Source organism: Enterococcus sp. 5H, assembly GCF_028128615.1.
GTDB lineage: Bacteria > Bacillota > Bacilli > Lactobacillales > Enterococcaceae > Enterococcus_L.
The window spans coordinates 1-57,671 of the sequence record NZ_AMDP01000043.1 but is presented as its reverse complement, the minus strand read 5'-3'; the positions used below and the strand labels follow the sequence as shown (position 1 = coordinate 57,671).

General features: G+C 35.3%; 64 protein-coding genes, 1 tRNA gene, 2 pseudogenes, 1 riboswitch and 1 other annotated feature (1 of these 69 running past the window's edge). Of the genes and pseudogenes, 55 read left to right on the top strand and 12 right to left on the bottom strand.

The genetic code is table 11. The annotated features are described in order from the left end of the window. From C240_RS12920 to C240_RS12865, 12 genes and pseudogenes are all read left to right on the top strand, one after another. A protein-coding gene (locus C240_RS12920; RefSeq protein ID WP_271496426.1) for a hypothetical protein crosses the window boundary here: on the top strand, window positions 1-4,038 show its 3' portion. The gene continues 828 nt to the left of window position 1, outside the view; only the last 4,038 of its 4,866 coding nucleotides appear in the window; its start codon lies beyond the left edge, outside the window; it ends in the stop codon at window positions 4,036-4,038. Between the two features lie 288 nt (window positions 4,039-4,326). Continuing rightward, window positions 4,327-5,421: an AI-2E family transporter gene (locus C240_RS12915; RefSeq protein ID WP_271496423.1), complete on the top strand. Its 1,095-nt coding sequence runs from the start codon at window positions 4,327-4,329 to the stop codon at window positions 5,419-5,421. 748 nt (window positions 5,422-6,169) lie between these two features. After that, window positions 6,170-6,472 (top strand): annotated as a pseudogene (locus tag C240_RS12910) (WXG100 family type VII secretion target). 92 nt (window positions 6,473-6,564) lie between these two features. Continuing rightward, a complete protein-coding gene (locus C240_RS12905) occupies window positions 6,565-7,086 on the top strand; it encodes a hypothetical protein (protein WP_271496420.1) in 522 nt (173 codons plus the stop codon). Then, on the top strand, window positions 7,086-8,444 hold the full coding sequence (locus tag C240_RS12900; RefSeq protein WP_271496417.1) for a lipase family protein: 1,359 nt from the start codon (window positions 7,086-7,088) through the stop codon (window positions 8,442-8,444). Before C240_RS12905 ends, C240_RS12900 begins: the two co-directional genes overlap by 1 nt. Before the next feature lie 20 nt (window positions 8,445-8,464). Beyond that, a complete protein-coding gene (locus tag C240_RS12895; protein ID WP_271496413.1) occupies window positions 8,465-8,776 on the top strand; it encodes a hypothetical protein in 312 nt (103 codons plus the stop codon). A gap of 15 nt (window positions 8,777-8,791) precedes the next feature. Then, window positions 8,792-9,055: a hypothetical protein gene (locus C240_RS12890; protein WP_271496410.1), complete on the top strand. Its 264-nt coding sequence runs from the start codon at window positions 8,792-8,794 to the stop codon at window positions 9,053-9,055. A gap of 644 nt (window positions 9,056-9,699) precedes the next feature. Further along, window positions 9,700-9,806: riboswitch (glycine riboswitch) on the top strand. 186 nt (window positions 9,807-9,992) lie between these two features. After that, window positions 9,993-11,081 (top strand): glycine cleavage system aminomethyltransferase GcvT, encoded by a 1,089-nt coding sequence (gcvT, locus tag C240_RS12885; protein ID WP_271496407.1) that lies wholly within the window; start codon window positions 9,993-9,995, stop codon window positions 11,079-11,081. A 17-nt stretch (window positions 11,082-11,098) separates the two neighbouring features. Beyond that, on the top strand, window positions 11,099-11,479 hold the full coding sequence (gene gcvH / locus C240_RS12880; RefSeq protein WP_271496404.1) for a glycine cleavage system protein GcvH: 381 nt from the start codon (window positions 11,099-11,101) through the stop codon (window positions 11,477-11,479). A 3-nt stretch (window positions 11,480-11,482) separates the two neighbouring features. After that, window positions 11,483-12,799 carry an aminomethyl-transferring glycine dehydrogenase subunit GcvPA gene (gene gcvPA / locus C240_RS12875; protein WP_271496401.1) on the top strand — a complete coding sequence of 439 codons (1,317 nt, stop codon included), beginning with the start codon at window positions 11,483-11,485 and terminating at the stop codon, window positions 12,797-12,799. Continuing rightward, window positions 12,796-14,235: an aminomethyl-transferring glycine dehydrogenase subunit GcvPB gene (gene gcvPB, locus C240_RS12870; protein WP_271496398.1), complete on the top strand. Its 1,440-nt coding sequence runs from the start codon at window positions 12,796-12,798 to the stop codon at window positions 14,233-14,235. The genes gcvPA and gcvPB overlap by 4 nt, the downstream gene beginning before the upstream one ends. Before the next feature lie 338 nt (window positions 14,236-14,573). Continuing rightward, a complete protein-coding gene (locus C240_RS12865) occupies window positions 14,574-15,206 on the top strand; it encodes a hypothetical protein (RefSeq protein ID WP_271496395.1) in 633 nt (210 codons plus the stop codon). A gap of 99 nt (window positions 15,207-15,305) precedes the next feature. Here the strand turns inward: C240_RS12865 and C240_RS12860 are convergent, their stop codons facing one another. After that, complete coding sequence (locus tag C240_RS12860) at window positions 15,306-16,415, bottom strand: ABC transporter ATP-binding protein (protein WP_271496392.1); 1,110 nt, start codon at window positions 16,413-16,415, stop codon at window positions 15,306-15,308. Window positions 16,416-16,602: 187 nt separating this feature from the next. On the opposite strand from C240_RS12860, the gene mgsA reads away from it, so the two are divergent. Next, entirely contained in the window at window positions 16,603-17,025 is a 423-nt protein-coding gene (gene mgsA, locus C240_RS12855) for a methylglyoxal synthase (RefSeq protein WP_271496389.1), read from the top strand. Between the two features lie 406 nt (window positions 17,026-17,431). Further along, window positions 17,432-17,968 carry a folate family ECF transporter S component gene (locus C240_RS12850; RefSeq protein ID WP_271496386.1) on the top strand — a complete coding sequence of 179 codons (537 nt, stop codon included), beginning with the start codon at window positions 17,432-17,434 and terminating at the stop codon, window positions 17,966-17,968. A 62-nt stretch (window positions 17,969-18,030) separates the two neighbouring features. Here the strand turns inward: C240_RS12850 and C240_RS12845 are convergent, their stop codons facing one another. Together C240_RS12845 and C240_RS12840 are read right to left on the bottom strand one after the other, a co-directional pair. Further along, window positions 18,031-19,794: an ABC transporter ATP-binding protein gene (locus C240_RS12845; RefSeq protein WP_271496384.1), complete on the bottom strand. Its 1,764-nt coding sequence runs from the start codon at window positions 19,792-19,794 to the stop codon at window positions 18,031-18,033. Window position 19,795: 1 nt separating this feature from the next. Continuing rightward, window positions 19,796-21,514, bottom strand: a complete 1,719-nt coding sequence (locus C240_RS12840; protein ID WP_271496382.1) for an ABC transporter ATP-binding protein — start codon at window positions 21,512-21,514, stop codon at window positions 19,796-19,798. Window positions 21,515-21,744: 230 nt separating this feature from the next. Here C240_RS12840 and C240_RS12835 point away from each other — a divergent pair, with 230 nt between their 5' ends. The 3 genes from C240_RS12835 (at window position 21,745) to C240_RS12825 (ending at window position 24,589) form a co-directional block, all read left to right on the top strand. After that, window positions 21,745-22,512 (top strand): putative ABC transporter permease, encoded by a 768-nt coding sequence (locus C240_RS12835; protein ID WP_271496379.1) that lies wholly within the window; start codon window positions 21,745-21,747, stop codon window positions 22,510-22,512. A 225-nt stretch (window positions 22,513-22,737) separates the two neighbouring features. After that, window positions 22,738-23,877 (top strand): 3D domain-containing protein, encoded by a 1,140-nt coding sequence (locus C240_RS12830; protein ID WP_442896598.1) that lies wholly within the window; start codon window positions 22,738-22,740, stop codon window positions 23,875-23,877. 142 nt (window positions 23,878-24,019) lie between these two features. Continuing rightward, the gene (locus tag C240_RS12825; RefSeq protein ID WP_271496376.1) at window positions 24,020-24,589 is read left to right on the top strand and encodes a GNAT family N-acetyltransferase; all 570 of its coding nucleotides are present in this window, start codon (window positions 24,020-24,022) and stop codon (window positions 24,587-24,589) included. An 18-nt stretch (window positions 24,590-24,607) separates the two neighbouring features. Here the strand turns inward: C240_RS12825 and C240_RS12820 are convergent, their stop codons facing one another. Together C240_RS12820 and C240_RS12815 are read right to left on the bottom strand one after the other, a co-directional pair. After that, window positions 24,608-25,126, bottom strand: coding sequence for an LURP-one-related/scramblase family protein (locus tag C240_RS12820; protein WP_271496510.1), 519 nt, complete (start codon window positions 25,124-25,126; stop codon window positions 24,608-24,610). A gap of 39 nt (window positions 25,127-25,165) precedes the next feature. Further along, a complete protein-coding gene (locus C240_RS12815; RefSeq protein WP_271496373.1) occupies window positions 25,166-26,035 on the bottom strand; it encodes a Cof-type HAD-IIB family hydrolase in 870 nt (289 codons plus the stop codon). A gap of 180 nt (window positions 26,036-26,215) precedes the next feature. On the opposite strand from C240_RS12815, the gene C240_RS12810 reads away from it, so the two are divergent. The 5 genes from C240_RS12810 to C240_RS12790 all read left to right on the top strand — a co-directional run bounded on the left by C240_RS12810 (window position 26,216) and on the right by C240_RS12790 (window position 30,746). Further along, complete coding sequence (locus C240_RS12810; RefSeq protein ID WP_271496371.1) at window positions 26,216-26,899, top strand: uracil-DNA glycosylase; 684 nt, start codon at window positions 26,216-26,218, stop codon at window positions 26,897-26,899. 153 nt (window positions 26,900-27,052) lie between these two features. Further along, a complete protein-coding gene (gene pta / locus C240_RS12805) occupies window positions 27,053-28,033 on the top strand; it encodes a phosphate acetyltransferase (protein WP_271496369.1) in 981 nt (326 codons plus the stop codon). Window positions 28,034-28,192: 159 nt separating this feature from the next. Continuing rightward, a complete protein-coding gene (gene tsaE, locus C240_RS12800) occupies window positions 28,193-28,666 on the top strand; it encodes a tRNA (adenosine(37)-N6)-threonylcarbamoyltransferase complex ATPase subunit type 1 TsaE (RefSeq protein WP_271496366.1) in 474 nt (157 codons plus the stop codon). Further along, complete coding sequence (locus tag C240_RS12795) at window positions 28,663-29,184, top strand: GNAT family N-acetyltransferase (protein ID WP_271496363.1); 522 nt, start codon at window positions 28,663-28,665, stop codon at window positions 29,182-29,184. Before tsaE ends, C240_RS12795 begins: the two co-directional genes overlap by 4 nt. Before the next feature lie 233 nt (window positions 29,185-29,417). Further along, a complete protein-coding gene (locus C240_RS12790) occupies window positions 29,418-30,746 on the top strand; it encodes a 6-phospho-beta-glucosidase (protein ID WP_271496360.1) in 1,329 nt (442 codons plus the stop codon). Between the two features lie 32 nt (window positions 30,747-30,778). Here C240_RS12790 and C240_RS12785 read toward each other — a convergent pair whose 3' ends face one another. The 3 genes from C240_RS12785 to C240_RS12775 all read right to left on the bottom strand — a co-directional run bounded on the left by C240_RS12785 (window position 30,779) and on the right by C240_RS12775 (window position 32,954). After that, window positions 30,779-31,534 (bottom strand): MurR/RpiR family transcriptional regulator, encoded by a 756-nt coding sequence (locus C240_RS12785; protein ID WP_271496357.1) that lies wholly within the window; start codon window positions 31,532-31,534, stop codon window positions 30,779-30,781. Between the two features lie 21 nt (window positions 31,535-31,555). Continuing rightward, complete coding sequence (locus C240_RS12780) at window positions 31,556-32,038, bottom strand: GNAT family N-acetyltransferase (protein ID WP_271496354.1); 483 nt, start codon at window positions 32,036-32,038, stop codon at window positions 31,556-31,558. 91 nt (window positions 32,039-32,129) lie between these two features. Further along, complete coding sequence (locus C240_RS12775) at window positions 32,130-32,954, bottom strand: sulfite exporter TauE/SafE family protein (protein ID WP_271496351.1); 825 nt, start codon at window positions 32,952-32,954, stop codon at window positions 32,130-32,132. 440 nt (window positions 32,955-33,394) lie between these two features. Here C240_RS12775 and C240_RS12770 point away from each other — a divergent pair, with 440 nt between their 5' ends. The 13 genes from C240_RS12770 to C240_RS12710 all read left to right on the top strand — a co-directional run bounded on the left by C240_RS12770 (window position 33,395) and on the right by C240_RS12710 (window position 46,738). After that, entirely contained in the window at window positions 33,395-33,904 is a 510-nt protein-coding gene (locus C240_RS12770; RefSeq protein WP_271496348.1) for a phage major tail protein, TP901-1 family, read from the top strand. 150 nt (window positions 33,905-34,054) lie between these two features. After that, complete coding sequence (locus C240_RS12765) at window positions 34,055-34,396, top strand: tail assembly chaperone (RefSeq protein ID WP_271496345.1); 342 nt, start codon at window positions 34,055-34,057, stop codon at window positions 34,394-34,396. 62 nt (window positions 34,397-34,458) lie between these two features. Then, window positions 34,459-34,749 carry a hypothetical protein gene (locus C240_RS12760; RefSeq protein ID WP_271496343.1) on the top strand — a complete coding sequence of 97 codons (291 nt, stop codon included), beginning with the start codon at window positions 34,459-34,461 and terminating at the stop codon, window positions 34,747-34,749. A gap of 13 nt (window positions 34,750-34,762) precedes the next feature. Continuing rightward, complete coding sequence (locus C240_RS12755) at window positions 34,763-37,051, top strand: phage tail protein (protein ID WP_271496339.1); 2,289 nt, start codon at window positions 34,763-34,765, stop codon at window positions 37,049-37,051. A 13-nt stretch (window positions 37,052-37,064) separates the two neighbouring features. After that, complete coding sequence (locus tag C240_RS12750; protein WP_271496336.1) at window positions 37,065-37,832, top strand: distal tail protein Dit; 768 nt, start codon at window positions 37,065-37,067, stop codon at window positions 37,830-37,832. Continuing rightward, entirely contained in the window at window positions 37,829-40,618 is a 2,790-nt protein-coding gene (locus C240_RS12745; protein ID WP_271496333.1) for a phage tail spike protein, read from the top strand. Before C240_RS12750 ends, C240_RS12745 begins: the two co-directional genes overlap by 4 nt. A 25-nt stretch (window positions 40,619-40,643) precedes the next feature. Next, window positions 40,644-41,522 carry a phage baseplate upper protein gene (locus C240_RS12740; RefSeq protein WP_271496330.1) on the top strand — a complete coding sequence of 293 codons (879 nt, stop codon included), beginning with the start codon at window positions 40,644-40,646 and terminating at the stop codon, window positions 41,520-41,522. After that, window positions 41,519-41,749, top strand: a complete 231-nt coding sequence (locus C240_RS12735; protein WP_271496327.1) for a hypothetical protein — start codon at window positions 41,519-41,521, stop codon at window positions 41,747-41,749. Before C240_RS12740 ends, C240_RS12735 begins: the two co-directional genes overlap by 4 nt. Then, window positions 41,746-42,030: a collagen-like protein gene (locus C240_RS12730; protein WP_271496324.1), complete on the top strand. Its 285-nt coding sequence runs from the start codon at window positions 41,746-41,748 to the stop codon at window positions 42,028-42,030. The genes C240_RS12735 and C240_RS12730 overlap by 4 nt, the downstream gene beginning before the upstream one ends. Further along, complete coding sequence (locus tag C240_RS12725) at window positions 42,030-42,482, top strand: phage baseplate protein (RefSeq protein ID WP_271496321.1); 453 nt, start codon at window positions 42,030-42,032, stop codon at window positions 42,480-42,482. Before C240_RS12730 ends, C240_RS12725 begins: the two co-directional genes overlap by 1 nt. Window positions 42,483-42,658: 176 nt before the next feature. Continuing rightward, window positions 42,659-43,123 carry a MarR family winged helix-turn-helix transcriptional regulator gene (locus C240_RS12720; protein WP_271496318.1) on the top strand — a complete coding sequence of 155 codons (465 nt, stop codon included), beginning with the start codon at window positions 42,659-42,661 and terminating at the stop codon, window positions 43,121-43,123. After that, window positions 43,120-44,856, top strand: a complete 1,737-nt coding sequence (locus tag C240_RS12715; protein ID WP_271496315.1) for an ABC transporter ATP-binding protein — start codon at window positions 43,120-43,122, stop codon at window positions 44,854-44,856. The genes C240_RS12720 and C240_RS12715 overlap by 4 nt, the downstream gene beginning before the upstream one ends. Then, complete coding sequence (locus C240_RS12710; protein WP_271496312.1) at window positions 44,849-46,738, top strand: ABC transporter ATP-binding protein; 1,890 nt, start codon at window positions 44,849-44,851, stop codon at window positions 46,736-46,738. The genes C240_RS12715 and C240_RS12710 overlap by 8 nt, the downstream gene beginning before the upstream one ends. Window positions 46,739-46,805: 67 nt before the next feature. Here C240_RS12710 and C240_RS12705 read toward each other — a convergent pair. Beyond that, a tRNA-Arg gene (locus tag C240_RS12705) sits at window positions 46,806-46,879 on the bottom strand. A gap of 169 nt (window positions 46,880-47,048) precedes the next feature. Beyond that, window positions 47,049-47,127 (top strand) — a sequence feature (ribosomal protein L21 leader region). A gap of 19 nt (window positions 47,128-47,146) precedes the next feature. On the opposite strand from C240_RS12705, the gene rplU reads away from it, so the two are divergent. Genes rplU through rpmA form a run of 3 tightly spaced genes read left to right on the top strand, consistent with a single transcriptional unit; the run spans window position 47,147 to window position 48,133 of the window. After that, window positions 47,147-47,455, top strand: a complete 309-nt coding sequence (gene rplU / locus C240_RS12700; protein ID WP_271496309.1) for a 50S ribosomal protein L21 — start codon at window positions 47,147-47,149, stop codon at window positions 47,453-47,455. Between the two features lie 33 nt (window positions 47,456-47,488). Continuing rightward, the gene (locus C240_RS12695) at window positions 47,489-47,833 is read left to right on the top strand and encodes a ribosomal-processing cysteine protease Prp (protein ID WP_271496306.1); all 345 of its coding nucleotides are present in this window, start codon (window positions 47,489-47,491) and stop codon (window positions 47,831-47,833) included. Window positions 47,834-47,845: 12 nt separating this feature from the next. Then, a complete protein-coding gene (gene rpmA / locus C240_RS12690; RefSeq protein ID WP_010762831.1) occupies window positions 47,846-48,133 on the top strand; it encodes a 50S ribosomal protein L27 in 288 nt (95 codons plus the stop codon). A gap of 97 nt (window positions 48,134-48,230) precedes the next feature. On the opposite strand, the gene C240_RS12685 is transcribed toward rpmA, so the two are convergent. The 3 genes and pseudogenes from C240_RS12685 to C240_RS16400 all read right to left on the bottom strand — a co-directional run. Then, window positions 48,231-49,403 carry a site-specific integrase gene (locus tag C240_RS12685; protein WP_271496290.1) on the bottom strand — a complete coding sequence of 391 codons (1,173 nt, stop codon included), beginning with the start codon at window positions 49,401-49,403 and terminating at the stop codon, window positions 48,231-48,233. A 106-nt stretch (window positions 49,404-49,509) separates the two neighbouring features. Then, a complete protein-coding gene (locus C240_RS12680) occupies window positions 49,510-50,091 on the bottom strand; it encodes a hypothetical protein (protein ID WP_271496288.1) in 582 nt (193 codons plus the stop codon). Window positions 50,092-50,139: 48 nt separating this feature from the next. Then, a pseudogene (locus C240_RS16400) lies at window positions 50,140-50,298 on the bottom strand (helix-turn-helix domain-containing protein); the annotation flags it as partial. A gap of 207 nt (window positions 50,299-50,505) precedes the next feature. Between C240_RS16400 and C240_RS12675 the strand changes: the two are divergent. From C240_RS12675 to C240_RS12595, 17 genes are all read left to right on the top strand, one after another. Next, a complete protein-coding gene (locus C240_RS12675) occupies window positions 50,506-50,781 on the top strand; it encodes a DNA-binding protein (RefSeq protein ID WP_271496285.1) in 276 nt (91 codons plus the stop codon). A gap of 41 nt (window positions 50,782-50,822) precedes the next feature. Then, on the top strand, window positions 50,823-51,005 hold the full coding sequence (locus tag C240_RS12670) for a hypothetical protein (protein ID WP_271496282.1): 183 nt from the start codon (window positions 50,823-50,825) through the stop codon (window positions 51,003-51,005). Beyond that, window positions 50,974-51,540, top strand: a complete 567-nt coding sequence (locus C240_RS12665; RefSeq protein ID WP_271496279.1) for a hypothetical protein — start codon at window positions 50,974-50,976, stop codon at window positions 51,538-51,540. The genes C240_RS12670 and C240_RS12665 overlap by 32 nt, the downstream gene beginning before the upstream one ends. Continuing rightward, on the top strand, window positions 51,541-52,326 hold the full coding sequence (locus C240_RS12660; RefSeq protein ID WP_271496277.1) for a Rha family transcriptional regulator: 786 nt from the start codon (window positions 51,541-51,543) through the stop codon (window positions 52,324-52,326). A gap of 13 nt (window positions 52,327-52,339) precedes the next feature. Next, window positions 52,340-52,471, top strand: coding sequence for a hypothetical protein (locus tag C240_RS12655; protein ID WP_271496274.1), 132 nt, complete (start codon window positions 52,340-52,342; stop codon window positions 52,469-52,471). A 3-nt stretch (window positions 52,472-52,474) separates the two neighbouring features. After that, on the top strand, window positions 52,475-52,603 hold the full coding sequence (locus C240_RS12650) for a hypothetical protein (RefSeq protein WP_271496271.1): 129 nt from the start codon (window positions 52,475-52,477) through the stop codon (window positions 52,601-52,603). 142 nt (window positions 52,604-52,745) lie between these two features. Further along, complete coding sequence (locus C240_RS12645) at window positions 52,746-52,985, top strand: hypothetical protein (RefSeq protein ID WP_271496268.1); 240 nt, start codon at window positions 52,746-52,748, stop codon at window positions 52,983-52,985. Then, window positions 52,978-53,259: a hypothetical protein gene (locus C240_RS12640; protein WP_271496266.1), complete on the top strand. Its 282-nt coding sequence runs from the start codon at window positions 52,978-52,980 to the stop codon at window positions 53,257-53,259. Before C240_RS12645 ends, C240_RS12640 begins: the two co-directional genes overlap by 8 nt. After that, the gene (locus C240_RS12635; RefSeq protein WP_271496263.1) at window positions 53,260-53,733 is read left to right on the top strand and encodes a hypothetical protein; all 474 of its coding nucleotides are present in this window, start codon (window positions 53,260-53,262) and stop codon (window positions 53,731-53,733) included. It begins immediately after the preceding gene. Between the two features lie 10 nt (window positions 53,734-53,743). Then, window positions 53,744-54,481 carry a helix-turn-helix domain-containing protein gene (locus C240_RS12630; RefSeq protein ID WP_271496258.1) on the top strand — a complete coding sequence of 246 codons (738 nt, stop codon included), beginning with the start codon at window positions 53,744-53,746 and terminating at the stop codon, window positions 54,479-54,481. Further along, on the top strand, window positions 54,481-55,281 hold the full coding sequence (locus C240_RS12625; protein WP_271496255.1) for an ATP-binding protein: 801 nt from the start codon (window positions 54,481-54,483) through the stop codon (window positions 55,279-55,281). The genes C240_RS12630 and C240_RS12625 overlap by 1 nt, the downstream gene beginning before the upstream one ends. Before the next feature lie 11 nt (window positions 55,282-55,292). Continuing rightward, a complete protein-coding gene (locus C240_RS12620; protein ID WP_271496252.1) occupies window positions 55,293-55,502 on the top strand; it encodes a hypothetical protein in 210 nt (69 codons plus the stop codon). Further along, on the top strand, window positions 55,495-55,944 hold the full coding sequence (locus tag C240_RS12615; RefSeq protein WP_271496249.1) for a hypothetical protein: 450 nt from the start codon (window positions 55,495-55,497) through the stop codon (window positions 55,942-55,944). The genes C240_RS12620 and C240_RS12615 overlap by 8 nt, the downstream gene beginning before the upstream one ends. Then, window positions 55,941-56,396, top strand: coding sequence for a hypothetical protein (locus tag C240_RS12610; RefSeq protein WP_271496246.1), 456 nt, complete (start codon window positions 55,941-55,943; stop codon window positions 56,394-56,396). Before C240_RS12615 ends, C240_RS12610 begins: the two co-directional genes overlap by 4 nt. Before the next feature lie 4 nt (window positions 56,397-56,400). Next, window positions 56,401-56,823 (top strand): transcriptional regulator, encoded by a 423-nt coding sequence (locus C240_RS12605; protein WP_271496242.1) that lies wholly within the window; start codon window positions 56,401-56,403, stop codon window positions 56,821-56,823. A gap of 265 nt (window positions 56,824-57,088) precedes the next feature. After that, entirely contained in the window at window positions 57,089-57,271 is a 183-nt protein-coding gene (locus tag C240_RS12600; RefSeq protein ID WP_271495810.1) for a hypothetical protein, read from the top strand. Window positions 57,272-57,389: 118 nt separating this feature from the next. After that, window positions 57,390-57,671 (top strand): hypothetical protein (locus C240_RS12595; RefSeq protein WP_442896594.1); only part of this gene is annotated, 282 nt, incomplete at its 3' end.

Here is a 57,671-nt window from a genome sequence, read left to right as displayed (position 1 = left end):
ATATTTGGAGCCGATTCGCAAGATTTTATCTCTATTGCTCAGAATGCTACACTAAGCTTGGGAACGAACCCAACGAATCTATTTAAAAAATTTCAAACTGTGAATAATACTACTTCAACCAATGCTATTTATCAATTTGTAGACGAAGCGGGAGAACCGTTGGAAAAATTTGATACTTCAGCTGTAGGTTTTCATTGGGCATACGTAAAGATGACGGAGAAAACAAATGAGAGTGTATCAACGATCATTAAAATTCCAATCAATGTGACTAGCGGAGACACAACAGCTCTTTTGACCAATAAAGTGATGGTTAAAGCAGATGCAAAAGTCATTCTTTATCCTAACGAAACAAAAGGGAAAACCAAAGCTGAACTGTTGACATTAATTCAATCAAAAGCACACTTGAGCGCTTGGAATACGAGCACAGGAACGGCTATACCTGTATCGTTCACAGATACAACAGTGCTTAATGATTCTGTTGGTTCATACACGGGAACAATCAAAGTAGAATTAGACGAGACAAGTACAACTACAACAAGGAATGTGACTGTATTTGGAGCTAATTCACAACAATCTGTAACGGTAAGCCAAAATGCTACATTACCATTAAGTACGAATCCAACAAATTTATTTACGAAGTTTCAAACTGTAAGTACTACGACTGCAACGAATGCTGTCTATCAATTTGTTGATGAAATTGGTGAACCACTAGAAAAATTTGACACAACAACTGTGGGTTTTCGCTGGGCGTATGTGAAGATGACAGAAAAAACGGATGTGAATGTCTCTACAATTATTAAAGTTCCGATTAATGTTACTAGTGGTGATACTACCGCTCTTTTAACCAATAAAGTGATGGTTAAAGCAGATGCAAAAGTTGTTTTTTACCCAAATGAAACACAAGGGAAAAGCAAAGAAGAATTGATTGCAATGATCCAAGCAAAGGCCAATCTAAGTGCCTGGAATATGAGTACGGGAGAAACCGTACCAACCTCTTTTATAGATACAACGTTAGTCAATACTTCTGTCGGTTCATACACTGCAACGGTCAAAGTAGAATTAGAGGGTAATTCTGCAACGACAACACGTAATGTGACTATTTTTGGTGCTGATTTAAAATCGCCTTATTATTTTAAGGTAGATCAAAATAAAGAGATGGCAATGGGAACAAATGCGGCCAATATTTTCTCAAAATATCAATCCTTGAATGATACTGTGGCATCAAGTTCTACTTATGAATGGGTCAAAAATCCAGCAGGTGAGCCTACAGAGCCAGTAAATAAGTTTAATACTAGTGAAACAGGTTTCCACTGGGGCTACATTAAGATGACGGATAAGAAAAAACCAGACATTTCAACTGTGATTCCAGTGCCAATAACAGTAACATTAGATAATCAAAGCGTTATTGTAGACTCGAAAGTTGGACTAAGTTTTCATTCGTTACCATTTTTAAATGCAAGTGAAATCAAGGGGAAAACGGTTCCTCAAATTATCCAGCTATTAACGAACAAATTATCACCTAAAGCTTGGGAACTAACCTCAGGAACAGAATTAGATGTTCGAATTACCAAATCAACCATTATTAATTCTAGTAGAGGTTCTAAAGAAGTTACAATGACCGTTACACTTAATGAACAGTTACTAACTTATACATTTAATGTTTTAGTTCTTCCTGACCAAATATTTGGAGATAGCACCCTTGATGGTTGGAATAATATTCCATTAAATTCTACAGATGGAGTAATAACTAATCCTTTGAATGGCTCTAAGATGGGTTTTCCTGAAAGAGGGATTTCTGTTTCATCACAAAAAAATGAATTAGGCTTTATTATTAAAGATAGTGCGGGTAGAGGATACATTTATAATGCTGGTGAAGGAAGAGTTTCTGATATTCCAGGGGTAAGTGCAAATCCTTTGTACGGAACTGCTTGGGCTAGAGGAAACGGGATTGGTTATGATGCAGTTCTGCCCAAAATGACTTCTAAATATTTTTTACGTAAAGGCAATGAATTAAAGCAGATTCTAATTGATGAGCCGAACCAAATTCTTTATGTTTATAATCTATCTTTAAATCGTAATTTGAATTTTACTGTTAAGTTGGACATGTATAATCTTTCTAATACAACGAAAAGTTTTTCGATGCTGGAAAGTGTAGATACAGACTATTATACAGACTCGGTGCCAATATATGCTTTAGGAAATAATAGTGGTTTTTATATTCAACCATCATCTGGCAAACGATTTACTATCAGGTTAAAAGATTCTCGTGGTAACTGGTTGTCAGATTACACTAAATATATAGCTGGCTCTTATAGTGGTACGGGTGTTTCAGGTGGTACTAACTATTTTGGCAACAATTTTACAGGCTCAGGTTCTGAAAGTAAAAATTATACCGCTGGACAAACGATTATATCTGGCGCCGATACGGCATATCAATTAGGTGCTCCTTGGAAAGACATTTCACCTGATGAAGCATTGAATACTGGATATGAAATTTTTGCCGGTGATGAGCTTCCTTATATGCAAATCAAAGCTGAACCCGAACTTTTTAATGTTTATCCGGATTATGCTGAAGATCTTAAATCCAATTATAAGTTGAGTAAAATACCTACAGTAAATGATCATGGAACAATCTACATCACCTATCCGAACGGTAATGAAATTACATCACCATTTACTTCGAATAGTCTAAAAGAATTTGATAGTCAATTAACGATTCCAAGGTCTGAATTACCAGAACAACTTAATGAAGAACCTGGAACGATAAAGGATTATGATACTTCTTTATTAGCTATAAACGAATCAGATGGTCCTTATAACGGCTTACCATCACAAGACTACGCCGTAAAAATTAAGGTGTACAATCTGGGCGCAAAACCAATTCCGCAAATTATTAAAAAAGGAACAGCTTTCAGTAAAAATGCTTCACAAGTTGTTCAAGATGCAGTAATTTTACCAGGTCATACTGCTTCATATGAATATGAAGGAGAGATGCCGGATACATCAGTTGCGGGTTTAACGCATGTGATGGTACGGATGACGGATACAAATCAACCAGATAAGACTACATTGATCAAAGTCCCAGTTCAAGTTATCGATGGAACACCACCTTCTAGTGGATTATATATAGCTGCTAATGATTTTAATAGTAGACCAGACCCATTCCAAGATTTAACGGAAATTGAGATGAATCAGCTAATTCTTGAAAAATCTGAAGCTATTGCTTGGGATGTAGCGACTGGATCAAGTAAAGATATCAACCTTTCAGTTGAGTCAACGACGTTACCATTGAATCCTGAACAAGGTAATTACACAGCAACGTTAAAAGCTACTAGAGGTTCTGACACAGTTAGAAAAACGATTACAATATCTATTCAAAGTAACCAAAAAGTGAACGTGGAGTTTGTTGATGAAACAGGCGAAGCTTTACACACTAAAATTACTTTTGATAGAGTTATCGGAACAACGATCGATATGACAGAGGAAGAGGAAGTTCAACAAGCACTTCAAGCTATTTTGGCTGAGAATTATCAATTAGTTCAAAAACCAGAAAGTGAAACCCAAGTCCCTGTTTTAAGTGAAGAAAGCACGGTGCAATATAAATTTAAAGGTATGCTGTTCATACAATCATCACCAAATTTCTTGAACTTTGGTCGCAAAACATTAGGAATTCCATTTATTAAAGTGGAAAAAGCGAAATATGACCAACCATTAATTGTTTGGGATAATCGTAAAAATGGCGGTGCATGGGACTTAACGGCAACATTAACGAAGCCATTGACGAGCCAAGAAGATCCAAGTAAAACTCTACCATCTGCAATTCGCTATAAAATAAGTGATACGGAGACTGTTATCTTATCGGAAAATACGACACAATCGATAGCAGAGAGAACCCATGAAACCAAAGGTCAATACAATGTAAGTACGGAATGGGATAAAAACCAGTCTGGCTTATTGTTGGAAGTACCTTCTGGGGAAGTCTTACAAGCAGGTGGCTATCGTGCGACTATCTTATGGCAAGTTGAACAAACACCGTAAATGGTTAGTATGAAATTAACTAAAAAAGTTTCACCCAAAATTAGTTGTTTTTAGTGACTCTAAAAAGTTTATTCTTTTAGGCGTTGTGACAACTAGTGGGTGGAACTTTTTTAGTTTAAGTAACTTTTATGATTAAGAAAAAGTAAGAGGAGGAATTTAGCGTGGGTAGCTTCTGTTGCTCAAATAGAGTTAAAACTTTACAAAAGAACGGATAATACTATAAAATGACATGATACTATATACCGTTATTTTATAGTATTTTAAACAGAAAAATGGAGGGTTACATGCATGAATTTTTTAAAGCATTCTAAGTTATTTGCCACGTTAACATTATTTAGCCTTGTTGGGATAACGATTTTTATATTTTCACAGATTACATTTATCTTCAGACCTTTAGAGGCAGTTTTTTCAAGTATTTTTTTACCTATATTAATTTCAATTTTTATTCTATACATATTTTTACCTATTTTTAAACAATTGGAAAAAATTACTAAAAAGAAGAATCTATCAATTATTTTAATAATGTGTCTCATTTTTTTATCTGTTTATATCATTATTCAAGTAATTGTGCCAATCGTTATTGTAGAAATAAGTAAATTTATAGCACAAGTTCCCTCTATGGTGAATGCGGCTGTCCATTATCTGGATGGATCGATTTTAGAAGATTTTGTATCTCCTTTTGTTGAAACATTGGACTTACAGCAGGTGGGATCTGTAGCGGTACGCGTATTTTCAGGTGCTACTACTAGCTTGACCAATATTATTTATTTGGTATCTCACTCAGCCATTGTTATTTTTACAGTTCCGTTGTTACTTATTTACATGTTTAAAGATGGAGATAAAGTTCCCGAAAAGCTTGCATTAATAACGCCGGAAAAATACAAACAGTTAGTAAAAAGCTGGTGTGATGATTTTCATAATGCTGCTTCAACTTATATTAGTGGAAAAATGTTAGTTTGTAGTTATGTTGGGATTAGCAGCTACTTTGTATTCACAATTCTTGGGTTACCAAATGCACTTTTACTAGCCTTGATTTGCGGATTAATGGATATTATCCCTTATTTCGGTCCTTTTATCGGGGCTGCTCCAGCATTTTTATACTCATTAAGCGATGATTTAAATACTAGTCTACTATTAGTTTTATTAATAACGATTATTCAGTTTGGAGAATCATATTTAGTTTCACCGATTGTGATGAACAAAGTTATTCACATTCATCCAATTGTAGCTGTATTTTTACTTTTAATTGCAGGGAATTTATTAGGTTTCTTAGGTATGATTATAGCTTTACCTGCGTATACAATCGTTCGTGGTATGATTCAAACATTTATCAGATTTAAGCAAACTGAAAAAGATCAAGTTGAAGATATAGGTGAAGTCTGACTAAGTATCTATGCAAACATGGATTTGTAGATGATAGGATAGACTAATTTTATAGTGTGACTAATAGTGGTCGTCTTCCTATTTTTTCATTAGTAAAAGTCAAAATTTTTACCTAGATAAGTTTGTTTACTGTCGGGAAACGTTTACAATTACATCCTTATATGATAATCTTATCTTACAAAAAGAATGGGTTGGTTTTGGTGAGTTATACTTCGTATCTATTTAATGTTTTGTATCGGAAAATGAATCTGCTAATTAAGTTTTTATTATTGGAAACTAGACAAATAAAAATTTAAATTAGACGACTTTTTACAATTAACTCATACGCCCTTTAGTTAAAAGAATTTCTGAGCAGACATGAACGTTTTTTCTTTTTGTAAAACAAATAAAGGAGTAATTATGGCATATCATACATTTGAGTTTTTAAGAAAGAGAAGACATGAACCTAAATGGAAACTTGACTACCAAATTGCATTATTAAGCAGGATTTTGTATGGCTTGATAATTGCAAATGTATTTGTCTGGGGATACGGATTGTTTATACACGGATTTTAGTTCCTTTTTTAAGTTGTTTGTTTCTCAAAAACGATGGTTATCGGTATAGTGAAAGTAGGTAAAAGTGATCCTTTGCAGATGCATAGCGATCACTTTTTTTTAAGTACACATGCACATAAATAGATTAAAATTAATATCTTTTTGTGTTAAAATGATAATTAAATGAAAATAATGATAAGAGGAGAGAACGTACATAGCTGGGAATCGCATTAAATTATCACCACAAGAACTACGCACCTCTGCAACAAAATATACGGACGGTTCACAACAAGTTCAAGACATTTTACAAAAGCTTCAATAGGAGCAAGACACAATTCAAGGAAATTGGGAAGGTTCAGGTTTTGATAGCTTAAATGATCAATTCTCTGCACTAAAGCCAAAAGTTTCAGAGCTTGCGGAACTATTGGATCAAATTAACAAGCAATTGAATCAAGTGACTGAGATCATGGAAGAAACAGATCAAAACATTTCTTCAGCAATCAGTCGCGGATTATAGGAAAAAGAATAGGAACTAATTTATTAGTTTCTGATTTTCTCTCTGAAAGAGCAAGGAAGCTCTAAAAAGTAGACGTATTAGGAGCGAATAAGATGAAAAACAAGCGGATTATTTTAATCATAGCATTATCAATGGTAGCAATAGTAGGAATTGGAGGAACATGGTACATGAAAAGAGAAAAAGATTTAGCGGAATTACATGATATTCAAACAGATTTAGCGAATTATTTGTATAATAACTATCGACTATACACAAGAGACGAAGAAAAAGTAGCTATAATTTATCAAGAGTTTGACAAAGGAAAGGGAACCATAACTGAGCAAGAATATTTTGATAAATTAGATAACATCAAAGAATATTCAGATATCGAAAAAATCGAATTTACAGGATTTTTTGTTGGACCAATGAAAACGTTGAAGGTGAACTATACGATAAATAATGTTATAGAAAAAGAAACGTCTTTAGATACGATTTCTGCTGAAACAAACAAATTATTATATAGTGTGGGAACGCATGACGGGGATGGCCCTGTTTATCTTGAAAAAAAAGATAGCCCAACAAATTTGGATATTCCAAAAAATCTTGTTATATACTATGACGGAGGTATTGATTAATGGATCAGTATAGAACGTTATCAGATAAAGTATATGACGTTGAACAACAAAAAGTGAAAAAAGACGAACGAATTGAGGATACTGATTATATTGTTCTGGATACCATTAACACGAATAAAGATGCCCTGAATATGGAAAATAAACCAAGAAACAACAGTATGCAGGCCATGGCTGTGGCAGAAATCAAAGACGAGTATAAAAATAAAGAGAATGCCGATTTAAAAAATATACCTGGCTATCCACAATCTGTTGTAAAAAAAGACATAACAATCGCTTATGCAGGGACAAGTAGCTTGAAAGATTGGACAACAAATGCCATGGAAATCGCTCTAAATGCAAAATATGAGAACGGGGCTTTCTCTTCAGCAGTAGATTATGCCAAAGAAATTGAACGGAAGTATCCAAAAGAAAATGGCTATAAAATTGGGACTACAGGGCATTCATTAGGCGGGGCGGAAGCCATTTATGTTGCGGTATTATTAGGATACAATGCCTTTACTTATGGTGCTGCTGGTTCAGGATTGTCAGATGCGCAGATTAAACAGTACAAAGGGACGATTGTTAACCTTTTCGATACACAAGATATAGTAACAAGTGGTGCAGCGACTGGCGGAAAAAACAAAATACCTTTTTTGAGTATTGGCATCGATAACAATGGATGGGAAACATTGGGTCATTCATTAGAGCAGTTTAAAGTAGATAAAAAAGGGAACTATATCAACAAATACGGAGATATAGTGATTTATTCAGATTTGAATGGTGGTATTTCAATTGAACAAATCCTTTTAGCACAAAGTATCGTTGAAAATAAGATGCAAATGCGTAGATTAGAACACTACAGTGTACATAAAAGTGGCAGTAAAAAAGAGTATCAACGAATGAAGAAGGAAAATGAATGGCTTCAAACTCAAATCGATAGTTTTACCAAATTGAATGTCTTACGCAAAAAATTAACCGCTAGTGGCGGTGGTTTGTCTGGTAATGAACAAATTTATTTAGACGATAGTCAAGCATTAATCATCGTGAAACTAGCTGGTTCAAAATTTGATATGGCAATGGAGAATGTTGTGAAACTCTATAAAGATGCTATAACAGAATTAGAAGAACTGTGGCAAGAAGGACTTTCGACAATCCAAAGTAACTGTTCAGAATTATCTTATGGCGAAGTTTTAGAGGCAATGCATGCTATGGATTGTACAGAACAGACCATGGTCACAATTCCATCGCAAGAATTTGAAGAAAAAATTAGCTTAGCGAATCAGATGAGTAATAAATTCTCAACACTTACCAAAGAAATTACCGCCAAAATAGGAGAATTAGTCCAACGAGACCAGGAACTAGCGAAACAGCTTGCGTAAATCAAAGGGAGCGAAAAGACGTGGATCAAGAAGAACAGGCATTAGTAGAGTACCAACATGCCAGACAACAAATTGAAGAAGAACTCGACGCATTGATGAGATTTAAACGACAAGCGGAACAAGCAACGAATGACACCTTTGCTGAAATGCAACAGATGGTTCAACGATTCGGTGAAACTAATGAGCCTATGGACAGAGCTAGACATGAGCTGTCACGTTTAGAAGAGAATTTTTTTTCAGAATTAGACAGAGAGAAACGGGCGATTTTGTTAAAAGAAGAAGAAGTGGAACAAGTTTACCGACAAAAGCTTCAGGAACAAAATAAGCCTTAAGAGGGGAATGAAATTGTGTTAGACGCGATCGAAAAATTGCTAAAAGAGTATAAAAAGAATTTACAGAAAATGAGCGCTCAAACGACTGCATTGGCACTAATCCAAAGAAAAGAAAGTCTAGTGAAAAAAGCAAAAAAATCAGGCGAAACGGAATCAGAAAGTGCGAAAACGTCAATTACTTCTGCCACAAGTGGTCTAGGAGAAACAGTCAAGGGGCAATTTGGTAAGAAAATAGGTCAAGTATTAGATGAGCAAGGAAATATGTTGAATAAATTTTAGTTTCAAATATTGTTAGTTAAGAGTAGCCTACCAGATGTTAATTGGTGGTGCGATAATTGCAACACACAATTGAATATACAAAATAATTTTGATGACCACAAATATACTTGGAAATGTACAGAATGCGGATACAAAAATAGTATTTTAAAAGACAATATTTTTTGTGAAAGCAATTCTCGCTGCATCGATTTTAATAGTAGCTTTTTTCTTTTTATACAACAATGAAATGTTGAATTTTGAAACAATAGTTTTATTTATTCTAGTTGCTGTTTTTTTCCTGATACTTATTTGGTGGCAACTATCCAGCCAAATTATACTCAAAGGTGGAATCATTACTATTAAGTGTTTTGGGATGAATATTAAAGAAATGAAGATAAGTAACACAATATTCAAACTTAATGGATATGAAGATCCAAATAGCTATCATTCTTTGACTAGCAAATCGGAACCGTATTATTGCATTAGTGCCACAAGTAAGAAGTCAAAAGATTACAACGAAATAAAGATATATGATAAGAAAGACTATCTTACTTTTTCGAGTGTACTTCAAAAGATAGTAAAATTGACTTAGTTCCCAAATACGATTGAATATGAGAGAATAGAAATAGAATAACCATAATCATTTCAGCAAATAGATTTGATGGAAGAAAATAACGGGAGAGACTGACCAAACAGCACCGAAGGAATAAGTAATAAGTCGGAGCACACCACTTATTATGAAGATCTCAGGTAAAAGGACCGTTATTAGACATCACTCTGGAAAGCGCAAGCACCGAAGGAGCAACTCTTCGTGGTGAAGACGAATCTCTCAGGTTTTTTACAGAGGAACAGGCATTTATTTTACATGCCTGTTCCTCTATTTTTATACAATCATTTACAGCTGGAGGTGTGGATAAAGTAGATTCTGTATCGATGAAAAAGGAGGATAAGTAGTGCTATGGACTTAAAAACACCATTATATGACGTGCATCTTGCTTCTGGCGGGAAGATGGTTTCTTTTGCGGGATACTCATTACCTGTTCAGTATAAAGATACGGGTTTAATCAAAGAGCATTTAGCCGTTCGAAATCAGGTCGGATTATTTGATGTTTCCCATATGGGAGAGGTCGTTTATCAAGGAAAGGATGCTTTAGAAAATTTAAATTATTTGCTTACTAATGATTTTAGCAATTTAGCTATCGGTAGAGTCAGATATACACTGATGTGTAATGAAAGCGGCGGGGTTATTGATGATTTGCTCGTTTATAAATGTAGTGAAGAAAAGTATTTATTAGTCATTAATGCCGCAAATCGAGCGAAAGACATCGCTTGGATGAAACAGCACTTATTTGGAGATGTGACCTTTACTGATGAATCGGATCAACTTGCCCAGCTTGCTTTACAAGGACCAGAAGCGAAAAAAATAATTAAAAAATTAACTTCAGAGGCTGAGATTCCTGAAAAATATTATAGTTTTACCGAACAGGCGAATGTCGGTGGAGTGAATTGTTTGTTGTCACGAACGGGCTATACAGGTGAATTTGGCTATGAACTGTATTGTGATACAAAAGACGCGGTTAAACTATGGAATTTATTAATTGAAAATGGTCAAGAATATGGTCTGGTTCCTTGTGGCTTGGGTGCGCGTGATACTTTACGTTTAGAAGCAGGGATGCCATTATATGGTCACGAAATGGATGAAGAAATCACCCCTTTTGAAACTGATTTAAACTTTGCTGTCAAAATGAGTAAATCAGATTTTATCGGGAAACAGGCGCTAATAGATAAGAGAGAACCCAAACGGGAACGGATTGGTTTAATTTTAACAGAGCGAGGAATTGCTAGAGAAGGGGCAGTTGCCTTCTTTAATGGAGAAAAAATTGGCGAAACAACTTCTGGTACGATGGGACCATATCTCAATAAAGCTTGTGCGATGGCATTAGTCGAGAAAAACAGAGTCCAAATTGGTTCAGAGCTTGAAGTAGAAGTCAGAGGTAAAAAAATTTCAGCAGAAGTTGTTTCAATCCCATTTATAAAAAATAAGTGAAAAAGGAGCAGTTTATTATGGCAAAAGCAGAGGAAGTTAAATTTTTAAAATCTCATGAATGGATACTTTTTGATGGAGAGAAAGCTAAAATTGGTCTATCAGCGCATGCACAAGAACAGTTAGGAGATATCGTTTTTATTGATCTACCAGAAGAAGGAGATGAAGTAACCAAAGGGGAATCATTCGCTGATATTGAGTCTGTCAAAGCTGTTTCAGAAGCGTATTCGCCAGTGACTGCGGTGATTACAGCAGTTAACAAAGACTTGCTGGATAGTCCAGAATTAATTAACTCTGAACCAGAAGATATTTGGTTAATTGAAGTGGAAGGAATTGGAGAAAGCGAAGATTTAATGACAGCAGAGGAATATAAAAAATTCTGTGAAACTGAGGAGGCATAATGAATGGGTAATTATCTTGGTTCAACAAATCAACAACAACAAGACATGCTCCAAACGATCGGGTTAGCAAGCTTAGAAGAACTTTACCAAGATATTCCTAAAGAAATGTTAGTGGAAAATTTGGCAATTCCTGCTGGTAAGTCAGAATTGGAAGTACGTCGTATTTTGGAAGCGATGGGGCAAAAAAATAAAGTTTTTTCAACGATTTTTCGAGGAGCAGGAGCGTATAATCATTACATTCCTGCAATCGTAAAACAGGTTGCTGCTAAAGAAGAGTTTATGACTTCTTATACACCCTATCAGCCGGAAATCAGCCAAGGTTTACTACAATCGATTTTTGAATATCAAACAATGATTTGTGAAATTACTGGAATGGATACAACCAATGCTTCTGTTTATGATGGTGCTACGGCGGCAGCTGAAGCCGTAAATATGTGTTTGGAAAAGAAACGAATGAAAGTCTTGATTTCGGAAACAGCTAATCCAATGACTATTCAAACGATAATGACCTATTTTAGTTCAAGAGAAATTGAATGCATTATCACTCCGCAAAAAGCAGGAGTAACCAATCTATCGGTATTAAAAGAACAGCTTGATGACACGACTGCTTGTTTTGTTGTTCAACAGCCAAACTATTTTGGTGGAATTGAGCCAGTGGAAGAGATTGAGCAGTTAGTTCATGAAACAAACGCAAAATTTGTTATGAGTGTTAATCCTGTTGCGAGTACTGTTTTGAAAACTGCTGGGGAAGTGAATGCAGATATTGCAGTCGGTGATTCTCAACCGTTTGGCTTGCCGATGGCTTTTGGTGGACCTTATATTGGTTTTGTAGCAACTAAGGAAAAAATGATTCGTAAATTGCCTGGGCGAATCGCTGGAGAAACAATAGATGAAGCTGGCAACCGTGCTTTTGTGTTAACCTTGCAAGCTAGAGAACAGCATATTCGTCGGGAAAAAGCGGCATCTAATATTTGCTCTAATCAAGCTTTATGCGCTTTAACAAATGCAGTTTATATGAGCACGATGGGAGCAGTAGGAATTCAACAAGTTGCGGAACAATGTTACAGTAAAGCACATTATCTCGCAGAAAAACTAACACAAATTAACGGTGTTGAATTAGGAAACGACAGTTCATTTTTCCATGAGTTTGTCACAAGTTTTCCGGTAGCTAATGAAAAAATCTTAGCTAAATTGGAAGATCATGATATTCTTGGCGGTTATCCAACAGATCAAGGTTTATTATGGTGTGTGACAGAAATGAATACAAAAGAGCAGATGGATCAAGTTGTTGTATTGGTAAAGGAGGTCTGTGAAAAATGAAATTGATTTTTGAACGTAGCGTAGAAGGCTATACTAATGAAATGATTGCACCGTGTGATGTGCCATTAGTTGATATTCCTAAAGAAATGAAACGGCAAAAATCACTACACTTACCTTCGTTACCACAACCGGAAATTAGTAGACATTACACAGAATTAGCGGATGCAACGTTTGGTATTAATAATGGATTTTATCCGCTAGGTTCTTGTACAATGAAATATAATCCTAAAATCAATGATGAAATGGCCGCCTATCCGAATTTTGCCAATATCCATCCATTACAACCGGAACATACTGTTCAAGGCTCGTTAGAAGTTTTTACCAAGACAGAAAACTTGTTAAAAGAGATTACGGGAATGGATGCCATTACCTTTCAACCGGCAGCCGGTGCTCATGGTGAATTTACGAGTTTATTAATGATCAAAGCTTATCATGAAAAGAATGGACAGACGCAGCGAAATAAAATTATCGTTCCTGATTCAGCTCATGGAACCAACCCCGCAAGTGTTGCGATGACTGGGATGATAACTATAAACATTCCATCAGATAAATATGGTTGCGTAGACATCGATGCTTTAAAAGAAGCTGTTGGGGAAGATACGGCAGGATTGATGTTGACAAATCCAAATACAGCAGGAATTTTCGATAAAAACATATTGGAAATTACTAAAATTGTTCATGAAGCTGGTGGGTTGAATTATTATGACGGTGCGAATTTGAATGCAATTATGGGAATTGCTCGTCCGGGCGATATGGGTTTTGATATTATTCATCTAAATTTGCATAAAACTTTTTCTACTCCTCATGGTGGAGGAGGTCCTGGTTCGGGGGCGGTTGGTTGTAAAGAATTACTGAAACCATTTTTACCGAATTATTACCCAATTGCTAAGGATGGAAAGATTTCATTTACACAGCCAGAACATTCAATTGGACAAGTAAAAGGGTTTTATGGACAGTTTTCAGTCTTTTTACGTGCACTAACTTATATTTTATTTTTAGGTTCAGAAGGAATTTCCTCTGCGTCTAAAAGTGCCGTTTTAAATGCAAATTATATGTTGCATGAGTTGAAGGATATGTTTGAAGTACCTTATGGTGAGTCTTGTATGCATGAATTTGTTATGAGTTTGGACAAGTTGAAAAAAGAAACTGGTGTTACAGCTTTAGATGTTGCCAAGGGAATTTTAGATCACAAAATGTATCCACCAACTATGTATTTCCCGCTAACTGTACCGGAAGCTTTAATGATAGAGCCGCCTGAAACAGAATCAAAAGGCCGAATTGATGAAGCGATTGCGGTTTATCGAAAATTGTATGAAGCAGCTCATAGTAATCCCGAAGAATTTAAAGAATACCCGCTATATGCTCAGATTCATCGAGTTGATGAAGTACGGGCAGCTAGACACCCTGTGATTCGTTTTAATTTTGACGATGAATAAAGAGTAAAGAAAATGATGTTAGAGTAATAGCGTTAAACTTCGGAAAACAAGTAGGTATTATTCTACATCAGTTCATAACTTACTGTGTCTTGTGTCCGCTATTATCGAATTACGATATTCTTCGTGATTTACAACAATGCGATCTGAACAAAGTTTAATAACTGTTTTTTTCTTGTCGTTTATTCAAATCCAGTGTGTGGAGCAAAACGGATATTTCGTTTTGTTCCACGCATGTTTTTTTTGATAGAATAATTTTTCTCCGTATGTGTCTTGACACATGTGGTTTTTTCTCGTAAAATAAAACCTGACTTATATGTCAAGACATATCGGAGGTAACTATGAAAAAAAATTCAGTTAAACATTTAACGATTGCTGCACTATTGGTAGCTATGGGAATCATCATACCGATGGTTATGCCGCGAATAACTATTGGACCGGCTTCCTTTACTTTAGCGAGTCACGTTCCACTATTTATTGCAATGTTTTTTTCACCATGGATGGCAATTGCAGTAGGGTTAGGAACAGGATTTGGTTTTTTTCTTTCAGCGACACCAATTATTGCGTTAAGAGCACTTTCTCATATCCTTTTTGCTGTAATAGGCGCCTTGTTTTTACAGAAATATCCGACGATTGTTTTATCTAAAAATAAATTTGTTTTGTTTAATGGTCGTTTTCAACTATTTAATTTTGTGATTGGCTTAATACATTCTGCTGCAGAATTGGCAGTGGTAAGTGTTTTTTATACAATGGGTAATATGCCGGAAACTTACTATGCACAAGGATATATCTACTCAATTTTTTTGCTAATGGGTATTGGTGGATTAATCCATAGTTTGGTTGATTACAATATTGCGTATTTTGTGGCAAATGCCTTAAGCAAACAGTTTGATATTCCAGTCTTTAGTCAGGCTAAAAAATTGGAAAAAGAAAAAATGGACATTCTTCCCCAAGAAATGGAGTCCTTTATTTAAAGAAATAGGAAATTGCTCATTGAGTAATTTCCTATTTCTTTACAATAAAACAGCCCTTCAATCAATGAAGAAAGAAAGGGCTGGAAAAGGGGGACTATTTTAAGGTAATTTGATTACTTGTTCAGATTCTGGGTCGAAGAAATGCGCTTTATTGATATTGAATGCCAAGTCCACCATTTCACCTGGCTTATGGAAGTCACGAGCATCTACTTTTGAAATAAATTCGGTATCACCAAGTTTTGTATAAAGCATCGTTTCAGCACCAAGTAATTCAGATACGACAACTTCAGAGCGAACAACGGCATCATTCATTGTATCTAAAGCAACTTGTTCACTATGAATATCTTCTGGACGGATACCAAAAATGACTGATTTTCCTTCATAGCCTTTTTCGACCAATAATTTATTTTTACCTTCTGGAATCTTTAATTCTAAGCCATGACCATCACGAATAACACCTTTGTCTAGCGTAACATTAAAGAAATTCATTGCAGGTGAGCCGATAAAACCAGCAACAAAAACATTATTTGGAGTATTGTAAACTTCTTTAGGGGAACCGATTTGCTGAATAAAACCGTCTTTCATAATAACAATGCGATCAGCCATCGTCATTGCTTCTGTTTGGTCATGAGTTACGTAAATAGTAGTCGTTTCTAAGCGTTGATGTAATTTAGCAATTTCAGCACGCATTGCAACACGCAATTTTGCATCTAAGTTAGATAAAGGTTCATCCATTAGGAAGACTTTAGCATCACGTACAATCGCACGACCTAATGCCACACGTTGACGTTGTCCACCAGATAAAGCAGCTGGTTTACGTTTTAAATATTCAGTTAAGCCTAGGATTTCAGCGGCATTTTCAACTCGTTGTTTGATTTCTGCTTTGTCATATTTACGAAGTTTTAGACCAAAAGCCATATTGTCAAAAACGGTCATATGAGGATATAAAGCATAATTCTGGAATACCATAGCGATATCACGGTCTTTTGGTGCAACGTCATTCATCACCTTATCACCGATTAAAAGATCGCCTTCAGTAATGTCTTCTAAACCTGCAATCATCCGTAATGTTGTTGATTTTCCACAACCTGATGGTCCAACAAAAACGATGAATTCACGGTCCGCAATTTCTAAATTAAAATCTGTTACAGAATAATTTTCTGCATTATCGTATTTTTTATAGACATTTTTTAGCGCCATTTCTACCATAGTCGTCACTCTTTTCTTTTTATTAGTATAGCCTTAGTATAAATGAAAGCGCTGTACAATCTCAACGGGAGGTTGCACAAGAAAAGCTGCTTTTTTTCGTCAAAGTGACAAAACCTGAAACATTCTATAACTTTTTTAAGTGGGAATTTGCTATAATTTAGAAAAGAAGTCTATGGAGGAATGTTAGATGAAAATTGCCTTGATTGCTCATGATCGTAAAAAAGGGTTGATGGTCAAGTTAACTTTAGCGTATCAATTGATTTTAAAAGAACATGAATTGTTTGCAACAGGGACGACAGGTTTAAAAATTTCAGAAGCTACTGGTTTACCTGTGCATCGTTTTAAATCAGGTCCATTAGGTGGAGATCAGCAAATCGGTGCGATGATTTCAGAAGACAAGCTAGATATGGTGATTTTCTTGCGTGATCCTTTGGCAGCCCAGCCTCATGAACCGGATGTGACAGCGTTGATCCGCTTGAGTGATGTTTATGAAATTCCTTTAGCGACAAATATTGGAACTGCAGAAATTTTATTAAGAGGCTTGGATGCTGGATTTGCCGATTTTAGAAATGTTGTTCATGAAATGGATAATAAACCTTTATCCTTCTAATTTTTAAGAGAAGTTAATTGCAGCGGTATGAGGAATATGCTATATTTCAGGTAGGCTTCGGCCTAAATAAAAAACAGAGTAGGAAATAAAGCGTCAAGTGCTGAAAGGATGGGATGTTGCCTTTCGGACGAAGGATGAGAAAGAAAATGAACTGGAAGTAATCTTTGGAGAAATAGGCAGTCTTACAAGGCTACCCACTTCGTTCCGCTTTTCTATAATCTAGCTACACGAACTAGCTCTTCGGGAAAAAGATAAATCATTCCCGTGACAAAAAACGTCACGACACTGATTTTCTATTTTTCAGTCAGAGCTGAAAGAGTTCGTTCCGCTTTTTTAATCACCCGCGGTTTTATTTTCGCATTCGCTGCATATTTTTGTGTAGCAGCTCTTAGAGGAGATGCTAGAAATGAAGAAAAGAAGAATTGACACTCGAACCATTACGCTGATGAGTTTATTGATTGCGTTAATGGTCATTTTCACGCGATTTATTTCGTTTGAAACACAGTTTTTACGAATTAGTTTGACCTTTATTCCAGAATCATTGATGGGGATTCTTTTTGGTCCTTTTTGGACTGGGATTGGCAGTGCTGTTGCTGATACGGTTGGCATGATGCTGTTTCCAAAAGGCCCATATTTTCCTGGTTTTACTCTGAATGCGTTTATTTCAGGGGCGATTTATGGTTTCTTCTATTATAAGAAGGAATTAACATGGAAACGAGTTTTTACAGCAACTTTATTGGTGACTGTGATTATTCATTTATTCTTAACACCGCTATGGTTAGGTTTGATGTATGGCGTAAACCTTTCTAATATAGCTTGGTGGATTCCTCGAATTGTGAAAAATATTGTCTTTTTCCCTATTCAGGTAGTGGCAACGTATTATCTAGGGAATAAAGTTCCTTATAAACAGTTTTTGAATAAATCATTAGCAAATTTTAAATAAACAAAACCCCTCAAACTTTCCAACATCCCACGGAAGTTTTGAGGGGTTTTTTAGTATTTAAATTAAGCTTGGTTATTGAATTGTGCTTCATATAAGGCGTGATAATAACCATCTTTTTTATGGATCAATTCATTGTGACTGCCAATTTCAACAATGGCTCCTTGTTCCATAACAAGAATTTTATCGGCATTTTTAATGGTAGACAATCGGTGAGCGATAACAAAGCTGGTACGTCCATCCATCATTTGCAAGAATGCATCTTGAATATTTTTTTCAGTCAATGTATCAACCGAGCTGGTAGCTTCATCTAAAATTAGCATTGGCGGATCACTAATCATCGTTCTGGCGATGGTCATTAATTGCCTTTGACCTTCAGAAATTTTGATTCCACTAGCACCGATTAAAGTATCTAAACCTTGAGGTAAACGCATAACAAAGTCAAAAATGTAAGCTTTTTTCATTGCAGATTCAATTTCTTCATCGCTTGCATTAGGATTACCATAAGTTAAATTATCTCGAATTGTACTATCAAATAGCCATGTATCCTGTAATACCATACCAAAATTTTTTCTTAAACTATCTCTGGTTACTTGGGTAATATTATGGTCATCAATTGAAATTTGTCCTTGGTCAACATCATAAAAACGCATCAATAGATTTACCAACGTTGATTTTCCAGCACCAGTTTTCCCTACGATAGCAATCGTTTCTCCCGGTAGAGCGGTCAGGTTGAAATCCTGAATCAAGGGTTTTGAAGGAACATAAGCAAAATCAACGTGATTAAAGACTACTTTGCCGCTAACATTATCTAGAACAACAGCATGAGGACCATCAACTTTTTCTTCAGGTTGATTTAGGATTTCAAATGTTCGATCCAAACCTGCTAAAGCTGTTTGAATTTGTGTAGTGATTCCGGAAAGCTCGATAAAGGGTTTAGAAAACTGACTAGAATAAATCGTAAAACTTGAAATAATCCCAACCGTCATCAATTCATTACCACTTAATAGAAGCAAACCACCAACTAATCCGATCGATAGATAAGTCAAATGATCGATAAATCGCGATAATGGATTTGTTAAAGAAGAAGAAAACTGAGCTTTTTGTCCTTGTACATATAACGTTTGGTTAAATACTTCGAATTGTTGTTGAGCAACTTTTTCTTGTTGAAAAGCTTTAACAATTTTTTGATTTCCTACCATTTCGGATATATAACCCGAAATATCACCAACGATTTTTTGTTGTGCAGAGAAATTTTTCTGCGACGATGTAGCCACGATCCAATTCACTAAAAAGATGATAGGAGTGGCAACTAAAACAACGGCTGTCAAAATCGGACTTAGTTTTAACATAAAGAAAAATGAAATAATCACAACAGATAAGCCTGAAAATAGTTGATTAAAAACTGCTGAACAAGCAACTGAAATATTGTCGATATCATTTGTAAAGCGGCTGACGATATTGCCGTGAGAAGTTTGATCGTAATAGTTTAATGGTAATTTATTTAAATGAGCAAATGTTTCTTTTCTAAGTTCAGCGACACAAAGATAAGAAACGCGATTCCCTAATCTCTGAATAATCCATTGACTGATCACAGTAATTACTAAAATTCCGGCTAACAATTGAATCAAGTGGAAAAGGCTGGAAAAGTCAACCTCACCAATTGCAATCATCGTATCAACAGATTTTCCCATATAATAAGTCATTAATACAGTCGTTAGTCCGCTAATAATTCCAAGAATAATCGCTGCAAAAATTTCTTTAGGATAATGAAGCAAATATGGGAGGAAACGATTGAAAGAATTACGACTTGTTTTTTTCGTTTTCATTTCAGTTTTCCTCCTTTTGTGAAGCGACGATTTCCTGATAAGCTTTGGAGTCTCTTAATAATTCTTGATGAGTTCCTAAACCAACCTGTTTACCGCTATCTAAAACTAAAATTTGATCTGCATGTTCAATCGAACTAATTCGTTGCGAAATGAGAATTAAGGTTGTTTCGTTTAAATCACGACGTAAAGCAGTTCGTAAATTTAAGTCAGTTTGATAATCCAATGCACTTAGCGAATCATCTAAAATTAATAATTCTGGTTTATGGATCAATGCTCGTGCAATTGTTAAGCGCTGTTTTTGACCACCGGAAAAATTCTTCCCATTTTCATAAACTTGAGTGTCTAAACCGTCACTCAAATTTTCAACAAAGTCACGACATTGAGCTGTTTCTAGTGCTTGCCAACATTCTTCATCAGTAGCTTGCTCTTTACCCCACTGAAGATTGTCACGGATTGTTCCTGTAAATAAAACGGCTGTTTGAGGAGCCAATGCAATTTTGTGCCGTAATTTTTCAAGTGGCCAATCGCGTACGTTGATACCATTTACAAAAACATTCCCTTCACTTGTATCGTAGAAACGAGGGATAAGTTGAGTTAAAGTACTTTTACCTCCACCAGTAGGTCCTGTGATTCCTAGAACTGAATGTTTGGGGATTGTTAGCGAAATATCTGTCAAAGTCAATCCAGCAGTTGGTTGATAACGAAAAGAAACCTTATCAAAAATAATTCCTTGTGTTTGATCTTCTGCAAGAGTTTCTTTGTGTTCAGCTTGAATACTTGGTTCAACGGACAAAACTTCATCAACTCTGGAAGCTGATGCTGAAGCGCGGGTAAAAATAATCACTAAATTTGAGACGACAATCAATGCCAGCAGCATTTGGTTCATATAATTAATTAAAGCTAAAACTTCACCTTGTTCTAATCCGCCGATATTTACTTTAATACCACCTAAGTAAAGAACAGCAATAATCCCAAGGTTCATTATCATAGTAGTGGCTGGAGTCAGTAGTGCCGAAATATTTGAGACACGAATGTATGTTGCGGAAAGATCGTCAGATACTTTGTTCACGTGAGTTTCCTCTGTTTTTTTTCTGGCAAAAGCGCGAATAACACGAACACCACTTAAATTTTGGCTAATTTGACGATTAAGTAAATCCAATTTTTCCTGTACTTTTTTATACAAAGGTACCGTCGTTTTAATAATGACAAATAAGATTAAGCAGAAAAGCGGCAACATAAGTAGGAAAATTAACCCCATTTGAACATTAATGTAAAAAGCCATGATAACAGACCCAATACTTAGGAAGGGTGCCCGAATAACCAAACGAATCAGCATAGCTAAAGCCAATTGCAGTTGATTGATATCATTGGTCATCCGAGTGATTAATGTATCTGTTCCAAAACTGTTTAATTCAGCGTGAGAAAGCTGGTTAATCTTTTTCATTAACTGATTACGTAATTCTGTACCAAAACCTTGTGAAGCAATTGATGAATAATACTGACAAATCAAAACGCAAATCAAGCCGATAATCGACATCAAAAGCATCCAGCCAGCCATTTGGATCACGTACGCACGATCATTATTTCGGATACCCTGATCCACTAAACGGGCCATAAATAATGGCAAAACCAATTCGAAACAAGCTTCTAAAAATTTGAAGAAAGGCCCTAGAATAATTTGCTTACGATAATTTTTTGCATATTTTAATAAACCGATCATAAATTCCCTCCTTAATATTAAAGCGAAATGGGAGCGTCCAACTCTGATAGAAAAATTACTAGAAGCTGGATTTTACCGCAAATCAATTTTCATCTGAGTAAAGTATAAGATATAGTTGTGTTATATACTCAATCTATTGTATATCAATCTCTATTACAAATAAAGTTGCTAGCCTAAACCAAGTTTTGTTTGTTACAATGTTAACAAAGTCTATTTTAAGGAGAAAGCATATGAACGAATTTATTAAAGTTGTCTTATTGTTTTTCATCTACTCGTTTATCGGTTGGCTATGGGAAACTGTTTATTGTTCAATCAAAGCCAGAAAATTTGTCTACAGAGGTTTTCTAATTGGTCCATATTGTCCGATCTACGGATTTGGTATATTAGGCGTGCTCTACTTTTTAGAGCCACTTAGGCAAAATATCGTAATCTTATATTTATTATCTACAATTCTGGTAACTATTTTGGAGTATATTACTAGTTATGGATTAGAGAAAATTTTCCATGCTTCATGGTGGGATTATAAAGATGTTCCATTAAATCTTAATGGCCGCGTTGCTTTACCAGTTTCATTATTTTGGGGCGTTGGATGTGTCTTAATTGTTCGAGTAATCCATCCAAAAGTAATGATTTTTGAGGAATTCTTATCGAAACAATTTGGGCTGGTTTTACCGATTTTGTTGCTGATTATTATTTGTAGTGATTTGGTTTATACATTGGTGAATATGCAAGCATTTAAAAAAGTCACTGCACAAATTAATTCTGTTGTAGAAGAACGGAAACAAGAAGTTGCAGCTACTTTAAATGAAAAACGAACGGAATTATCTGTTAATATTTCTGAATTTAAAGAAAACCCAACAATTGAAAACTTAGTGACACATCTTAACTTTAATCAAAAACGTTGGGTGAAAAACTACCCCAATTTGAAACTAAAAAACCTAAAATATCCAGATGAAGTGCAAAAAATCATTCATAAAGTTAAGAAAAAACACAAATAAAGGACTCTTGATATAACAGGTATATAATGTGTTTTATAATCCTTGGAAAAGCTTTTGTATCAAGGTTATTTGATATTTTAATAGGATTCATTATAGTGAAATTAATCAAGTAATGTTACAGAAAAAAAGGTGTCTTAGCTAAAATGTAATGAATTGTAACAGAATTGAAATAATTTAAGGCTGATAGATTAGTATAATAGGAGGAGTTGGATTTAGTTAGGAAAGGTGTTGGATTCAGTGAAAGTTAAAAAGTTGATACCATTTTTAGCTGCTATCATGTTAGTAAATGTTGCTCTTCCAGTTGGTGCTGCAGCAGAGTCTTTAGACGATCTGAAAGCAAAGGAAACACAAACAGCTGAAGCAGGGGAAGCATTGAGCGATGATATCAATACAGCTTTGAATGATGTTAATGAAAAATACGCTGAAATTGAAAAACTCAAAGTAGATATTTCTAAAGCTGAAGAAACAATCAAGAACTCTGAAGCTGAGATTACAGTAACAGAGCAAAGTATTTCACGCCGTAAAGAAGTCGTTGGAGATCGAATGAAAGATGTCCAGCTAAGTGGAGAACAACGTACATGGCAAGTCTTGTTAGATGCCGAAAGTATATCAGATTTCTTCAATAAAGCTTATGCAATGACTGTTTTACAAAATGCGGAAAAAGAAAAAATCAATAGACTATCTAAAGATAAAGAAAAACTGTCTGAACTTCAAGAAACTGTAAAAAGCAAACAAGCAGAATTGCAAACCAACGAATCAAAATTACAGCAAGAAGCTTCAGTTATGGACGAACAAGTTGTAGCATTAAAACAGCAATTATCTGATAATCAAGCAGCGTTACAACAAATCGCCAGTGAAAAACAGACAGAAGAAACAAGAATTTCAGATGAAAAGAAAGCAACAGAAGCACGTAAACAAGCAGAAGCCGAAGCAGCCAGCTCAAGTAGCAGCTCTAGTTCATCGTCAAGTAGTGATTCAAGCAGCAGTTCTAGCAGCGAGGAATCAACTGTAACAACTCCTTCACAACCAGAAGAAGTACCAAATACTGGTGGTGGAAGTACAGGCGGTGGCTCTTCAAATGGACAAGTTCTTTATATGCAGTCTACTGCGTATTCTTGGAGAGAAGCTGGTTCAGGTTATATCACTGCTACCGGTATTGATCTTCGCTCGCAAAGCAATGTTATTGCCGTAGATCCTAGCGTTATACCATTAGGTTCTTTCGTCGAAGTTGAAGGTTATGGTTTTGCCGTAGCTGGAGACACAGGTGGAGCGATTAGAGGAAATATTATTGATGTTCACTTCCCGACAGTTGATCAATGTATCCAGTGGGGACGCAGAAACAACGTCAAGGTAACTATTCAATAGTAAATTTAGGCACTCAATTTTGAGTGTCTTTTTTTATTGTTAAAATTCATTTTGAATTATTAGAACAGATTAAAAAACAAGTGTATGTAATGATTTCTTAAAAAATAAATGATACACTCAATATAGAAAGAGAGGATTAACAATGATTCGTTTTGCAACAAAAGAAGACGGGCCAGCCATTGCGCCCTTAATTTTAGTTATTTTAAAAGATATGGAACTACCTTTATTAGATATCGTTCCAGAAGAGACGATTTTAGCTGTTTTGGCAGAAGCAGTTGCCGATCCAACGTATCGTTATGGTTATCAGCGAGGATTGGTTTACGAAGAAGAAGGTCAAGTGGCAGGAATTGCTTTTGGCTATCCAAATGAAGATGAACCGATTATTGATGAACCGCTAAAAAAAGTTTTGAAAAAATACAATTTGGATGAAGAAATTCGTATATTTGTTGATCCAGAAACATTATCTAATGAATGGTACCTAGACTCTATTTCTGTTGATGAAAAATATCGTGGTTTAGGAATTGGCTCCAAATTACTTGATGCCTTGCCAACGATGGCTAAAAGAGATGGTAAAGATACTATTGGATTAAGTGTAGACAAGGCTAATCCTAATGCTAAAAAATTATATAGTCGTAAAGGGTTTAAAGATGTAGCTGAAATGATGATTAGCGGTCATCTCTACGACCATATGCAAAAAAAAATCAGCGAATAATTTTCGCTGATTTTTTATCTATCCTTCACAAGCGCCCCAACCCATCATTGGTTTGCCTCCTTGTTTCTTTTTGTTGTACAACCAATAGTCAAGTACGGCAGCTACACAGATGCAAATAGGTGCATCTTCATCATTTGTTACAACTAAACTGAAATAATCACCAGAGAAGAGCGTAGCTTTATTCATTTCCATAATTTTTTTACTAACTTGATGAATAGAGTATTGATGATTTTTAATATCGCCTAAAACAGTCCAATGTAAACCTTGAATGTAGTAGAAGTCAGCATTGATATTTAAAATTTTTCGCATGACGCCTACTTTTTTAAAACCTTTATATAATTCAAAGCGCGAACCAAAGGCAAAAGAGGTCTGTTTAATCTGTGCGACTAACTCACCGCTCATTGCGTACAAAGAAAGTGCATCGCCACGTGTGCCCCAGCGTCCAACAAGTAAGAAAAGAGATTTGCCGTCTTCATCTTTCACAATGGTCCTAGTCACATTGCTTAATTGTTTTTCTTGAATAAAAAACTCAGACACCATTGCTCACCTCTTTTCATTATTATTGTTACAGCTTCATTATAAGTCTTCTCTAATAGCACGTAAAATAGCTTCACCGACACCATTTTCTAAATTAGTTGACGTAATGTATTTTGCATGATCTTTAACTTCAAGTTCGGCATTGCCCATTGCAAAACTAACATCAGCCCATTGCAACATACTAACATCATTAAAATTATCACCGATCGTCATCACTTCTTTTTCTGAAATGCCGCGATCTTTAGCCACATGAGCAACAGCAATTCCCTTTTGAGCATTTCTGTGATTGACTTCAATATTATTTTGAGCAGAAGAAGTAACAGCAAGATCAGGAAGTTTTCTGATTTGAGTGCTGGCAGGGCCTAAAACGGTTGGACCATCCATGCTAAAGCCAATAATTTTCAGCACTTCAATATCTTCTTGCTGGATTAATGTGCGCATATCGTCAATATAAGTAATATCCAGCAAAGCTAAATGAGCAGAAGCCATTGCAATTGCTACTTTATAAGTTAAATGAGGCATTGTGGTAGCTATGTGTGAAGCAAAATTCTCAATCCGCTTTTCTTGTTTTTCAGAATAAATCCCTTTGTTCGTAGAAACTTCAAAATAAATATTATGTTCATCTAAAATATCTAAAATTCCGTGTGCCGTTTCTTTTTCAATCCCAGCTGTGAAAAGCGAATTCCCATATTTATCAAAAACTTTGGCACCGTTCAGTGTAATCATGGCACATTCAATCCCAGCTTCATCTAAAGCCGGTTTTGCTTCTGTGTAAGCTCGACCAGTAGCGACCATAAACTCAATTCCCAAACGTTCTGCTTCTCTAATTGCTGAAGCATTATCTTTAGAAATTCCCATCTTTGAATCCAGTAGTGTTCCATCCATATCTGAAGCAATCAATTTAATCATAAAATTTTCTACACCTCGTTTATTTACTTATCTATAGTTTACCATGTTTTTTCCATTTCAGTGCAGAAAAAAATTTTCTTGTCACTTCTTTAAAAATCCGATATGCTAAAAGTGTAAAGGAAAGCTGTTAGAGAAAAAGGATTTAAATAGAAAAAGTGCAATCAAAAAAGGAGGAAAACAATGAAGACAATTATTCACAACGATTGGCAGGAAGTGTTAAATGAGGAATTTTCAAAGGAGTACTATTTACATTTACGAGAATTTTTAAAACAAGAGTATAGCCAACAAACAATTTATCCAGATATGTACCATATATTTTCAGCATTGGAATTAACACCTTATGAAGATGTTAAGGTCGTTATTTTAGGGCAAGATCCGTATCACGGACCTAATCAGGCACATGGATTGAGTTTTTCTGTGCAGCCCGGTGTTAAAACACCGCCTTCTTTAGTGAATATTTATAAAGAACTGCAAGACGACTTAGGTTATCCGCCAGTATCGCATGGTTTTTTGGAAAGCTGGGCAAAACAAGGAGTACTTTTACTGAACACTGTATTGACTGTTCGTAATGGTCAAGCATTCTCTCATCGTGGACAAGGATGGGAAACGTTGACCGATGCGATTATCAAAAAATTAAATGAACGTGAAAAGCCGATTGTATTTATTTTGTGGGGCAAGCCAGCTCAAGAAAAAATGAAAATGATTGATACTAATAAACATATTATTATCAAATCGCCGCATCCCAGTCCGTTAGCAGCTCATCGCGGTTTTTTCGGCTCAAAACCATTTTCTCAAACAAATCAGGCATTAGAACAACTTGGAGAAAAGCCGATAAATTGGCAATTGCCTGAAACAGTGTCGTAAAACAGTAGTAAACTGTTATAGTGCAGTATGACGAGTTTGTGAAAACAATATCAGAATCAGCATTTTTTACACTAATACAGCTAGAAATAACTGTTATTTTCTTGAAGAATGGTGTATGATTAGTTAGTATAAATAATCATTGGAGGGTATATCGTGGAATTATTCGATAACTTAAAATTTAAAGTCATTCGTCGCAACATCAAAATTGTTTTTCCAGAAGCAACAGATCCTCGTATTCTAGGCGCTGCAGCACGTTTAAAAGCAGAAGAATTAATGGAACCAATTTTGATTGGTAAACAAGAAGCAATTGTAGAAGCAGCTCACGCTCGTGGGATTAAAGCTTCTAACTTTACAATCATCGATCCAGATAACTATGATGGCTGGGAAGATATGGTTCAAGCTTTTGTTGAGCGTCGTAATGGTAAAGTAACAGATGAAGATGCTCGCAAAATTTTGAAAGATGTTAATTACTTCGGAACAATGCTTACGTACATGGGACTTGCTGATGGTATGGTGAGTGGTGCGATTCATTCAACTGGCGATACTGTTCGTCCAGCACTACAAATCATCAAAACAAAACCAGGTGTTAGCCGTACAAGCGGTGCCATGATTATGGTTCGTGGACGCGACCAAGAAAAATACATCTTCGCAGACTGTGCAATCAACGTAAACCCAACAGCTCAAGAATTAGCTGAAATTGCGGTTGATAGTGCAAGAACAGCTGAACTATTTGATATTGATCCAAAAGTTGCAATGATGAGTTTCTCAACAAAAGGTTCTGCTAAAGCGCCTGAAGTTGATAAAGTTGTTGAAGCAACTAAGATTGCTAAAAGCTTGGCTCCTGAACTTGAAATTGATGGTGAATTACAATTTGATGCATCTTATGTTGCATCTGTTGCGCAATTAAAAGCACCAAATTCTTCAGTAGCTGGACAAGCAACAGTCTTTGTTTTCCCAGAACTACAATCAGGAAACATTGGCTACAAAATTGCACAACGTCTAGGTAACTTTGAAGCGATTGGTCCTATCTTACAAGGATTGAACAAACCTGTTTCTGATTTATCTCGTGGAGCAAATGAAGAAGATATCTACAAATTATCAATCATTACTGCTGCACAAACACTAATGAATTAATTTTATAAAGAGGACTTGCAGATTTGCAGGTTCTCTTTTTTACGAAGATAATCAATTAATTCTAGTTATTTTCGACATAATTCGATATACTACAGTACATAGAATGAGAAAAATACTAAAAAATCAACACAAATTTTTTAGCTTAAAGTAGGTGAAACAATGGAAATAGTAGTGAACAATCCTGAAGAAACAGAAGAAATTGCTAAGGTTATCGGAACTGCTGCCGAACCTGGTGATGTAATTATTCTGTCAGGAGATTTAGGTGCTGGGAAAACCACAATGACCAAAGGAATTGCCAAAGGTCTTGAGATCGATCAAATGATTAAAAGTCCGACATATACAATTATTCGTGAGTATCAACAAGGGAGAATCCCGCTCTATCATATGGATGTATATCGTATTGAAGATGGGGCAGATGATTTAGGTTTAGACGAATATTTTGAAGGTGATGGAGTATCTGTTGTTGAGTGGGGGAAATTATTAGGCGAATTTTTACCTGTTGACTATTTGGATATTACCTTAGCAAAAGATAGTGATGATATGGAAAAAAGAGTCTTAACTATTTTAGCTTGTGGACATAATTCTGAACAATTTTTAAACCGTATCCAAAAAAAACTGGAGGAAAATAGATGACAGAGATAGAATTTACCATTCGAGAAGCGATTCCAGATGATGCCGCTGATATTTTAGAAGTATTGAGAATTATTGGCAGAGAAACCCCCTTTTTAGTCATGGATGAAAAAGGTATGGAAATGACACCTGATGAAATGAGCGAAAACTTAGCTAATCTATTTGAATCACCGAATAATGTGTTGATGGTTGCAATAGCGGACGGAAAGGTAATCGGGACAGCTTCTGTTAAAGCCTCTGCAAAAAAACGAATGGAACATATTGGCGAAATAGGAATCAGTATTTTGAAAGACTATTGGGGGTTTGGGCTAGGAAGTTTGATGATGGAAGAACTGATTCTGTGGGTGCAAGAGAGTGGTGTTATTCGCCGTTTGGAGCTGACTGTTCAGCATAGAAACCAACGTGCTGTCCATGTTTACGAAAAAATTGGATTTAAAACAGAAGCAATTATGGAACGCGGAGCTAAAACAGATGATGGCGAATTTTTAGAAGTACATTTGATGAGTTTGATGGTTGATTAAAATAGAATGAGGTCGAAAAATAAGTTGCTTTTTTCGCCATTTATTCAGATATAGTGTGTGGAGCAAAACTGATCTTTAGTTTTGTTCTACACACTTTTTTGTAACGTGGTGTTACTTAGATGTAACCTGTTTCCACTTTCTGTTTTTGTAACCACTTTCTTTATTGCTATATATTATTTCGAGTGGGAAGGATATACTAAAAGCAGATAAATTGCTGAAGGGGCTGAAACGAAATGTCAAAAGGAATTAAAATCGTTACAATTGGTGGAGGATCAAGTTATACACCTGAATTAGTAGAAGGATTTATTAAACGCTACGATGAATTGCCTGTTCGTGAATTATGGCTGGTTGATGTTGAAGCAGGGAAAGAAAAATTAGAAATTGTTGGCGAGATGGCTAAACGAATGGTAAAAGCTGCAGGTGTTGACTGCGAAGTTCATTTAACTCTAGATCGTCGAGAAGCATTGAAAGAAGCCGATTTTGTTACAACTCAACTGCGTGTAGGTTTATTAGATGCGCGTATTTTAGATGAACGAATTCCTTTAAGTCATGGCATGATTGGTCAAGAAACGAATGGGGCAGGCGGAATTTTTAAAGCGTTGAGAACAATCCCTGTCATTTTAGATATTGTTGAAGATATGAAAGAACTTTGTCCGGATGCTTGGCTTATTAATTTTACCAACCCGGCTGGAATGGTTACAGAAGCGGTTTTACGTTATGGTAATTGGGATAAAGTCGTTGGATTGTGTAATATTCCTGTTAATGCAGTGTTTGAAGAAGCAGAATTATTAGGTGAAAATAATCGTGATCTATTCTTCCAATTTGCTGGAATCAATCATTTACACTGGCATACAATCACCGATAAAAATGGCAAAGATCGCACAGATGAACTTATCAAAGTTATGTACGGTCAAGATGATGCCAAATCAATTGTTGCGAATATCAAAGACAATAACCTAATTTGGGAACAAGTAGAAAACTTACACATGGTTCCATGTCCATACCATAATTATTACTATTATACAGATAAAATGTTGGCAGAAGAACTAGAAGACTTTAAAAACAATGGCACACGTGCTGAAAAAGTAAAAGAAATTGAACACGAATTATTTGAACTATATAAAGATCCTAACTTAGATTATAAACCAAAACAGCTAGCTGAACGTGGCGGTGCTCGTTATAGCGATGCGGCTTGTGAAATCATCAATTCTATTCACAATGATAAACGTACAACAATGACGGTCAGCACTAGAAATAATGGTACAATTACTGATTTACCAGCTGAAAGTGCTGTAGAAGTGACTTGTACGATTACAGGGAAAGGTCCAGTTCCATATAATTTTGGTAGCTTTAAACCAAACCAACGCGGCTTATTGCAAGTGATGAAGTCAATGGAAGAATTAACAATTGAAGCGGCAGTTACAGGAGATTATGGTACACTCTTGCAAGCCTTTACCATGAATCCATTGATTACTAGTGGTGATGTAGCAAAAGAAGTCATGGATGAATTGCTAGAAGCTCACAAACACTATTTACCAGCTTTCTTTAAAGAAGGAAAATAGTTTTAAGTATAAAAAAAAGCAAGGAAACTCAATTAATTTGAGCTTTCTTGCTTTTGTTTTTGTACTTCTTTGGCTAAATATTCTACAGTGTACAGTGCTGGAACTTGTGAAGTTATATCACTATCACCAATTCTCTCAGTGGAAATATAGTAAGGAATATTTACATCAGAAAGTGCAGCGATTGGTGATTTTTCACTATTCGTAATGGAAATAATCGAGCTATCATTGGAGATAAAATGATTTAGATAATTGATGATTGCCTCATTTTCACCACTAACAGAAAGCGCAATGACGCAAACATTTTCTGCAATACTTTTATTAAAAAAATTAACTGGATGATTAACGGGATCTTCAATATGAAAAGCCATACTGAAAATCGAAGAAAAATACAGTGCGCCATATTCAGCAATAATGTTGGATGAACCTGTTCCGATAAAAAGAACTAAGTCTTTTTCAGATAATAACTTTGCCGCTGCTTGAATCCGTTCTTGATAAAAAGTTTCTGTTGAACGTTGGATAAAATTCGTGAAAGATGTTTCATCTACAGCATGGGTCGTAACAGGTTCAGTTAATGATTTTCGATACAAGTTGAGCTTGATTTTAAACTCAGAAAAACCTTCGCAGCCAAACTTGCGGCAAAAACGTAGAATACTGGCGGTGCTGCTGTGGGTTTCTTTGGCTAGTTCTCGAATCCGCATATATACTACTTCATCAATGTGAGCAGCTACATATTTGTAAATTTCTAAATCGATAGGACTAAGATCTGGACTGTGATTTAAAAATAACAAAATAATTCCTCACTTTCTTTACTAATTCTCGGTAGTTTCTATAGACATAGTCATAACGTACAAAGGACCATACTCACCTTGAACAATTTTTTCTGTCTGCTTAAATCCAGTTGTTTCATATAGTTTTTGCGCAGCAATATTTTCTTGGTTCACTGCAAGAATAATTTCGTTACAGTTGGGGAAATGAGTTTGAATAAAATACGGCAATGCTTGTAATACTTGTTTTGCATAGCCTTTTCCTTGGTAACGATAATCTGTAGAGAAGGTTCGAAGTAAAACAGCTTGTTGATTGGTTGTATATAAAGCTACATCTTTTTTCTCGTCTAAAACAAAGAAATTCGTTAGTAACTCATCTTCAATACCTAAAATAGGATGAATAAATGAATTTGCTTTAGAAATCTTAATCGGCATTTCAGGTCTTCCAGTGTATGCTAATTGTTCATCGGTCAGTTGAAATTGTTGAATCATAGTAGAAAACGCATCAGTATATTCTTGAAGAAGCATCCTGTGTCACAACCTTTCTTACTAGAATTAATTTAGTAGCTTGCTTTATCTATTTTACCATGAGTTGGGTGATTTCTTCACTAAGATTATTTTAAAACAATAAAGAAGAAATACTCATATAAATCATATATAAGCTAAGTGTAATTAAAAATAAAGCAAAATATTTTTTAATGTTAGCATCGGATAATTTTAGCATGATTTTTACACCGATTCGGGACATAGGAACAGAAACTGCTGAGATCAGTAAAACTGTTGGAATATGAATAAAACCGAGTGAATAAGCAGGTAAATTTGTATAACCCAAGCCGCTAACAATAAATCCAACAGAAGCAAAAACAGTTAGAAAAATTCCGCAAAAAGCTGAAGTACCAATCGCTTTTTTTATTCCCATACCACTTTTATTGAAAAAAGGTACAATCAGACCACCACCAGAAACCCCGCCCATTGTTGCGATAACACCAATCCCAATAGCTGCCAAGATATTTTTAGTTTTGAAATAGCTAATGCTTCCTGCAGCTATTTGGTTGACATTTTTATTCTGAAACAACATCTTCATCCCAAAATAAACTAAAAAGAGTGAGAAAAATAATTTAAGAAAATTTTGATTCACGGAAGTCACTATTTTACTGACAACTAAAACTGATAACAGAAGCGGCGGTAAAAATAGTTTAATACGATTAAAATCAATATTTTTATTTTTATACTGTGTATAAGCAGAAGTGCTGGTACTGATTATCATAGTTGCAAAAGAAATTCCCATCGCCATAAACATCAATTCAGATTTCTCAACGCCAATTCGTGGCAAAAGTAATAATAAAGCTGGAACAATAATGCCACCACCTCCAAGACCAAACATGCCGGAAGCTAATCCGACGAAAATACCTAATATTAAAATACCTAAAATATAAATAAACATATGATGACTCCTCTTCTGGAATAGGTAATATTTTTCGATTACGATTGTAGTCGTTAATTTATAGTAATTCAGGAAAAGATCTTTGTCAACAGTGAAAGAGTTGTGGTAGGAAGGTGGAATATAGTTAAAAGAAAACTGGGAGTTTGATACTAATGATTCCTTGTATACTGATTTCATCAGGTTATGACTGCAATCACCTTCAGTAAATAAAGTCGCCCGTGACTTAAAATGAGAGGAGCTAGTTAACATAGATGGATGATTTTACTTTCCAACAGCAAGATAAGGCGATAAAAAAATAATTGAAAGTTATCAAAAAGCTGCAAAAGAGAGTAAGAGCGGAACAACGGCAAAAAATTCAGTTGACAGCTCAACTAAAGCGATCGCAATATCAATTAGAAAAACTGAAAAAGCAGTAAACAACTAAAGGAGGAAATGAATATATGACAGCATTAAGCGGAGTAGATGTAGTTTGGCGTTTTCGTTTAGCCGAAGATGAAGGAAATGAAAATGCGTGGGGATTAGCCTACAGCACAGAAAACGGTTATTCAAAATCAAAAGAAAGTGAATCAACTGTAACAAAAGATGGCAGCGTGGTAACACCTGGTGCCACAGAAACAACAGTCACAGCAACAACTCTATATAAAATTGGTTCAACTCAAATCGATAAATTAGAAGAAGCAATGGATGAAAATAAACGCGTCCAAATTTGGCGTATTAATACCAAAGAAATTGGAACTGGTACAGATGAAGGAAAATATAAAGCAAAATATTTCGAAGGTTTCTTCACATCATTTGAAGAAACAGATTCTGCTGAAAATAAAGTGGAATACTCGTTAGAATGGGCGATTGAAGGCGCTGGTAAAAATGGTTTTGCTTCTCTAGTTGTCGATACAACTGATGGTGGCGACTATGAATTTAAAGATACAGTTAAAGTAGCAGCCGCTGAGTAACTATATGCAGAAAGAGATAGGGACAGAAGTGTTTAATTCCGAGAAATAAGAAGGAGTTGCTTCTGCGCCCACCGCTTATTAGGATACTAAGAGCCTGAAATATAACTTTTGAGTTATGTTCCAAGCTCTTTTAAAAACAGGAGGGCAATCATGGAACTTACAATTAACGATAAATTATTTAATTTTAAATTTGGATACGGATTTTTGAAAGAAGTCAACCAACGTTATTCCGTTGAACGAGGCGGGATGAAGTTGAAATTAGGTGTAGGGGCGATTATCTCGAATTTATTATTATCAGATGTCGATACTCTTTTCGAAACATTATTGATCGCAAATCTGACTGAAAAACCAAGAATTCAAATCAAAGATCTAGAAGCTTATGTGGAAGAAACAGGTACGCAAGCTTTGTTTGAAGCGGTTATTGAAGAATTAAAAAAGTCCGAATATACAGCGATGATGGTGAACAAAATGTTGGAGGAAGCCGAACTGTAGAATCGGTAGAAACAGATTTTGACACAAGTTATGCTCAAGTACAGCTTAATTGTTTGAGATATTTGAATATCGAAGATTTAAATGAAATCGATCGATTGACGATTCCTGAATACGAGTTACGGATCAAAGCCTATCAATTAAAAATTCTAGATCAGCAATACAATATTCATTTACAGGCCTGGGCGACTGTTATGGCTGGGCAGACTAAAAAAGGACGTCCTGTCTATCGAACCTTTGAAAAATTCTTTAATTATCAAAAAGCAGAAGAGAAAATTCTTGGAAAAGAACATAGCTTGTCAAAAAATCATGAAAAAGAACAACTCCAAAATTGGATTGCAAACTTTAATTCGTAGAAAGGAGGAAAAAATGGAAAACAAAAAAGAATTAACAACTGTGTTAGCTGTAAAAGAAAATAGTTTTTTTAAAACATTAATACAAGCTGAAACAACCTTAAAAAACACTACAAGGACATCAGATCAATTATACGATTCGTTTGTTAAGCTATTTTCTTATTCTGTCAAACCCAAAAATTTTGAACTATTTAAACAAAGTGCAAAAGAAGCCTCGATTGCTGTTGATAGTATTGGCGAGAAGCTGAAACAAAATTTTACCCCAGTAATTGAACAGCCAAGCCTTTTAGGAGTAGCAGATGCTGTAGACACAATGGTTAAAGATATCAATGAAAAGCTAAACAAGTTTCATATACCTAGTCTAGGAAAAATGATGTCAGGTGAAGACTCTGTTTTTGCAACTATCAATTCAAATGTTGATAAGATAACACAATCATTTGGTGGAATGGCACAAAGCTTTGGTGATAAACAAAAGACGATGATTGCGGGAATGTCTAATTGGAAGAAGAATCTCGCTGGTTTTACTGAAAATACGAAATATCAGATGAAACTTTTTACAATGGCAATGAGGACAGAAGGATCTCCGGTTGACAAAATAGGCACAGCTTTTGATGCAATTTCTACAAAAGTTACATCGGGCTTTTCAAAAATTTATGAAAGTTCGGGAATGATGGGGAGTGCGTTTCAAAAAGTTGGAGAAGGAGTTAATACCGCAAAAACATACATGGCTGGATTACCTGAGAATGCACGATATCAGATGAAATTACTAAGTATGCATATACGGAGCGAACATCCAGCTATTGCAGAGATAGGTTCGAAATTTTCGGAGATGTCTACCCAAGTGGGCGGAACTCTTTCAAGTGTTTCCCAAAAATTTGGAGAATTTGGTAGTAAAATTGTAAATTCAGAAGGTCTAAAAACGGCTTTTAGCGGCATTGGATCTAGTTTACAAAAATCTGCAAATGTGGGGACAACGGCAATGAGTTCAATGGTTCAGGGGTTATCCTCTGTTTTTGGTTTTGCTTTAAAAGCACTAGGCCCTGCAGCTATTCTAGGAGTTGCTTTAGCTGGATTTGGTTTGTTAGATAGCCAATTTGATGGACAAATAGGCAATATGATTCAAACGGCAATAACTAAAGGTCCTGAAATCATTACTGGATTTGTTCAAGGGATTATAGATAAATTGCCGACGTTGATAGAAACAGGTACACAATTAGTTGCTGGATTGGCAGAGGCTATTGCAATCAATTTGCCAATAATCATGCAAAGTGCAGTCAATTTGATCAATACATTAGTCCAAGGGGTAATAGATAGTTTACCGACATTAATTCCAGCAGCGTTAATGTTGATTGAATCTTTAGCTACAAGTTTATTGTCTGCAGCGCCACAACTATTGTTAACAGGTTTAAATTTATTAATGGCTTTGGTAGATGGGATACTAGCAAATAAAGATCAAATTATTACTACAGTAACCAATATTATTGAATCTTTTACTGCAAATATTACTAACAGTTTACCTGAAATCATTCAAAAAGGTGTAGAAATATTGACCAAACTTGCAGAGGGTATAGCTTCTATTTTACCAGTTCTGATCCCTGTTGCAATCGAAGCAATTGCTACATTAGTCAGAACCTTATCTGAACAATTACCAACTATAATTTCAGCAGCTACAAAAATTATAGCTACTTTAGTTGCTGGTTTACTTAAGGAACTACCAAGTATCTTGATGGCAGCTGGTAAGCTGTTATTAGAATTGGTAAAAGGAATATTAGGTGCGCTTCCATCTATTGCTACCGCAGGATTTCAAGTTATTAATGAGCTTTCTAAAGCATTATTTGATATTGATCTATTTGAAATTGGTAAAAATATCATGGATGGTTTTATCAATGGGATCATGAATCAGGCAAAAAAACTATGGGATGAGCTAGGGAAAATTGTTGATAAAGTTAAGGGATTCTTTACTAGCACATTCAAAATCCACTCACCATCCCGCTGGATGCGTGATGAAATCGGCGCCATGCTCCCAGCTGGACTTGCTATCGGTATCGAAAGAAATGCCCATATTGTCGATCAACCAATGGATGATTTAGCTTCTAAAGTTGTTTTACCAAGTTTAGATAGTCTAGATCAACAAGTAGACACTGTACAAAAACTTTCAATTCAATCTAGCAGCACCCAAACACTTCAAAAAGAAAAACAACCAGCAACATTTAATATTAAGTTGGGCAATCAACAGTTCAAAGCATTTGTATCAGATATTTCGGAAGCAATGGGACAAGATTCGGCTATTAACTTAGCATTTTAGAAGGAGGAGAAAAATGTATTATTTTGAAGACACAACAAAAAAAGTCCATAAAGATGATTTGATCCTTCCTTCTTCAGCGATGATGTATGACGGTACTTATCTAGAGAAAACGATAGCTGGTTACCGCACATTAGCAGTGACAGGCAGAGAAATGTTATCGCTGGATATCGAAACTCAGGATACACAAGTAGGAAGTATTAAATTAAATCAAAAACTGCCTGCAAGAACAATTAAAGTAACGTACCAATTGATGGGCAAAGACGCACAGGATACGCAGAAAAAGTTCCGTCAGTTGATGCGCTTATTATTTAAAGAAGCAGCTGTGGAAATTCGTTTTAAAGATGAGCTGGAATATTGTTATTACGGTCAATACATGACAACAGAAGAAGTTCGTGGAGATACAAATAATATTATTTCCAGTTTTGAAATTCTTTGTACTGATCCTCGAAAATATTCTGTTTTACTAACGTCAGAGGGCGAGATTACTAGTTACTTACCTTATCAAACCACGCCGGAAAAAATTGAAGTAACAATTACGAAATTTGCTCCTCTAATAATTACTAATAAAGAAAAAGCAATTCAAATTATTAGTTATAATTTGAACGCTGGAGACTATGTGGTTATTGATTTTTTAAAAGGAAAAGTTTTCGTCAATGGAATCGACCAAACATTCTTATTGGATCTAGAAAGTGATTTTGAAAATTTTTATATTCAAGAAGGACAAGTAATTAAATGTAGTAATGGTCACATGATTATTTCCTATCGGGAGGTACAACTATGACAGAAAGTGTTTATTTTTTTGATGAACGCCAACATTTAATTCGTATTGTTAAAGAAAATGATTTGATAGAAGTTGTCCAAGAAAAAGAGATTACCGCAAGTAAAGAAGAACTTATGAACGATACGCTAAATGTATCTACTGTTTATGATGAAGAATTAAAAACAGCGTCATATATGGCTGTAAAAGAAACAACGGATTCATACAGCCTTTACCGAATTATCATAGATAGTGAAGCAGAAAATACTTTATCGTTTGTTGGGATTAGTTTTGCGCCGGATGAATTAGAGAGCTATGTTGTGAAAAATGTTGCAGTGAATAAAGCTTCGATTAAGAGTACTCTCCAAAAGATTTTAGCTGAAACCGAATGGGGAATCGGTGTTGTTGGCTCTGATTTACCATTAATCACAGATGATTTTAGTTTTCTTTCTATACGGGATGCATTGAAAAAAATTCAAGCCCAAGGATGCGAAATTTTATTTAGCTACAAAATTGATGGGATTGGTATTACAGAAAAATGGTTGGATGTATCTAGAGAAATCGGTATAGAAAGCAATCAGCGTTTTACTTATGGAGAAAAAGCTTTAAGCATTGTCAAAGAGCAAGATCGAAATCAAGTCTATACAAGTCTAATTGGGCGTGGACGTGGTGAAGATGTCGGTGATGGCAAAGGAAAACGAATCGAATTTACCAATATAGAATGGAAAAAAGCAAATGGAAAACTTTTAGATAAACCCAAAGGCCAAAATTGGCTGGAAATTCCTGAAATGACTCAACAATACGGCATCCCATTAAAAAACGGTGGTATGAGGAAACGAGAAAAAGTTATTACGTTTGATGAAGAAGAGGATCCAGAAAAATTATTACAAGCAACATATGATTCGCTGATTGAATACGCTCGTCCCTTGGTTCAATTCAAAACAGAAATTTTAGGTGGAGATACAATTGGCAATACAGTGACTATTCATCGTCATGATCGTAATTATCATTATCAAACACGAATTTTCAAAGTAAAAATCGATCGATTAACTGGCAAAGTTGAAGCTGGTTTAGGTGATAATATTACGAGAAGTATTTCAAAAGCTACATCTGATTTAAAAGGAAATATGGACTCTTTAGAAGAGAAAAAGATGACCTTTTATGATTCAGAAGAAATTTCTAAATGGCAAGATGATATCATTCGTGGAGCTAAAGGTGGCTCAATTAAATTGATGAATGGTATTGAGACTGGGAAATCCAACAGCCGTGAACCATATCAGCAAGTTTTTATGAATGGAGATTCATTAGAAAACAGCAGTAACTTTTTAGTGATGAATTCTGATGGAATTGGTTTTATAAAAGACAAATTTACGAATAAACCAAAAACTGCTTGGACTATAGATGGGAAATTTAATGCTGATTTTATTCAAGCTGGAACATTAGAAGGAGTCACCGTTCAAACGAAAAGTGATAAAAATTTTCAAATCAAATTACAATCAAATGGGACCATAGCTTTTAGAAATCAAAAGAAAAATGAAGAAGAAGCCTGGATTGGAGCTACTGTTAATCGCGAAACAAACGAACCAGTGGGTGTTTCCATATGTCAGATTCCAGGATATCAATTTTCAATTGGTTCAGCAATTTCTAAAGAAGAAAGAGCACCAAGTCCCGTATTTGAGATACCAAAAGAATCAAATGGAAATAAGAAGATATGGCGATTATATGGACAAGGTGAAATTAATGGTGATTTAAACATTAAAGGCAAATTGTCTTTAGCAGGTGATTTACACATTAATGGAAAATTATTTCTAAATGGGAAAGAAATTACTGGGAATGGCAATGGAAGTGGAGGTAATAATGGAGTAACGCCTCCAGAACTTACGACAGATCAAGAAAAAAATGCCTGGGCGATTTGGCAGTTTTTTAAATCAAAAGGCTGGACAGAACAGTCTATTGCAGGGATGTTGGGGAATATCCAAAGCGAATCACAAATTATGCCAGATATCGATGAATGGGGTGGAGGCGGCGGCTATGGACTTACTCAATGGACGCCTAAATCAAAGCTAGTTGATTGGTGTACAGAACGTGGACTGGACCATCGAACAATAGAGGCACAATGTCAACGAATCCAGTGGGAAATGGAGAACAATGTCCAGTGGTTTTATAATCCTGAACGCCCAGATATTGGCTATATCTCTTTTAGAGAGTTTACTCAGCTTACGAATATCACTTTAGCAGCTGACTATTTTATCGCACTTTATGAGCATCCGAAAGATCCGTATCAGCCAATTCGTGGACAACAAGCACACTATTGGTATGATAAATTGGCTAAACTAAAACCTGGTACGTCAACAGGTAAAGCTGGGTTAGCACATTTAGAATCTTTATCTATGAAACGTTTGGGTAATGGTCAATGTTATGCAATTCCAGCAGAATATTCTGGTTTTCTAGGTGGCTGTGGTTTGGGTGCAGGAACGCAATATGGTTTAAGCCATGTGATTGGAAATACAGAAGCGGCAGCAGATATTGGTCGTGGCTATAACTGGGCTGCTTTAGGCTGGAAAGTCATTGAAAATCCATCTTATGAAGATTTAGTTGTAGGCGCGATAATCAATTGGAGACGTGGTGGAAATATTGGCGGCTTCAACGTTGATTATACGTATGGTCATACGGGTGTTATTCGTGGAATAACAAATGATGGTTTTGAAACATACGAACAAAATATCGGCTTAGGACAAGTCTTAGGTAGATACGAACGTACATGGGTTGGATCGAATGAAATCAGTTCAATCGTTATCCCGCCCAAATAATTAATTTTTAGAAAGGAGCGAGTAAATGTCAATTATTTATCCAATTTTTTTATCAACTACCCAACCAAATGACAATATACCTACAATGGTTATTCGTCAATTTGATGAAGGGACACAAGTATTAGATGTTACTGTAACAGAACATGGGAAACCAAAGGACATTTCGAATTTAACACCTTTTTTCTGTGTGAAGCAAGGACATCATGCAGGTTTAGGGATTTCTGAGCAAAAAGTTACTAAAATTATTGATGCTAGCAGAGGAAAATTTCAGTACACTTTGACGAACTATGATATGCAATCTGTAGGAGAAAATACAGCATATTTTAGCTTTAGAGAGTTGCAACAGGATCTAAATTGGAGACAACAGTTTTCAACTAGAGATTTTGTTTATCAAGTAAAAGAAAGTATTTATGATGATGGTATTAAAGATAGTAATTATATCTGGACTTTTGAAGAAATTCTACGTTACTTCACTGAGTGGGTGAAAACTTGCCAAGAAGTGTATGATGATTGGTATTTAGTGGCACAAGAAGAGTTACAACGGATTATCAAAGAATTTCAAGATTGGATTAATTCCAGTCAAGATCGCTACAATCAATGGGCAGCGATTCAACGAGCGGATTTCGATCAATGGTTTGCAACGATAAAAGAAATTTTAGATGAAAATGCTGCAGGCAATTTATTAAATCAGATTGAACAATTGAAGCAGTCACATTTCACATTAAAAAGCGGTGAAACTGGCATTCTTAGAACAATTCGAGATGACAAGTTTAGTTTAACCCATTCAGTAACTAAAATAGAAACAATCGAACATAAAAAAGAAGCCTCAGCATTAGTGATCGCTGAAATTGATAGCCAAAAACAAAATACTTTCTTTTTACGAAAGGTGGGATCAGTAGAATGACACAGAACGTAGAAATTAAAAAAGTGATGGAGACAGATGATGCGGGGATTCAGCGCCAAATTTTTCCAGAAACACATATCAGTGCGATTGTCGGTATGGACAAAATTGAAACAGTAGGAACAGGTGTTACGTCCATTAATGGTAAAACAGGAGATATTACTTTAACTGCAAAAGATCTTGGTGTACAAGGCACTGGAATAACAATTGATAAGGTGGGAACAGTATGACGGACATCGTTGAATTAAAAAGTGACGGAGTAGTTGTTTATCCTAAAACGCATGTAAATGCAGTTGAGGGAATCACGACGATTAAAGGTGAAAAAGGAGATATGGGACCAGCTGGGGCACAAGGTGAAAAAGGTGCAACTGGACCACAAGGACCCTCCGGAGCTAATGCAACAACAACTGCTGCCGCTACTCAGACAGTTAATGGTTTGATGAGTGCAGCAGATAAGAAAAAATTAGATACATTACCAACAATAACTTTTAGTAAGGTGGGATCAGTATAATGGCAGATATTGTACAATTAGAAGAAAAAGGAACAATTTTGTATCCTAAAACACATGTGAAATCAATTGAGGGATTGATTGATTTTATTTATCCAGTAGGTTCAATCTATATGAGTACCGAAAATCTAGATTTAAATACTTTCTTAGGTAGTACTTGGGAGAGAATTAAAGGCAAGGTTTTGGTGGGAGTAGATGAAAATGATGAAGATTTCTCTAATGGTAAAACAGGCGGAGAAAAAGCACATACTCTTACAATAGATGAAATGCCGAATCATAATCATAGTTTAGGTTTGAATAAAGGTTCTAATCCATCCGTTAGCGGGACAGGGACAAGTGGATTTTTATGGGGAGATATCGCAGTAGGTAAAATTAGCGGGAGCGCTGGGGGGAATAAATCACATAATAATTTACCACCATACGCTACTGTATATATCTGGAAACGTATAGCATAATTAAGTAAGAAAATAACCTTTTTGAGTAAATAGGTAACAGCAGATAATCAAATTAGATTATGGGCTGTTGCTTTTTTTGTAAAATAAAATTAATCCTTCTATATTCCCCCTTGACCTTTCAACACCTCTTATGTAATATAGTTAGGAAGCGAACTAATTTCATAAGGAGGTAAACCATGGATCGGAAAATCGCATTAAAAATCAGAATCTTAGCTAATGAACTTAACCGGAAAGTCGCAGAAATTCTAAAGGAAGATGACGGCGAAGCTTCATCTGGAATTCAGATGAGAGTACTTAATTTTATTCATCGACGCAATAGCCATCAAATTCCAGTCTATCAAAAGGACATTGAAAAAGAATTTGATATTCGACGTTCTACGGCAACAGGTGTGCTACAAACTATGGAAAAACGTATGTTTATTGAACGGAAAAGCTGTGCAGAAGATAATCGGCTTAAATCAATTACACTAACTGACATAGGTCAACAGAAAGTTAAAGAAAATATCTCCAAATTAAAACATTTTGATGATCTGCTAGTTGAAGGAATTACGGAAGAAGAATTAGCACTTTTTTTCAAGATGATCGAAAAATTATCTGAGAATAGTAAAAAAATCGATAAGGAAGGTAGGGGAACCGAGTGATAAAAAAACTGATCGCAAATGTCGGCGAGTACAAAAAAGAAAGTATTATTACGCCGTTGTACGTTACTGGAGAAGTTGCGCTTGATATTATTATTCCTTTAATCATGGCGATGATGATTGATAATGGAATTGAAAAAGGTGATACTAAAGCCATTTTAATGTATGGCGGTATTTTATTTTTATGTGCCATTGTTGCTTTATTTTTTGGTGCTATGTCAGGGCGTTATGCAGCGGTTGCTTCAGCGGGTTTTGCTAAAAATTTACGAGATAAGCTATTTGTGAGAATTCAAGGGTTCTCCTTTTCAAACATAGACCGTTTTTCGACTTCCAGTTTGATTACGCGGATGACGACAGATATTACCAATGTGCAAAATGCTTATCAAATGGTTATTCGAATTTTGGTTCGTAGTCCATTGATTTTTATTTTTTCACTAGTGATGGTTTTTAGTATAAATAAAGATTTATCGATGATTTACTTAGGTGTAGTACCGTTTCTAATGATTGGATTAACATTAGTAATTTATTTTGCTCATCCGAATTTTAATAAAGTTTTCCGCATTTATGACAAATTAAATAATGTTGTTCAAGAAAATTTACAGGGAATTCGTGTAGTGAAATCCTACGTACGAGAAGATCATGAAGACGAAAAATTCAAATCAGTTTCTAAGGATATTTACAAAACATTTTCAAAAGCGCAAAGTATTGTGGCCTTTAATAATCCAATTTTGCAGTTTTCTGTGTATGTTTGTATGTTGTTAATTTCATGGTTAGGTGCAAAATTTGTGGTTGGCGGTACGTTGACGACAGGTGAATTAGTCAGCATGTTTACTTATACGATGCAAATTTTGATGAGTTTGAATATGATGTCGATGGTTTTTGTTATGGTAATTATTGCACGGACATCTGCTGAACGAATTACAGAAGTTTTATCTGAAGAAAGTGACTTAAAAAATAATGATGCGCCACTATATGAAATTACAGATGGATCAGTTCGTTTCAAAGATGTTTGTTTTAGTTATGCCAATGATTTAGATAAATTAGCGCTAATCGATGCAAATATGGAAATAAAATCAGGTGAAGTGATTGGGATTGTTGGTGGAACAGGTAGTTCAAAATCAACATTAGTCCAGTTGATTCCAAGATTATATGATGTCACAAAAGGTAGCGTTGAAGTTGGTGGTCAAGATGTGCGGAAGTATGATCTGAAATCATTAAGAGATCAAGTAAGTATGGTTTTACAAAACAATGTACTTTTCACAGGAACCATTAAGGAAAATTTACGTTGGGGTAATGAAAATGCAACAGATGAAGATTTGATCAGAGTATGTAAAATTGCTCAAGCGGATAGTTTTATTCAAGAATTTCCGGATAAATACGACACACTGATTTCTCAAGGTGGGAATAACGTGTCAGGTGGACAAAAACAGCGTATCTGTATCGCTCGTGCCTTGTTGAAAAAACCAAAAATTTTGATATTAGATGATTCAACAAGTGCCGTAGATACGAAAACAGATCGCTTGATTAGAGAAGGAATGAGACAAGAGATCCCAGGAACAACTACATTTATTATTGGACAAAGAATTTCCTCTATCCAAGATTCTGATCGGATTATTGTTATGGATAATGGCATGATTAACGCGATTGGTACGCATGAAAGTTTATTAGCGACAAACGACATTTATCAAGAAGTGTATGAATCTCAACAGAAAGGATTTGGTGAAGACGATGAGTAATGAACAAGCAAAAGGTATTCGGAAAAACCAAGATCCTGTAAAAACATTGAGACGATTATTTTCATATATGTTTCAACAGTATAAATTTTATTTAGTGTTAGTATTGATTTTTATCTTACTAAGTACCTATGCAAATGTCCGAGGATCATTATTTTTACAAGTTGTTATTGATGATTATGTTACACCGCTTTTAGGGCAAACCAATCCGAATTTTTCTGGATTGTTAAAAGCGATTACGACTATGGCTTTGATTTACGGGGTTGGTATTGTATCGAATCTATTTTACAATTTGATAATGGTAAGAATTAGTGAAGGTACACAAAAGACAATTCGGGATCAAATGTTTACTCATTTAGAAACCTTGCCAATTCGATATTTTGATTCAAATTCAAATGGTGATATTATGAGTCATTTTACGAATGATACTGATACGTTAAGACAAATGATTTCTCAAAGTATTCCCAATTTAGTTGCAGCGGTTGTTAGTTTTATCAGTGTATTTATTGCAATGTTTACGATAAGCGTTCCATTAACCTTGCTTGTAATTGTATCTGTGGGGGTTATGATTATAACAATTCGTGCGATTGCTGGTCGTAGCGGCCGGTATTTTGGTAAACAACAACAAGATTTAGGGGAAGTAAACGGTTATATAGAAGAGATAATGCATGGACAAAAAGTGGTGAAAATCTTCAACCATGAACCACAAACCATCAAAGAATTCAAAGGATTGAATGAGGAATTACGCCAAAGCGCTACACAAGCGAATAAGTACGCGAATAGCCTAATGCCAATTATGATGAATTTGTTAAATATTCAGTATGTATTACTAGCAATAGTCGGCGGGATTTTTTCGGTTTATGGAGTATCAGGTTTAACGATAGGAATGATTGCCTCATTTCTACAGCTAAGCCGTTCATTGAATATGCCGATTAGCCAAGTGTCACAGCAAATCAATTTTGTTATTATGGCTTTGGCTGGTGCGCAGCGTATTTTTGATTTGATTGATGAAAAACCTGAGGCGGATGATGGTTATGTAACTTTAACAAATGTTAGTCGTGAAGCTGGTAAGTTAGTTGAAAGTGAAGCTAGAACAGGGATCTGGGCATGGAAGCACCCTCATGAAGATGGAACGGTAACCTATACTGAGTTGACTGGAGATGTTCGTTTTGACGAGGTATACTTTGGTTATGATGAGAAAAATCGAGTGCTAAAAGACATTAATCTTTATGCTGAACCTGGACAAAAAGTCGCTTTTGTTGGCGCAACAGGAGCTGGTAAAACAACGATAACGAATTTAATCAATCGATTTTATGATATTCAAGAAGGAAAAATTCGCTATGATGGAATTAATATTGAGAAAATTAAAAAGCATTCATTACGACGTTCATTGGGGATCGTTTTACAAGATACCCATTTATTTACAGGAACGATTCGTGAGAACATTCGTTACGGGAATTTAAATGCATCAGATGAAGCGGTGATTCAAGCAGCAAAGCTAGCCAATGCAGAAGATTTTATTAATCATTTACCAGATAAATATGATACGGTCATTACAGGTGATGGCGACGGCTTATCCCAAGGGCAGCGTCAATTGTTGGCAATCGCCAGAGCTGCTATTGCTGATCCGCCAGTGATGATCTTAGATGAAGCAACATCAAGTATTGACACGCGTACAGAAAAACACGTTCAAGCTGGTATGGATCAATTGATGAAAGGAAGAACAGTTTTTGTCATCGCTCATCGTTTATCCACTATTCAAAATTCAGATGTGATTATGGTAATGGATCATGGCCGTATTATTGAAAGAGGAACGCATGACGAATTACTTTTAGAAAAAGGTACTTACTATCAATTATATACAGGTAAAGTAGAACTTTCTTAAATAACGGGAAGACAAAAAACGGCAGTAGTCAAATGAAAATCTGACTACTACCGTTTTTTATAAATGATACGCCAAGAGAGATTCGAACTCCCGACCGCTCGCTTAGAAGGCGAGTGCTCTATCCAGCTGAGCTATTGGCGCATGTTTAACACAACAAAATTTATTATAATGAACATGTAAAATAAAGTCAATCATTAATTAGAAATAACAGGAAACTTTTTTGAAAGTATACTCAAAATGTAGAATTAACAAGTTTTCATTGACTTGGAACTGTTTTTTTGATATCATACTAATGTTGTAATTGTGGACTCCACAGCTACAACCGCGCAGAACAAGTTTTTAAGTATAACAGTCTGTTATCGCTTGGGATGGCGAGTCTAAGTCTAGAAGAAGGAGGTGCTGTATAGCATGTACGCAATTATCAAAACTGGTGGTAAACAAGTAAAAGTTGAGGTAGGTCAAGCAATTTACGTTGAAAAATTAGACGTAGAAGCTGGCGAAAAAGTTGTTTTTGACGAAGTTATCTTAGTGGGTGGCGAATCTACGAAAGTAGGTGCTCCAACTATTTCAGGTGCAACTGTTGAAGGAACTGTAGAAAAACACGGCAAACAAAAGAAAGTCGTGACTTTCAAATACAAACCTAAAAAACACACTCACCGCAAACAAGGTCACCGTCAACCATATACAAAAGTTGTTATCAACGCAATCAACGCATAATTCTTTTAAGTTGTATAGGAAAGAGGCCTATCAATGATTAAAAGTTCTTTTAAACGAAATGACGCAGGTCAAATCGTTTCATTTGAAATAACGGGGCATGCTGAGTCAGGTCCATATGGCAGTGATGTCATTTGTGCAGCTGTGTCTGCTTTAGCGATTAGCACAGTCAATGGGATTGATGCTTTAGCTGGATTTGAACCGATTGTAGAAACCAATGAAGACGAATCGGGTTACCTTTACGTTGAAATTCTTTCTAAAATCAATCAAGAACAAACCAATATAGCCCAAATACTCTTGGAAAACTTATTATTAGGTTTACAAGCAATCGAGCAAGAAAATCTTGAATTTATTCAAGTCAAAACCATAAACGAAAAATAGGAGGTGCAGACTATGTTGTTAAACATGAATTTACAATTATTCGCCCACAAAAAAGGTGGAGGTTCTACTTCCAACGGACGTGATTCAGAATCTAAACGCCTAGGTGCTAAAAGCGCTGATGGTCAAACTGTAACTGGTGGATCAATTTTATACCGTCAACGCGGTACTAAAATTTACCCAGGAGCAAACGTAGGTATTGGCGGAGATGATACATTATTTGCAAAAGTTGACGGAGTTGTTCGTTTCGAACGTAAAGGCCGCGACAAAAAACAAGTATCTGTATACCCAGTAGCTCAATAATAATTGAACTGATCGGCTCTATCCCTTGTGTAGTAAGGGGTAGGGCTTTTTTGTTTGGGTTAAACAGATACTTGAATGCCATAATGAATGCCATCTACTAAAAATTAGCGAATTGGGCTAGTTTTTCTGCGGTAGCATTTTTTTGTTTGTCGCTTAGATGAGTATATATAGAGTTAGTCATTTCTAAACTTGCATGTCCTAGTCGCTCTTGAGCTTCTTTCATTGGTATGCCAGCTTCATAGAGCATGGAAGCGTGAGTATGTCGCCAACCATGAGTACCAATGTTAGGAAGATGGACAGCTTTGCTAAGTCTGGTTGACCTTTGATAAAGTGATTGCCTATTTGAGTAATTGCTTTCGTAATCTGAAAAAATGATATTCTTATTTTTGATACCGCTCTGAAAGAAAAACTCTCTTTGTCTTAGCTGCCATTTTTTTAATTGTTGGCAAGTTTTATCATCAATTGAAATTACTCTGTTAGATGATTTTGTTTTTGGCGGCTGGACTGAAAAGCCGTTTCGAGTTTGTGATAACGTCTTGCTTATCGTTAATAAACGTTTATTGAAGTTCACATCATCCCACGTTAAAGCCAACGCCTCACCACCTCTTATGCCAGTAAAAGCCAATGTTCTATACATAGTAAAATCCCACTCGGCAAAATATTTATAAAGTAAGTTACTATCTTTCACACTTTTTACTTTATTATCAAGATAAGATAAAACTTGCTGTACTTGTTCACTGGTGTAAAATTTCACGTCTTTATCTTTCCTGGTATGTTTTACCTTTGGTCGAGTGACACGCTGAAAAGGGTTTTTGTCGGTTATTTCTAAAGTGATAGCATGATCCATGACCTTAGCAACATATTGAAGGACAACCTTATAGACTTGTAACTTGTCCGCTAACTCGTTTACTAGTTTCTGAGCCATTTTAGGAGTGATACTTGAAACCTTTAGATCTCCTAACGTTGGTAAGACGTGAATACGAATATACCGTTCTGTCGCAATGCTAGTGGCTTCTTTTACCGTCTTCTTATAATTGTCATACCAAAGCTCGTATACCTCTTTGAACGTCTCATTATTGCTTTTTTCCAGTCCGTTCGTTTCAAACTCTACAAGAAGCCGATTTAATTCTAGTTGAGCTTCTTTCTTTGTGTTAAAACCTCGTCTAGTCGTCTTTACAGGCTTTCCAGTTGCTTGGTTAATACCTAAATAGGTTTGAAACATCCACAGCTTAGAGCCGTCTTTTTTTGTATATTGTTTGATTGTTGCCATTTGTTTTCCCTCCGTAGCTAGCATGGGGCGCTGGTAGGAGAAATTAGTATGTCTAATTCATTGTAGTTAGCTTTAAGTAATATAATTTAGTTATTGCTCTATCTTTTTATTCAGTACTTAAATTTTCAATTACATCAATCGCATCTTGTATAATTTTTTCGATTTTATTTTCTAATTTTATATCAATATTAGAACTCCTGACAAACTCATGTTCAGAGGTTTTATAGTAAATAAAATTAGGTATAGTTTGTTCTAAAACGCTATAAAGGGATGATGTAACAATTTCGATTAGACCAATATTATTTTTTTCGATGTCCTCAAATAAGCGTTTTGCTTCGTCACTAAGCAACGCCATTAACTCGTTTTTATCTTGTGGCTGCAAGTTTCTAATTTCAGCTTCTTTTAATACGTTATTAAAAATTATTTTATCGCCTGTAGTCTCTTCAGTTTTATAGTAAGCGCTTCGTTCATTAATAATAGTGATATCTTCTTTCTCACCATGGTCTTTTGATGGGTCATATTCTTTCAAAGATTTCGGAACAGGGGTTCCAAAATAAGTACCTCTTTTATAATGTGCATAATCGTACACACATTCTAAAAATTTTTTTTCTGATAAAGTTTTTCCCTTAGAAGTGAACTGATCTCTTCTTAAATCATAAACTAATGGATAAGTTTCTGCGGATTTCATTAAAAAATAAATCTCATTTTGTAAAGTACCGAATATTAATTCGTTGACAGAAAGATTACTTATTTTACTTAATTGGAATAACCTCTCAGGACTTGGAAGACTGTTACCTTTTTCCCACCTTGAAACAATACTCTTTGCTGCTGGGGGGTCGAATAATTCACCAAATTCACTCTGGCTTTTACCAAGACTTAACCGAGTAGATTTAATAATTTCTCCGAGTCTTTTAAGTTTTTTTATCTTGTCTTGTTCTTCATTGATTGGAATCCTCTCCTTTTTTTAAAAAAAAGTTACGCAAAGTTACTTGACATCATTTTACATCATGTTGTATCATGTAGTCAACGAGTTACGTAAAGTTACTCGCTAAAAATTATAAGCAGGTTACGCAAAGTGACGCGAATTGTAAGGGGTGAGTAAATGACAAACATTCAAGTAACACTATCAGATGAACAAAACGCATCACTAAAGCAACATATCTTCAATATCACGAAAGATTCAATTGAGGAAGCGAAACGAGTTGCTGGGCTGGATAAGCCGTTTTTAAAACAAAATGAAATGGCTAAGCACTTAGGAATCAGCGTGAATACTTTGAAAAAGTTAGAAAGATTGGGATTGAAAAGCATCACGATTGATGGTTTGAAGCTCTATTCAAAAGAGGAAACATCAAGATTTTTATTACAACGTCAAAAATAAACGGCTAGCGTGGGGCGGACGCTTATCGGGAGGAATTCACTATGAGAAATCTAAAAATCACTAGAAGTATGATTTTAGCATTTATTTTAGGATTGAGCCTATCAAATTTATCAATTGGATCAAAGTTATGTATCAGTATTCCAATGGTGTTGATCTGGCTAATAAGCTACGATGATGCGGCAATAGAAGGGAATGACAGAAAACATGATTATCCGATTAGATAGAACAGCATTCAAGCGTAGAATTTGGCAACGAGCCTATAAACGAGCATTAGGAAACTATTCTCGTTCTTATGATTCAAATAATCAGGATGAAAAAACATTTCAATCGCATGTTGAAAAAGTCATTTTCTATGGGATTAAGAATTACGGTACCTGGAAAGAAAGAATAAAAAACCGACCGATCGAGTTATTGGAAAATCAATATTTATTGGATCAAACGATTTTAGTGGGAATGAAGTATATAACGCCTCGTCAATTTATGGGATGGTTTCCAATTACAAAAGATTACGACGGTGAACGGTTTGAAATGAAGGACTACTATACCACGATGGAATACATCGATGAGAACGGCATAGACAAACCAATCCGAGAGCCTTTAGAGTTCTTGTGGGAATACATGAATAAAGATACTCGGATGTTTTTAATTAATCATACAGGCACCATGAGCGACATTAGAAAGCACAAAACAGGTATGGGGATTATGGAAGAATTTTTAATAGATATTGGTGTAGAAGCATATTACAGGGAGGATATTTAAATGGAACAATTACAACAAACAATCAGTAGTAGAGAAGTAGCTAAAATGGTTGACAGAAATCATGCGGATGTTATGAGAGACATCAAGAAAATTGTATCTCATTTAGCCGAAAGCAAAATTGCTTTGGGTGATTATTTCATCGATTCAACGTATTTAGATGCTAATAATCAAGAACGACCTTGTTACGATCTAACGAAAAAAGGCTGCGAACTCTACTCAACCAGAATGACCGGCGCTAAAGGAACTCAGTTTGCCGTAGCCTATATTGAACGATTTAATCAAATGGAGAACCACTTGAAATTAGAACGACCACAACAACAAGACGATTTAGTCATTAAACAAATGAATGCAGAAGCAAGATTAAAGAATGCGAACAGCCGGCAAGCTAAATTATTTGCTGAACTTGCAAAAGATGCCCCAACAGAAGTAAATAAAGCTATTTTGCAAGATAAAGCAGTTGAAGTTTTAACTGGCGAAAAATTACTAGAGATGCCTAAGCTTAAACAAAAGATGTTTGATGCTGAGCAAATCGCAAAGAAATTGGGAATCTTATCTAAAAATAATGAATCCCACAAAACAGCCGTGAGTCAGTTAATTCAGGAATACATTGTTTTAGAAGAAGATGAATTCGACTATTTCCCAGGCGCAACTAATAGTTGGAGTGGTGATGTTACAAAATATAGAGAATCTGTTATCCAGAAAGTTGTAGGTTGGTTAGAAGAAAATAATTATCCATCAGTTATTGCAGGAAGTACAAAGAATTACCATGTGAAGTATGAATTTTAAAGGAGATAACCAAGTGACTAAACCAACGAAAGAAACTCACATCAAAGCAATTAATGACATGTTAGCGAATATGGACCCGAAAAATGCTAAGCGTGTTTATGATTATGTTTATCGCAAATCATTTCGACAAAGCAAAGGAGTATAGAGAATGACAAATAGTGAAATGGAAGAAAAGATCAGCAAAAGCGTTGAAGAGATAGAAAGTTCGAAATTATTATATTTCTTGCTGAAACTTGTCCAACATCAGGAAAGTAATAAACAGGATTGGAGCAATTAGTTATGAATATGAGTGTACAAAAAAAGCCTTTCCTAGTTAACTTTGGCGAGTTCAGGAAAGACAGCAAGAACACTGTAATAACGGTGTTTTGTGTACCTCGATTTTACCATAAATTTAATGAAAATGGAAATGAGGCTTAAAGATGAGTGAAAATAGAGATATTAACGAATTGATTCTAACTGCAAATAGTATTTGTGATGCTTTAGAAGGAATTGAATATTTAGTAGACAATACGCCATTTGAAAATAGCATGAACATAATAGGTAGCATAGTTAGATCAGTAAAAAGTCTTGCGAATAGTCACGCTAACGATTTGGAAAATATAAGTTTGAATAGGTCATCAAGTATCTTTGAAACGAAAGATGGTGAAACTAATGAGTAAGAAAGAATTGGTTGATTTGCGAGTTGATACATGTATTGATCAGGCTAGTAAAATTGTTGATGTAAAACATGAACTAGGATTAATTCAAAATCTAATAAATACTGTTAGTTTAGTAAGTGTTTTGGATAGAAGAGAAGCAGCAGGAGCAATTTATAGTATTTTGATAGGCGAAAAAGCACTGGATAATGTGAGTAGAACACTGGATGTTGTACTCAATAATTTAGAAGATATCGCTACAACTTTATCTGATATAGATGGAAGCGAGGACGAATAAATGAACTATCAGGCTATTTATAAACGAGAAAATAAAAATCTATTTGTAATTAATAACGGGGAGAATGATTTCGTTCGTTTCGCTATGCTAGTAGAACCCGAAAATCAAGTTGCAGTCTCAGAAATTGTTATTGACTTTCTAAAGGAACAGGATACTAACGAATTTAAAAACAATATGTTGTTTTCTTTAGAAATGGTTCGAATATTTGATTTCGATTCCTACAAGCTTTTAAAAGAAAAGGTTATCTCAATTGACACTATTGAGAAACTTGAAATTGAAATGAGCTATTTTAATATCGCAAGAACAAACGATCTTACGCCGCTACTGTTCTCATTCTCAAAAGAATTTTTTGATACATTCGCTGAGGGTGTGACAACTTCAGGTATTTCAGCTTGGATAATAGAAAAAGTTGAAATTGTAAAACAGATTCGATCAATTGAAAATCGTATTGATCCGGTATCTTTGAGTAACTAGGGGTGATTTCGTGGTAAAAAGAAAAACAATAAAAGAAAATAGAGGGTTCAAAGGTATTTGGATCCCAGCAAATATTTGGCTAAATTCTAATTTTACCATTCAAGAAATTGTATTCTTAGCAGAAATTGATAGCTTGGATACAACCGAAACTGGGTGTTACGCATCAAATAAATATTTTTCCGAATTTTTCGCATTAAGTAAAAATAGGTGTTCTGAGATTATCAAATCACTTGAAGAAAAGAAGGCAATTAGAGTTTTTTATGAATACAACAAAGAGAATCCTAAACAAATTGATAAACGAATTATAAGGGTAGTCGGTAAATCGAACACACCTATTCGAAAAATCGACAGACCTATTCGGAATCTCGACACCCCCTATTCGGAAAACCGGGAAGATAATAATACAAGTAATAATAATACATCTAATAATACAAAAGATAATAAACCGTCAATCAAAGAATTGACAGAGCGTTTCAATTCCCTTTGGAAAGAGTATCCGAATAAAAAAGGAAAAGAGAAAGCATTCAAGTCTTACCAGAAAGCGATAAAAGACAGTGTAACCGATGAAACGATCAAACAAGGGATTGAGAATTACATTCAAGAAATTCAATTCAAACGAACGGATAAGCAGTATATAGCTCATGGTTCAACTTGGTTTGGTAACCGTAGATGGAATGATGAATATGAAACAGGAAGTAGCGCGAATAACCAAAAACAATCAACATCTAATTCAGGAGTGAGGTTCTAATGGATTTTCCTTTGTTGAATGAAGTGCAAGAAACAAGTGAATTATGTGAAATACATGGTATTGCTAAAGTTAAGTTAAAAGACTTTGAGCCATTTTGCATGGAATGCCAAAAAGAAAAGCGTGATTACATGGAACAAGAACGAGTAAAAGAGATGTTTGAACGAAATCACCGTAGAAAAACAATCGAAACGTTGAAACTAGATTCTATAGTTGGTGATAGTAAGCTTTGGGATGCTGATTTTAAAAACTATATTCCTGATAACGAAGAAAGCGAACGAGCATTAGCGCTAACAAGAAAATTCGCTTATGAATATCTGGATAGGGAAAAGAAATTTAATACTATTTTTTCGGGTGTTCCTGGTGTGGGTAAATCACATCTAGCAATGTCTATGCTTAAAGCCATTAACGAGCATTTTGATCCTTACGGGAGTTGTTTATTTATTTCGGTGAATGACCTAATGCGATTAATCAAGGATAGTTTTAATAATCCACAAAGTAAATATACAGAAATGAACATGGTTCGTTTACTGAGCAAGGTAGATGTTTTAGTATTAGACGATTTAGGCAGTGAGTCAAGCTTTAAGCGCGATAATCGAGAAGCAGGGGAATATATCCAACAAGTTCTTTTCGGTGTCTTAAACGCACGCCAAAGAACGATAATAACTACAAATTTGAATAGCGAAGAATTAGAAGCTATTTATAATCCTAAAATCGTTAGCCGAATTTATAAAGGCGTAGAAAACCATATCATTAAATTTACTGAAGCAACGAAAGATAAACGAAGCAAAATAAAATTCTAGGAGGGAAATTGATGTCTAATAAAAATGATTTAAGAAAAGTAACAGCATGGAGACGATTGGAACGGACCAGGGATGTTTTAAGTGATATTTTGGGTGTAACCGAAAAAGGGCTGCCGATTTCTGAAACAGAACAAGCGTTAATACAACAAGAACTACTTATTGCAGTAGGAAGTATAGTAACGTTTTCAGAGTGTCTAGCCAGTGGTGAACTTCATGAATAACTGTGATCGATGCGAAGGGAAAGGAACTATCCAAGTTTCAAACAATGGAATTATCGTAGTTTGTCCTTGTCCAAAATGTAATGAACTCAATACGCAAAGGGATCAAAGTTTATTTTTGAATCAGTTGGACAAAGTAGTAACAGAAGCAGAAGAGCCAACAGTGGTAAAGAATCTTAGGATAATTGGAACACATGGCGAGCCGGACTATCTATTCACAGGGACGCTTCTAAGCGCTATAGAATCAGCTTGGAATTATGAGGCAGATGTCTATATGATAGACGATAAAGGAGAGCTAGACGATTGCCTATTCACGCCTTGGGAGGATAACGAAGAGTTGTGCTTGATGCTAAAACCGTATGGCTTAGAAATTGTAGACGGAGAAAAACAAAGAGAAGTAAGGATAATACCGCGATCAAACCGAACGGAGGAACAGGAAGAATGAATGAAGAACGCAAAAAAACAATCAATGCTGCACGACAAATTGATGAAGCTCAAAAAGCTTTACTTGTTCCGTTGGTGGTTAAGCATTATAACGAATTTATCAAGACAGAGGAATATCAGAAAATTTTAAATGATAAGGATCTTACAGACGATGGCGAAGATATGATCATCGTGTTATCGATATACGATAGAGTGCAAAATGAAATAATGAAAAATGAGATTAAAAAAATATTAAGTAGTGGGGATCCTAAAATTATCAGTGAGAAAATCATTGATCTATACAGAAATGTTCACGACTTAGAAACAGAACTTTATATGCTACAAATTATAGAGAGCGATGAGCAAGATGAACCTTTCTTCGATTGCATGAATTCATATTATGGATGTTTGCCAGAAGAAAAAATTGGATTATTTGAAGTTATTGAGGAAGTTGTAAAGCAAAGAAAGGGGTAGCCGCTTGAGCAAAAAAGAACTGAGTGACGCAAGACTAAAATATCTAGAAGAAGATTATCGATCATTCAAAAAATTACCTTCAAAAATAGCCGCAACATTACTAAGCGGTGAATGGAAGCCTGAAGATGTAAACAATTGGATCAGAAGTAGTCAAGGTCATACCGAAAAAGCATTGAATGACATGATAAAAAAAGAAAATAACGCAGCATTTCAATTGAACGTAATGAAAAAAGAAGCGATCGAAAGAAGCTATCAGAAATTGTCCAATGAGTTGAAACATATAGTTGATGAGTATTTATGGGGGAAGTATTCATATTTCCACTGGTCTGATATTGCAGAACGAGAGCATTGTTCGAAGTCTACTATCTACGAATGGCGATACAAGATTTTAGAGACTTATGCATACGAAATCGGAGAATTATTTTAAATATCGGACAAAAATAGCATGTAGTCCGATGAAAACTGCAATAAAATAGTATTATCGAAATGTGTACAGATCATAATTCAATGGAGAGTGAAATAAGAATAGACTACTCACGCAGTGCCGATCTTAAATCATCATACCGTACAGGCTGAGAGTGATCACCCATAGGTAATACCTAGTTTACAGCCTGTGGGTGATTGAAATATTGGTATAATCCCTCAAATAGGAATACAATTAATTCATGATATACGAAAGGGGAAATTTTATTATGCCAAGTGAACGTCACGGAGAAAAAGAAAATAGAGAATCATTTAAAGAACAAAAAAACAAAGAGAAGTTTGAAGCTGAAATTGATAACAACAGAGAGCATGTGGAATCAGAAAAAGACGAAAAACATCTGAAAAGATTTATTAGAGAAGAAGAGAAACGAGAAAAAGAAAATAACGAATAGAAATTTTTAGTCATCGCTTATGCGGTGGCTTTTTTATAGACATACTTTCTTTTTTGTCGATTGTAATACAATCTTTTTTCGTTATAATAATAAAAACGAAAGATTATTGGAGGCAAAAATGAATACAGCTGAAGAAATAATTAAAGCTTCATCATCCTATGTTGTGTCAACAATAGACGATTATGGATTTCCGTTAAGTGTAACAGTATCTAAAATAGTAGAAAGAACTGGTTATGTAACCTTATTTTTTTATTTTGATGAAAAATCAAACTTTGTGAATAACATGAAAAAAAGGCCCAAGGGTAGCGTGTCAATTTCTGTGGAACATCCGAATAGAATAGAAACGTTAAATTTAAAAGGGACATTTACTTTTGAGACTGATTGGGATTTAAAAAGTGTT

Bases quoted from the DNA above. Each gene is read 5' to 3' on its own strand.
- C240_RS12915 (WP_271496423.1), top strand. From the start codon at position 4,327: ATGAATTTTTTAAAGCATTCTAAGTTATTTGCCACGTTAACATTATTT.
- C240_RS12905 (WP_271496420.1), top strand. From the start codon at position 6,565: ATGAAAAACAAGCGGATTATTTTAATCATAGCATTATCAATGGTAGCA.
- C240_RS12900 (WP_271496417.1), top strand. From the start codon at position 7,086: ATGGATCAGTATAGAACGTTATCAGATAAAGTATATGACGTTGAACAA.
- gcvT (WP_271496407.1), top strand. From the start codon at position 9,993: ATGGACTTAAAAACACCATTATATGACGTGCATCTTGCTTCTGGCGGG.
- gcvH (WP_271496404.1), top strand. From the start codon at position 11,099: ATGGCAAAAGCAGAGGAAGTTAAATTTTTAAAATCTCATGAATGGATA.
- gcvPA (WP_271496401.1), top strand. From the start codon at position 11,483: ATGGGTAATTATCTTGGTTCAACAAATCAACAACAACAAGACATGCTC.
- gcvPB (WP_271496398.1), top strand. From the start codon at position 12,796: ATGAAATTGATTTTTGAACGTAGCGTAGAAGGCTATACTAATGAAATG.
- C240_RS12865 (WP_271496395.1), top strand. From the start codon at position 14,574: ATGAAAAAAAATTCAGTTAAACATTTAACGATTGCTGCACTATTGGTA.
- C240_RS12860 (WP_271496392.1), bottom strand. From the start codon at position 16,415: ATGGTAGAAATGGCGCTAAAAAATGTCTATAAAAAATACGATAATGCA.
- mgsA (WP_271496389.1), top strand. From the start codon at position 16,603: ATGAAAATTGCCTTGATTGCTCATGATCGTAAAAAAGGGTTGATGGTC.
- C240_RS12850 (WP_271496386.1), top strand. From the start codon at position 17,432: ATGAAGAAAAGAAGAATTGACACTCGAACCATTACGCTGATGAGTTTA.
- C240_RS12845 (WP_271496384.1), bottom strand. From the start codon at position 19,794: ATGAAAACGAAAAAAACAAGTCGTAATTCTTTCAATCGTTTCCTCCCA.
- C240_RS12840 (WP_271496382.1), bottom strand. From the start codon at position 21,514: ATGATCGGTTTATTAAAATATGCAAAAAATTATCGTAAGCAAATTATT.
- C240_RS12835 (WP_271496379.1), top strand. From the start codon at position 21,745: ATGAACGAATTTATTAAAGTTGTCTTATTGTTTTTCATCTACTCGTTT.
- C240_RS12825 (WP_271496376.1), top strand. From the start codon at position 24,020: ATGATTCGTTTTGCAACAAAAGAAGACGGGCCAGCCATTGCGCCCTTA.
- C240_RS12815 (WP_271496373.1), bottom strand. From the start codon at position 26,035: ATGATTAAATTGATTGCTTCAGATATGGATGGAACACTACTGGATTCA.
- C240_RS12810 (WP_271496371.1), top strand. From the start codon at position 26,216: ATGAAGACAATTATTCACAACGATTGGCAGGAAGTGTTAAATGAGGAA.
- tsaE (WP_271496366.1), top strand. From the start codon at position 28,193: ATGGAAATAGTAGTGAACAATCCTGAAGAAACAGAAGAAATTGCTAAG.
- C240_RS12795 (WP_271496363.1), top strand. From the start codon at position 28,663: ATGACAGAGATAGAATTTACCATTCGAGAAGCGATTCCAGATGATGCC.
- C240_RS12790 (WP_271496360.1), top strand. From the start codon at position 29,418: ATGTCAAAAGGAATTAAAATCGTTACAATTGGTGGAGGATCAAGTTAT.
- C240_RS12780 (WP_271496354.1), bottom strand. From the start codon at position 32,038: ATGCTTCTTCAAGAATATACTGATGCGTTTTCTACTATGATTCAACAA.
- C240_RS12775 (WP_271496351.1), bottom strand. From the start codon at position 32,954: ATGTTTATTTATATTTTAGGTATTTTAATATTAGGTATTTTCGTCGGA.
- C240_RS12770 (WP_271496348.1), top strand. From the start codon at position 33,395: ATGACAGCATTAAGCGGAGTAGATGTAGTTTGGCGTTTTCGTTTAGCC.
- C240_RS12765 (WP_271496345.1), top strand. From the start codon at position 34,055: ATGGAACTTACAATTAACGATAAATTATTTAATTTTAAATTTGGATAC.
- C240_RS12755 (WP_271496339.1), top strand. From the start codon at position 34,763: ATGGAAAACAAAAAAGAATTAACAACTGTGTTAGCTGTAAAAGAAAAT.
- C240_RS12750 (WP_271496336.1), top strand. From the start codon at position 37,065: ATGTATTATTTTGAAGACACAACAAAAAAAGTCCATAAAGATGATTTG.
- C240_RS12745 (WP_271496333.1), top strand. From the start codon at position 37,829: ATGACAGAAAGTGTTTATTTTTTTGATGAACGCCAACATTTAATTCGT.
- C240_RS12740 (WP_271496330.1), top strand. From the start codon at position 40,644: ATGTCAATTATTTATCCAATTTTTTTATCAACTACCCAACCAAATGAC.
- C240_RS12735 (WP_271496327.1), top strand. From the start codon at position 41,519: ATGACACAGAACGTAGAAATTAAAAAAGTGATGGAGACAGATGATGCG.
- C240_RS12730 (WP_271496324.1), top strand. From the start codon at position 41,746: ATGACGGACATCGTTGAATTAAAAAGTGACGGAGTAGTTGTTTATCCT.
- C240_RS12725 (WP_271496321.1), top strand. From the start codon at position 42,030: ATGGCAGATATTGTACAATTAGAAGAAAAAGGAACAATTTTGTATCCT.
- C240_RS12720 (WP_271496318.1), top strand. From the start codon at position 42,659: ATGGATCGGAAAATCGCATTAAAAATCAGAATCTTAGCTAATGAACTT.
- C240_RS12710 (WP_271496312.1), top strand. From the start codon at position 44,849: ATGAGTAATGAACAAGCAAAAGGTATTCGGAAAAACCAAGATCCTGTA.
- rplU (WP_271496309.1), top strand. From the start codon at position 47,147: ATGTACGCAATTATCAAAACTGGTGGTAAACAAGTAAAAGTTGAGGTA.
- C240_RS12695 (WP_271496306.1), top strand. From the start codon at position 47,489: ATGATTAAAAGTTCTTTTAAACGAAATGACGCAGGTCAAATCGTTTCA.
- rpmA (WP_010762831.1), top strand. From the start codon at position 47,846: ATGTTGTTAAACATGAATTTACAATTATTCGCCCACAAAAAAGGTGGA.
- C240_RS12685 (WP_271496290.1), bottom strand. From the start codon at position 49,403: ATGGCAACAATCAAACAATATACAAAAAAAGACGGCTCTAAGCTGTGG.
- C240_RS12680 (WP_271496288.1), bottom strand. From the start codon at position 50,091: ATGAAATCCGCAGAAACTTATCCATTAGTTTATGATTTAAGAAGAGAT.
- C240_RS12675 (WP_271496285.1), top strand. From the start codon at position 50,506: ATGACAAACATTCAAGTAACACTATCAGATGAACAAAACGCATCACTA.
- C240_RS12670 (WP_271496282.1), top strand. From the start codon at position 50,823: ATGAGAAATCTAAAAATCACTAGAAGTATGATTTTAGCATTTATTTTA.
- C240_RS12665 (WP_271496279.1), top strand. From the start codon at position 50,974: ATGACAGAAAACATGATTATCCGATTAGATAGAACAGCATTCAAGCGT.
- C240_RS12660 (WP_271496277.1), top strand. From the start codon at position 51,541: ATGGAACAATTACAACAAACAATCAGTAGTAGAGAAGTAGCTAAAATG.
- C240_RS12650 (WP_271496271.1), top strand. From the start codon at position 52,475: ATGACAAATAGTGAAATGGAAGAAAAGATCAGCAAAAGCGTTGAAGAG.
- C240_RS12645 (WP_271496268.1), top strand. From the start codon at position 52,746: ATGAGTGAAAATAGAGATATTAACGAATTGATTCTAACTGCAAATAGT.
- C240_RS12640 (WP_271496266.1), top strand. From the start codon at position 52,978: ATGAGTAAGAAAGAATTGGTTGATTTGCGAGTTGATACATGTATTGAT.
- C240_RS12635 (WP_271496263.1), top strand. From the start codon at position 53,260: ATGAACTATCAGGCTATTTATAAACGAGAAAATAAAAATCTATTTGTA.
- C240_RS12625 (WP_271496255.1), top strand. From the start codon at position 54,481: ATGGATTTTCCTTTGTTGAATGAAGTGCAAGAAACAAGTGAATTATGT.
- C240_RS12620 (WP_271496252.1), top strand. From the start codon at position 55,293: ATGTCTAATAAAAATGATTTAAGAAAAGTAACAGCATGGAGACGATTG.
- C240_RS12615 (WP_271496249.1), top strand. From the start codon at position 55,495: ATGAATAACTGTGATCGATGCGAAGGGAAAGGAACTATCCAAGTTTCA.
- C240_RS12610 (WP_271496246.1), top strand. From the start codon at position 55,941: ATGAATGAAGAACGCAAAAAAACAATCAATGCTGCACGACAAATTGAT.
- C240_RS12600 (WP_271495810.1), top strand. From the start codon at position 57,089: ATGCCAAGTGAACGTCACGGAGAAAAAGAAAATAGAGAATCATTTAAA.